Origin of the sequence: Duganella sp. OV510, assembly GCF_900100205.1 — a bacterium.
Lineage (GTDB): Bacteria > Pseudomonadota > Gammaproteobacteria > Burkholderiales > Burkholderiaceae_D > Rugamonas.
Genome location: NZ_FNEQ01000003.1, coordinates 451,577 through 508,280, shown reverse-complemented (window position 1 = coordinate 508,280; position 56,704 = coordinate 451,577). Strand labels below are relative to the sequence as shown.

The 56,704-nt window shown below is 62.5% G+C and carries 53 protein-coding genes (2 of these 53 cut by a window edge); 30 read left to right on the top strand and 23 right to left on the bottom strand.

From position 1 onward, the window contains the following. Window positions 1–101, bottom strand: the start of a protein-coding gene (locus BLS51_RS12205; protein WP_090182285.1) for an acyl-CoA thioesterase. The gene continues 349 nt to the left of window position 1, outside the view; only the first 101 of its 450 coding nucleotides appear in the window; the start codon lies at window positions 99–101; the stop codon falls past the left edge of the window. Window positions 102–162: 61 nt separating this feature from the next. On the opposite strand from BLS51_RS12205, the gene BLS51_RS12200 reads away from it, so the two are divergent. Further along, a complete protein-coding gene (locus tag BLS51_RS12200; protein WP_090182288.1) occupies window positions 163–2,001 on the top strand; it encodes an ABCB family ABC transporter ATP-binding protein/permease in 1,839 nt (612 codons plus the stop codon). Continuing rightward, window positions 1,998–3,419, top strand: a complete 1,422-nt coding sequence (locus BLS51_RS12195) for a M20/M25/M40 family metallo-hydrolase (protein ID WP_090182290.1) — start codon at window positions 1,998–2,000, stop codon at window positions 3,417–3,419. Before BLS51_RS12200 ends, BLS51_RS12195 begins: the two co-directional genes overlap by 4 nt. Here BLS51_RS12195 and BLS51_RS12190 read toward each other — a convergent pair. Further along, entirely contained in the window at window positions 3,416–4,987 is a 1,572-nt protein-coding gene (locus tag BLS51_RS12190; protein ID WP_090182292.1) for a family 43 glycosylhydrolase, read from the bottom strand. The two genes, BLS51_RS12195 and BLS51_RS12190, sit on opposite strands and share 4 nt — an antisense overlap. A 187-nt stretch (window positions 4,988–5,174) precedes the next feature. Here BLS51_RS12190 and BLS51_RS12185 point away from each other — a divergent pair, with 187 nt between their 5' ends. Both BLS51_RS12185 and BLS51_RS12180 read left to right on the top strand, forming a co-directional pair. Then, on the top strand, window positions 5,175–5,564 hold the full coding sequence (locus BLS51_RS12185) for a hypothetical protein (RefSeq protein WP_090182295.1): 390 nt from the start codon (window positions 5,175–5,177) through the stop codon (window positions 5,562–5,564). Next, window positions 5,561–5,761, top strand: a complete 201-nt coding sequence (locus BLS51_RS12180; protein ID WP_090182298.1) for a hypothetical protein — start codon at window positions 5,561–5,563, stop codon at window positions 5,759–5,761. Before BLS51_RS12185 ends, BLS51_RS12180 begins: the two co-directional genes overlap by 4 nt. 44 nt (window positions 5,762–5,805) lie before the next feature. Here BLS51_RS12180 and BLS51_RS12175 read toward each other — a convergent pair whose 3' ends face one another. Then, window positions 5,806–7,044 (bottom strand): dicarboxylate/amino acid:cation symporter, encoded by a 1,239-nt coding sequence (locus tag BLS51_RS12175; protein ID WP_090182300.1) that lies wholly within the window; start codon window positions 7,042–7,044, stop codon window positions 5,806–5,808. A 208-nt stretch (window positions 7,045–7,252) separates the two neighbouring features. Here BLS51_RS12175 and BLS51_RS12170 point away from each other — a divergent pair, with 208 nt between their 5' ends. Then, window positions 7,253–7,978 (top strand): amino acid ABC transporter ATP-binding protein, encoded by a 726-nt coding sequence (locus tag BLS51_RS12170; RefSeq protein ID WP_090182303.1) that lies wholly within the window; start codon window positions 7,253–7,255, stop codon window positions 7,976–7,978. Continuing rightward, window positions 7,978–9,432, top strand: a complete 1,455-nt coding sequence (locus BLS51_RS12165) for an amidohydrolase family protein (protein ID WP_090182305.1) — start codon at window positions 7,978–7,980, stop codon at window positions 9,430–9,432. The genes BLS51_RS12170 and BLS51_RS12165 overlap by 1 nt, the downstream gene beginning before the upstream one ends. Window positions 9,433–9,436: 4 nt before the next feature. On the opposite strand, the gene BLS51_RS12160 is transcribed toward BLS51_RS12165, so the two are convergent. Together BLS51_RS12160 and BLS51_RS12155 are read right to left on the bottom strand one after the other, a co-directional pair. After that, window positions 9,437–9,700, bottom strand: coding sequence for a Txe/YoeB family addiction module toxin (locus BLS51_RS12160; protein WP_090182308.1), 264 nt, complete (start codon window positions 9,698–9,700; stop codon window positions 9,437–9,439). After that, window positions 9,697–9,939: a type II toxin-antitoxin system Phd/YefM family antitoxin gene (locus BLS51_RS12155; protein WP_090182311.1), complete on the bottom strand. Its 243-nt coding sequence runs from the start codon at window positions 9,937–9,939 to the stop codon at window positions 9,697–9,699. The genes BLS51_RS12160 and BLS51_RS12155 overlap by 4 nt, the downstream gene beginning before the upstream one ends. A gap of 118 nt (window positions 9,940–10,057) precedes the next feature. Here BLS51_RS12155 and pyrC point away from each other — a divergent pair, with 118 nt between their 5' ends. Beyond that, entirely contained in the window at window positions 10,058–11,110 is a 1,053-nt protein-coding gene (gene pyrC / locus BLS51_RS12150) for a dihydroorotase (RefSeq protein ID WP_090182313.1), read from the top strand. A gap of 3 nt (window positions 11,111–11,113) precedes the next feature. Then, window positions 11,114–11,914 (top strand): DUF3025 domain-containing protein, encoded by an 801-nt coding sequence (locus tag BLS51_RS12145; RefSeq protein WP_090182316.1) that lies wholly within the window; start codon window positions 11,114–11,116, stop codon window positions 11,912–11,914. A 3-nt stretch (window positions 11,915–11,917) separates the two neighbouring features. On the opposite strand, the gene BLS51_RS12140 is transcribed toward BLS51_RS12145, so the two are convergent. Beyond that, the gene (locus tag BLS51_RS12140) at window positions 11,918–12,463 is read right to left on the bottom strand and encodes a PEP-CTERM sorting domain-containing protein (RefSeq protein ID WP_090182318.1); all 546 of its coding nucleotides are present in this window, start codon (window positions 12,461–12,463) and stop codon (window positions 11,918–11,920) included. Window positions 12,464–12,511: 48 nt separating this feature from the next. Further along, window positions 12,512–12,790 carry a hypothetical protein gene (locus tag BLS51_RS12135; protein ID WP_139168693.1) on the bottom strand — a complete coding sequence of 93 codons (279 nt, stop codon included), beginning with the start codon at window positions 12,788–12,790 and terminating at the stop codon, window positions 12,512–12,514. Window positions 12,791–12,945: 155 nt separating this feature from the next. On the opposite strand from BLS51_RS12135, the gene BLS51_RS12130 reads away from it, so the two are divergent. Together BLS51_RS12130 and BLS51_RS12125 are read left to right on the top strand one after the other, a co-directional pair. Further along, a complete protein-coding gene (locus tag BLS51_RS12130) occupies window positions 12,946–13,941 on the top strand; it encodes a Gfo/Idh/MocA family protein (protein ID WP_090182324.1) in 996 nt (331 codons plus the stop codon). A 60-nt stretch (window positions 13,942–14,001) separates the two neighbouring features. After that, complete coding sequence (locus BLS51_RS12125) at window positions 14,002–15,213, top strand: MFS transporter (protein WP_090182326.1); 1,212 nt, start codon at window positions 14,002–14,004, stop codon at window positions 15,211–15,213. Window positions 15,214–15,325: 112 nt separating this feature from the next. Here the strand turns inward: BLS51_RS12125 and recG are convergent, their stop codons facing one another. Then, entirely contained in the window at window positions 15,326–17,392 is a 2,067-nt protein-coding gene (gene recG, locus BLS51_RS12120; protein ID WP_090182328.1) for an ATP-dependent DNA helicase RecG, read from the bottom strand. A gap of 70 nt (window positions 17,393–17,462) precedes the next feature. Between recG and queA the strand changes: the two genes are divergently transcribed. The 6 genes from queA (at window position 17,463) to BLS51_RS12090 (ending at window position 23,748) form a co-directional block, all read left to right on the top strand. Further along, window positions 17,463–18,488 carry a tRNA preQ1(34) S-adenosylmethionine ribosyltransferase-isomerase QueA gene (gene queA / locus BLS51_RS12115; protein WP_090182330.1) on the top strand — a complete coding sequence of 342 codons (1,026 nt, stop codon included), beginning with the start codon at window positions 17,463–17,465 and terminating at the stop codon, window positions 18,486–18,488. A 2-nt stretch (window positions 18,489–18,490) separates the two neighbouring features. Continuing rightward, a complete protein-coding gene (tgt, locus tag BLS51_RS12110; RefSeq protein WP_090182332.1) occupies window positions 18,491–19,630 on the top strand; it encodes a tRNA guanosine(34) transglycosylase Tgt in 1,140 nt (379 codons plus the stop codon). A gap of 72 nt (window positions 19,631–19,702) precedes the next feature. After that, window positions 19,703–20,038: a preprotein translocase subunit YajC gene (gene yajC, locus BLS51_RS12105; RefSeq protein WP_090182334.1), complete on the top strand. Its 336-nt coding sequence runs from the start codon at window positions 19,703–19,705 to the stop codon at window positions 20,036–20,038. A 59-nt stretch (window positions 20,039–20,097) separates the two neighbouring features. Beyond that, window positions 20,098–21,966, top strand: coding sequence for a protein translocase subunit SecD (secD, locus tag BLS51_RS12100; protein WP_090182337.1), 1,869 nt, complete (start codon window positions 20,098–20,100; stop codon window positions 21,964–21,966). Between the two features lie 12 nt (window positions 21,967–21,978). Continuing rightward, entirely contained in the window at window positions 21,979–23,001 is a 1,023-nt protein-coding gene (secF, locus tag BLS51_RS12095) for a protein translocase subunit SecF (RefSeq protein ID WP_090182339.1), read from the top strand. Window positions 23,002–23,052: 51 nt separating this feature from the next. After that, window positions 23,053–23,748, top strand: coding sequence for a helix-turn-helix transcriptional regulator (locus tag BLS51_RS12090; protein ID WP_175472559.1), 696 nt, complete (start codon window positions 23,053–23,055; stop codon window positions 23,746–23,748). Between the two features lie 140 nt (window positions 23,749–23,888). On the opposite strand, the gene BLS51_RS12085 is transcribed toward BLS51_RS12090, so the two are convergent. The 3 genes from BLS51_RS12085 to BLS51_RS12075 all read right to left on the bottom strand — a co-directional run bounded on the left by BLS51_RS12085 (window position 23,889) and on the right by BLS51_RS12075 (window position 25,577). Further along, entirely contained in the window at window positions 23,889–24,725 is an 837-nt protein-coding gene (locus BLS51_RS12085) for an HDOD domain-containing protein (RefSeq protein WP_090182341.1), read from the bottom strand. An 89-nt stretch (window positions 24,726–24,814) separates the two neighbouring features. Then, entirely contained in the window at window positions 24,815–25,096 is a 282-nt protein-coding gene (locus BLS51_RS12080; RefSeq protein ID WP_090182343.1) for a hypothetical protein, read from the bottom strand. A 19-nt stretch (window positions 25,097–25,115) separates the two neighbouring features. Next, a complete protein-coding gene (locus BLS51_RS12075) occupies window positions 25,116–25,577 on the bottom strand; it encodes a MarR family winged helix-turn-helix transcriptional regulator (RefSeq protein WP_090182345.1) in 462 nt (153 codons plus the stop codon). A gap of 80 nt (window positions 25,578–25,657) precedes the next feature. On the opposite strand from BLS51_RS12075, the gene BLS51_RS12070 reads away from it, so the two are divergent. The 10 genes from BLS51_RS12070 to BLS51_RS12025 all read left to right on the top strand — a co-directional run bounded on the left by BLS51_RS12070 (window position 25,658) and on the right by BLS51_RS12025 (window position 41,333). Then, window positions 25,658–26,596 (top strand): GlxA family transcriptional regulator, encoded by a 939-nt coding sequence (locus tag BLS51_RS12070; protein WP_090182347.1) that lies wholly within the window; start codon window positions 25,658–25,660, stop codon window positions 26,594–26,596. A 128-nt stretch (window positions 26,597–26,724) separates the two neighbouring features. After that, window positions 26,725–27,969, top strand: a complete 1,245-nt coding sequence (locus BLS51_RS12065) for an acetylornithine/succinyldiaminopimelate transaminase (RefSeq protein ID WP_090183449.1) — start codon at window positions 26,725–26,727, stop codon at window positions 27,967–27,969. Window positions 27,970–28,058: 89 nt separating this feature from the next. After that, on the top strand, window positions 28,059–29,096 hold the full coding sequence (locus tag BLS51_RS12060) for an arginine N-succinyltransferase (RefSeq protein WP_090182349.1): 1,038 nt from the start codon (window positions 28,059–28,061) through the stop codon (window positions 29,094–29,096). Window positions 29,097–29,110: 14 nt separating this feature from the next. After that, complete coding sequence (gene astA / locus BLS51_RS12055) at window positions 29,111–30,166, top strand: arginine N-succinyltransferase (RefSeq protein WP_090182351.1); 1,056 nt, start codon at window positions 29,111–29,113, stop codon at window positions 30,164–30,166. After that, window positions 30,159–31,640 (top strand): succinylglutamate-semialdehyde dehydrogenase, encoded by a 1,482-nt coding sequence (gene astD / locus BLS51_RS12050; protein WP_090182353.1) that lies wholly within the window; start codon window positions 30,159–30,161, stop codon window positions 31,638–31,640. The genes astA and astD overlap by 8 nt, the downstream gene beginning before the upstream one ends. 12 nt (window positions 31,641–31,652) lie before the next feature. Then, a complete protein-coding gene (astB, locus tag BLS51_RS12045) occupies window positions 31,653–32,987 on the top strand; it encodes an N-succinylarginine dihydrolase (protein WP_090182356.1) in 1,335 nt (444 codons plus the stop codon). A gap of 67 nt (window positions 32,988–33,054) precedes the next feature. Beyond that, the gene (locus BLS51_RS12040) at window positions 33,055–37,758 is read left to right on the top strand and encodes an NAD-glutamate dehydrogenase domain-containing protein (protein ID WP_090182359.1); all 4,704 of its coding nucleotides are present in this window, start codon (window positions 33,055–33,057) and stop codon (window positions 37,756–37,758) included. Between the two features lie 4 nt (window positions 37,759–37,762). Next, on the top strand, window positions 37,763–38,839 hold the full coding sequence (locus BLS51_RS12035) for a succinylglutamate desuccinylase (RefSeq protein WP_090182362.1): 1,077 nt from the start codon (window positions 37,763–37,765) through the stop codon (window positions 38,837–38,839). A gap of 93 nt (window positions 38,840–38,932) precedes the next feature. Beyond that, a complete protein-coding gene (locus BLS51_RS29320) occupies window positions 38,933–39,472 on the top strand; it encodes an EF-hand domain-containing protein (protein WP_139168692.1) in 540 nt (179 codons plus the stop codon). A 403-nt stretch (window positions 39,473–39,875) separates the two neighbouring features. After that, window positions 39,876–41,333, top strand: a complete 1,458-nt coding sequence (locus tag BLS51_RS12025; protein ID WP_090182367.1) for an APC family permease — start codon at window positions 39,876–39,878, stop codon at window positions 41,331–41,333. Window positions 41,334–41,533: 200 nt separating this feature from the next. Here the strand turns inward: BLS51_RS12025 and BLS51_RS12020 are convergent, their stop codons facing one another. The 3 genes from BLS51_RS12020 to BLS51_RS12010 form a co-directional block, all read right to left on the bottom strand. Beyond that, window positions 41,534–41,755, bottom strand: coding sequence for a hypothetical protein (locus BLS51_RS12020; protein WP_090182369.1), 222 nt, complete (start codon window positions 41,753–41,755; stop codon window positions 41,534–41,536). A 102-nt stretch (window positions 41,756–41,857) separates the two neighbouring features. Beyond that, window positions 41,858–42,772, bottom strand: a complete 915-nt coding sequence (locus tag BLS51_RS12015) for an EamA family transporter (RefSeq protein ID WP_090182371.1) — start codon at window positions 42,770–42,772, stop codon at window positions 41,858–41,860. A gap of 18 nt (window positions 42,773–42,790) precedes the next feature. Continuing rightward, window positions 42,791–43,654, bottom strand: a complete 864-nt coding sequence (locus BLS51_RS12010; RefSeq protein ID WP_090182374.1) for an SDR family oxidoreductase — start codon at window positions 43,652–43,654, stop codon at window positions 42,791–42,793. Between the two features lie 103 nt (window positions 43,655–43,757). Between BLS51_RS12010 and BLS51_RS12005 the strand changes: the two genes are divergently transcribed. After that, the gene (locus tag BLS51_RS12005; RefSeq protein WP_090182376.1) at window positions 43,758–44,666 is read left to right on the top strand and encodes a LysR family transcriptional regulator; all 909 of its coding nucleotides are present in this window, start codon (window positions 43,758–43,760) and stop codon (window positions 44,664–44,666) included. 7 nt (window positions 44,667–44,673) lie between these two features. On the opposite strand, the gene BLS51_RS12000 is transcribed toward BLS51_RS12005, so the two are convergent. After that, window positions 44,674–46,869 (bottom strand): FUSC family membrane protein, encoded by a 2,196-nt coding sequence (locus BLS51_RS12000; protein ID WP_090183451.1) that lies wholly within the window; start codon window positions 46,867–46,869, stop codon window positions 44,674–44,676. Between the two features lie 79 nt (window positions 46,870–46,948). Beyond that, window positions 46,949–48,634: a M14 family zinc carboxypeptidase gene (locus tag BLS51_RS11995; RefSeq protein ID WP_090182379.1), complete on the bottom strand. Its 1,686-nt coding sequence runs from the start codon at window positions 48,632–48,634 to the stop codon at window positions 46,949–46,951. Between the two features lie 153 nt (window positions 48,635–48,787). On the opposite strand from BLS51_RS11995, the gene BLS51_RS11990 reads away from it, so the two are divergent. Further along, the gene (locus BLS51_RS11990; RefSeq protein ID WP_139168691.1) at window positions 48,788–49,462 is read left to right on the top strand and encodes a hypothetical protein; all 675 of its coding nucleotides are present in this window, start codon (window positions 48,788–48,790) and stop codon (window positions 49,460–49,462) included. Here the strand turns inward: BLS51_RS11990 and BLS51_RS11985 are convergent, their stop codons facing one another. Further along, window positions 49,463–50,029 (bottom strand): NADPH-dependent FMN reductase, encoded by a 567-nt coding sequence (locus tag BLS51_RS11985; protein WP_090182383.1) that lies wholly within the window; start codon window positions 50,027–50,029, stop codon window positions 49,463–49,465. Between the two features lie 76 nt (window positions 50,030–50,105). Next, window positions 50,106–50,570: a DUF2269 family protein gene (locus BLS51_RS11980; protein WP_090182385.1), complete on the bottom strand. Its 465-nt coding sequence runs from the start codon at window positions 50,568–50,570 to the stop codon at window positions 50,106–50,108. Window positions 50,571–50,674: 104 nt separating this feature from the next. Here BLS51_RS11980 and BLS51_RS11975 point away from each other — a divergent pair, with 104 nt between their 5' ends. Both BLS51_RS11975 and BLS51_RS11970 read left to right on the top strand, forming a co-directional pair. After that, entirely contained in the window at window positions 50,675–51,160 is a 486-nt protein-coding gene (locus tag BLS51_RS11975) for a hypothetical protein (protein WP_090182388.1), read from the top strand. Next, window positions 51,157–52,113: a patatin-like phospholipase family protein gene (locus BLS51_RS11970; RefSeq protein ID WP_090182390.1), complete on the top strand. Its 957-nt coding sequence runs from the start codon at window positions 51,157–51,159 to the stop codon at window positions 52,111–52,113. Before BLS51_RS11975 ends, BLS51_RS11970 begins: the two co-directional genes overlap by 4 nt. 50 nt (window positions 52,114–52,163) lie before the next feature. Here the strand turns inward: BLS51_RS11970 and BLS51_RS11965 are convergent, their stop codons facing one another. From BLS51_RS11965 to purB, 5 genes are all read right to left on the bottom strand, one after another. Continuing rightward, window positions 52,164–54,317, bottom strand: a complete 2,154-nt coding sequence (locus BLS51_RS11965; RefSeq protein ID WP_090182393.1) for a S46 family peptidase — start codon at window positions 54,315–54,317, stop codon at window positions 52,164–52,166. Between the two features lie 181 nt (window positions 54,318–54,498). Next, entirely contained in the window at window positions 54,499–55,065 is a 567-nt protein-coding gene (locus BLS51_RS11960) for a YceI family protein (RefSeq protein ID WP_090182396.1), read from the bottom strand. A gap of 26 nt (window positions 55,066–55,091) precedes the next feature. Beyond that, entirely contained in the window at window positions 55,092–55,643 is a 552-nt protein-coding gene (locus BLS51_RS11955) for a YceI family protein (protein ID WP_090182397.1), read from the bottom strand. A gap of 23 nt (window positions 55,644–55,666) precedes the next feature. Beyond that, entirely contained in the window at window positions 55,667–56,194 is a 528-nt protein-coding gene (locus BLS51_RS11950) for a cytochrome b (protein ID WP_090182400.1), read from the bottom strand. Window positions 56,195–56,329: 135 nt separating this feature from the next. After that, window positions 56,330–56,704: the 3' end of an adenylosuccinate lyase gene (gene purB, locus BLS51_RS11945; protein ID WP_090182403.1), read on the bottom strand. Its footprint extends 1,002 nt past the window's final position; only the last 375 of its 1,377 coding nucleotides appear in the window; the start codon falls outside the window, past its right edge — the gene reads right to left on this strand; it ends in the stop codon at window positions 56,330–56,332.

Below are 56,704 nucleotides of genomic sequence, written 5' to 3'. Positions count from 1 at the left end.
GACGGCGCGGGCATCATGCGCAGTTCCGGCATCTTCCCGGCTGGCAGGCCGCGATTGATGGTGTTGACGGCGATCGGGGCGGAAGTTTCGGGCGTGGTCATCTTAAAATCTCTTCAGGGGCTACAATGATCGGGATTGAACCATAAAACGCTATTATCCACCATGCGCCGTTACGCCGATTCCTCGCCAGCTCCCGCCAGCACCGCTCCTTCCCGCAGCGACTTTTCCACCCTCCGCACCCTGCTGCCGTACTTATGGGTCTACAAATGGCGCGTGGCGCTGGCATTGGGCTGCCTGGTCGGCGCCAAGCTGGCCAACGTCGGCGTGCCGGTGGTGATGAAGAAGCTGATCGATTCGCTGACCATCACGCCTTCCCATCCGCAAGCCTTGCTGGTGCTGCCGCTGGGCGCACTGGTGGCGTACGGCATCCTGCGCGTATCGACCACGGTGTTCACCGAACTGCGCGAGTTCCTGTTTGCGCGCGTGACACAGCGCGCGGTGCGCACCATCGCGCTACAGGTGTTCCGCCATCTGCATGCCTTGTCGCTGCGCTTCCATCTTAACCGCCAGACCGGCGGCATGACGCGCGATATCGAACGCGGCACACGCGCCGTCGGTTCGCTGATTTCGTACACGCTGTTTAACATCCTGCCGACGCTGGTGGAGATCACGCTGGTGCTGGGCTACCTGGTCACGCATTACGATATCTGGTTCTCGGTGATTACCTTGGCGGCGCTGGTGTCCTACATCAGCTTCACCGTCATCATCACCAACTGGCGCACGCACTTCCGCCGCACCATGAACGAGATGGATTCGAAGGCCAATACCAAGGCCATCGATTCGCTGATCAACTACGAGACGGTCAAATACTTCGGCAACGAGGAGTATGAGGCCCGGCGCTATGACGAGGGCTTGCAGAGCTACGAGAGCGCGGCGGTGAAATCGCAAACCTCGCTGTCGCTGCTGAATACCGGCCAGTCGATGATTATCGCGATTGCGGTCACGCTGATCCTGTGGCGCGCCACCGTCGGCGTCATCGACGGCAAGATGACGCTGGGCGATCTGGTGCTGGTCAACGCCTTCATGATCCAGCTGTATATTCCGCTGAACTTCCTCGGCGTAATCTACCGCGAAATCAAGCAAAGCCTGGCCGACATGGAGAAGCTGTTCTCGCTGCTGGACCAGAACCGCGAGATCGCCGACGCGGCGGATGCCCGGCCGCTGGTCACGCACGGCGCCGAGGTGCGCTTCAAGCACGTGGATTTCAGCTACGATCCGAAGCGCCAGATCCTGTTCGACGTCGACTTCACCATCGCGCCCGGCACGACGACTGCGGTGGTGGGACACAGCGGCTCGGGCAAGTCGACCTTGTCGCGCCTGCTGTTCCGCTTCTATGAGGTGAACACCGGCGGCATCACCATCGACGGCCAGGACCTGCGCATGCTGACGCAGGATTCGGTGCGTCACGCGATCGGCATCGTGCCGCAGGATACGGTGCTGTTCAACGACACCATTGAATACAACATCGCCTATGGCAAGCCGGGTGCGTCGCATGACGAGATTGTGGCGGTCGCGCGCGCCGCATCGATCCACGATTTCATCGACAGCCTGCCGGACGGCTACAAGACCATGGTGGGCGAACGCGGCCTGAAACTCTCCGGCGGCGAAAAGCAGCGCGTAGCGATCGCCCGCACGCTGCTGAAGAATCCCGCCATCCTGATCTTCGACGAGGCCACGTCGGCGCTGGACTCCAAGGCGGAGCAGGCGATCCAGGCGCAGCTGAAGGAAATCTCTCGCACACGCACCACAATGGTGATTGCGCACCGCTTGTCGACCGTGGCTGATGCGCAGCAGATCATCGTGCTGGATCATGGCCGCATCGTAGAGCGTGGTACGCATCAATCGCTATTGGCAGCGGACGGTCTGTATGCTCAAATGTGGGAACGCCAGCAGGCGAGGGCGGATGATGATGAAGTCTTAAACCAAGGAGCTGACCAATGAAGTCTCGTTTTGTGCTGGGTGCTGTGACTGCAATGCTGGCGTGTGTGCAAAGTGCTTACGCTGCCGATCCGACGGAGCCGCAATTCCGCGCCCTGTACAAGGAGCTGGTCGAAACCAATACCACGCTGTCGGCCGGCAGCTGCACGCTGGCGGCGGAGCGCATCGCGGCGCGCCTGAAGACGGCCGGCTTCCCTGAGTCGGACCTGCACCTGTTTGCCGATCCGGCGCATCCGAAAGAGGGCGGCCTGGTGGCCGTCCTGCCGGGACGCGATCCGAAGGCGAAAGCCATCCTGCTGCTGGCGCACATCGATGTGGTGGAAGCCAAGCGCGAAGACTGGGTGCGTGATCCGTTCACGCTGATCGAGGAAGATGGCAAGTTCTACGCGCGCGGTGCGCTGGACGACAAGGCGCAGGCGGCCATCTGGGCCGATTCGCTGGTGCGCTTCAAGCAGGAAGGCTACAAGCCGCGCCACACACTGAAGATGGCGCTGACCTGCGGCGAGGAGACCGCCGGCGCCTTCAACGGCGCCGAGTGGCTGACCAGGAATCGCCGTGAACTGATCGACGCGGGCTATGCGCTGAACGAAGGCGCTGGCGGTGAGTTGAACGCGGCGGGCAAACGCGTGTCCATGACGGTGCAGGCGGGCGAGAAGGTGGCGCAGAACTACCGCCTGGAAGTGACCAATCGCGGCGGCCACAGTTCGCGTCCGGTGAAGGACAACGCCATCTATCACCTGGCTGGCGCGTTGGAGAAAATCCAGGGCTATGAATTCCCGATCCAGCTGACCGACGGCAGCAAGGGTTATCTGAATGCGATGTCGAAGATCCAGCTGGCTGCAGGTCACAAGGAGATTGCCGACGCCATGCTGGTGGTGGCGAAGAATCCGGACGATGCCAAGGCGGTCAAGCTGGTATCGGAAGCCAGCCCGAGCTGGGCGGCGATGCTGCACACCACCTGCGTGGCGACCATGCTGGACGCGGGCCACGCCACCAACGCGCTGCCGCAGCGCGCCCGCGCCAACGTCAACTGCCGCATCTTCCCCGGCGTGACGCAGGAGACGGTGCGCCAGGCGCTGGTGAATGCGATTAACGATCCGGCGGTGAAGGTGGAGACGCTGGAGATCCGTGGCGAGAACTCGGCACCGCCTGCACTGACGCGCGCCATCATGGAGCCGGTTGAAAAACTGACCGCGAAGATGTGGCCTGGCGTGCCGGTGATGCCGATCCTGCAGTCCGGCGCCACCGACGGCCAGTTCCTCAATGCGGCCGGGATTCCGACCTACGGCATCAGCGGCATCTTCCTGACGCCGGACCTGGGCAATATCCACGGCCTGAATGAATACATCGGCGTGCAGTCGCTGATGGAAGGCCGTATCTTCCTGCACGAGCTGGTGAAGATCTACGCCGAGCAGATCTAAGCCAGTGCGCGATATCTGAAGTCGCGCATCTTCACCGTGCCTGCGCCCGCGCTGTAGATGCCGGGTTGCAGGCTGAGGAAGCCGCCGAACACATTGTGGTGCAGGCCGGAGACTTCCATCTGCCACGGGTGCTGCTTCCACTCCTTGCCGTCCAGCGAGTAGTGGAAGGTGACGATGTGGCGGTCGTTCTTTACGCGGATATGCACGGTGGAGACTTCCATCTTTTCCCGCATCCAGCTTTGCTCTTGCGAGTGGGCGAAGGTTTTCATGTGCGCTTGCGTGAAGCCGATGCCGACGTAGGCGCGTTCGTTGTAGTGCAATAGCAGGCCGCCTTCCGCATCGGCGCCGATGTCGAGCGTGATGGTGGCTTCGTAGGCGCGGTCGCCGGTGATGAAGGTCAGCGGCGACGAGTCGATTGGTGATGTGCCTTTGCCTTTCACCGCCAGCGCGCCGCGCGTGTGCTGCACGCGTTTCATCTCATCCGGGCCGGGATTGAAGAAGCTCCATTGCACACCGAACCGCAGCGTCTGGAAATCATCGGACTTGGCGAAGTTGTGCTGCACTGCCTTGCCTTTCTTCGGCATTGGCAGTGGCGCGGACAGGTCGCCGCCTTTGGCTTTGAACCAGCCGTCGCTGGTCCATTCGATCGGCTCAAGCAGGCATTGACGGCCCAGTGTGCGGTAGCCGTTTTCGTAGCCGTGGTAGACCATCCACCAGTCGCCGGCCGGACCTTCGACCAGCGTCGCATGGCCGCGCGACCACCATTTCTCTTCGGCGCTTTGGGTGCGCACCAGTGGATTCTGAGGATGGTTTTCCCATGGACCGTGGATGGAACGCGAGCGGGCGGCGATGACCATGTGGCTGGTCGGCGGGCCGGAAGTGCCGCCAACCGCCAGCACCAGATAGAACCATTCGCCGCGCTTGAGCAGCTTGGGGCCTTCGGGGGCGAACATTTCCACTACCCAGTCTTGCGGGTAGCGCCACGGTTCGTAGACTTTTTCCAGTGTGCCGACGGTGGCCAGGCCGTCGTCGGTCAGCTGGATGCGGCGCACGCCGTTGACGAACAGGTAGCGCTTGCCGTCTTCGCCGACCGCGTGGCCTGGGTCGATCGCACCTTCGATCTTCAGGTCGACCGGATCGCTCCACGGGCCTTTGATGTGGTCGGCCCAGATGACGTAGATGCTGGTGCCGGCGGGGATGTAGATGAAGTAGCGGCCGTTGTGCTTGATCAGGTCCATGGCCCAGATGCTGCCAAGCGGCTTGCTCAGCGCGGGGCCGATCGGCTGCCAGTTCACCAGGTCCTGCGAGTGCCAGATGATGACGCCGGGGTAGGATAGGAAGGACGAGAACGTCATGTAGTAATCGTCGCCGTCCTTGAGGATGGTGGGATCGGGATGGTCGCCGGCGAGGATGGGATTGAGGAAGGTGCCGTTGCCCAGGTCCGCCTTGCGCTGGCCTTCGATGCCGCGTGCCCATTTCGGCTCGGCGTGCGCCGCGTGCGCCAGTTGTGGCGCGACGGCGGCGCCAGCAAGCAAAGTCTTCAGCGCGGTGCGCCGCGTAGCAGTCATATCGTCTCCATCGGAATAGAATTATTCCCCGATGGTGCATCAACCCTTCATCCATCGCAATTACGAAAACCGCCAAGCCGGATAACGATTCCGCCCAACCGCCCCGCCTGCTTGATGTGCGCCACCGCAAAGCGCATCATATCCATTCAGACTACCCTTCGATGACATCTTCGACCTCGGAGGACTTATGTCTCAATTCTATAAATACTTCAAAGAAAACATGGAAGCGCTCGGCCTGCCTGCTCCAGAAAACTTGTACGGCAATTTGCAACTGGCGATAAATACAGCCATGACATTGGTTGGTTATGTGGAGAAATTTGGCACTAAAGTAACTGTGCGGGAAATGATAGGCGCGGGCATACGTGGCGAAAAGCTACTGACGGTTTGGACGATGGGTGCCTCTTATTATGTTGGCGCGGTAATAGGCAGCATTGCTGTGGCTGCCGGGCGCAGTCTGGCTGGAGGTACTTCTCTTGCTGACGTGCTAATTCGCGCTCAAATGAATCACTTACATCGGCCATGGCTACCTGGCGTCCTGCTGCGCCATCCGGAAATTTACAAACGGAGGAACAAATGAAAGATGGTTTGATGTTGTTGTTGACCGCAGTTGTCTGTGCTGCCGGGGCTGCGTTGTTTTTCAGGATTTTTGGCAGCGACGCGCTTAACATTATCGTCCTGTTGACGCTGGTCGGCACGATTGGCGACAACTTCCGCCTGCGGCGCCGTCTGCGGGAGATGGGAGCCAAGCCTGAAGGCAAGCGCACCTGGTTGTAAGGACAAAAAAAAGCCACCGCGAACGGTGGCTTTTTGGTTGCTGCTTAGGCAGATTCTTTCGGCGGGTCCATCTCGCCTTCCCACTTGGCGACGACGGCGGTGGCGATGCCGTTGCCGATGACGTTGGTTGCGGAGCGCGCCATGTCGAGGAAGTGGTCGATACCCAGCAGCAGCAGCATGCCGGCTTCCGGAATGTTGAACTGGCCCAGCGTCGCGGCAATCACCACCAGCGAGGCGCGCGGCACGCCAGCCATGCCTTTCGACGTCAGCATCAGCACCGCCATCATGGTCATCTGCTGGCCCAGCGACATTTCAATGCCGTAAGCCTGGGCGATGAACACGGTGGCGAAGGTGCAGTACATCATCGAACCATCGAGGTTGAACGAGTAGCCGATCGGCAGCACGAACGAGGCGATGCGGTTGCGCACGCCGAAACGCTCCAGGCCTTCCAGCGTTTTCGGATACGCCGCTTCGCTCGATGCGGTCGAGAAGGCCAGCAGCGCCGGGCTGCGCATCTCTCTCATCAGCGCAAAGACGCGCCCTTTCAGGAACAGGAAGCCGATGAAGATCAGCAGCGCCCACAGCAGCGCGATGCCGAAGTAAAACTCGGCCATGAACACGCCATAGGTCGACAGCACGCCCAGGCCGCTCTTGGCGATGGTGCCGGCCACTGCCGCAAACACGGCGAACGGCGCAAACATCATCACGTAGCCGGTGACTTTCAGCATCACGTGCGCCACGCCGTCCAGCGCTTCGATCAGTGCATTGGCTTTCTGGCCGACAGCAGCCGCAGCCGAGCCGAAGAACAGCGAGAAGATCACGATCTGCAGGATTTCGTTCTTGGCCATGCCGTCAACGATCGACGATGGCACCAAGTGGGTGACGAAGTCTTTCAGCGTCAGGCTGGAGGTGGCCAGATCGACCTTGCCGGCGGTGGCGGCCATGTGGCCCAGCAGCGCGTCGCCCGGACGGAAGATGTTGACCAGCACCAGGCCCAGGCTCAAGGACATCAGCGAGGCGATGAAGAACCAGCCCAGCGTCTTGACGCCGACGCGCCCAACGGCGGTGGCGTCGCCCATCTTGGCGATGCCGCACACCAGCGTGGAGAACACCAGCGGCGCGATAATCATCTTGATCAACCGCAGGAACAGCGTGGTGATCAGCGCCATGGTGTCGGCAAAGCCGGTCGGGTTAGCCAGATTGGTGTTGGCGATATAGCCGGTAATAATGCCTATGGCCAGACCAATCAGGATGTAGGTGGTCAATCGGCTTTGTTTGTTCATATGTTTGGGTTTCCTGTGGTAGTGTCTCTCTGAGCCTGCGCAGCGGGCAGGATGGCCGCCGCTGCGTTCTTATTAGCGTGGCGACAGCCGGTTTTGGGTGCGCCGGCTGCTGAAACTATTGGCAAGTTCCGCAGTATCCTTGTGGGCAGGGGCGCTGTCAAGCGCGCACCGGCCCGGCTACAGGCCAGACCGAATAATCTATTTTCCTATGATCGAAATCAAAAATATCAGCAAGTGGTATGGGCAATTCCAGGTGCTCAAGGAGTGCAGCACCCAGGTGGAAAAGGGCGATGTGATGGTGATTTGCGGCCCCTCCGGCTCTGGCAAGTCCACGCTGATCAAGACCGTCAACGGGCTTGAACCGTTCCAGCAGGGTGAAATTATCGTTGATGGCACCTCGGTCGGTGCCCAAGGCACGGATTTGCCGGCGCTGCGGGCGCGCATCGGCATGGTGTTCCAGAATTTCGAGCTGTTTCCGCATTTATCGGTGCGCGACAACCTGACGCTGGCCCAGATCAAGGTGCTGGGCCGCAGCGACGAGGAAGCTACCGCGCGCGGCCTGCAATACCTGGACCGCGTCGGCCTGCTGGCGCAGCAGGATAAATTCCCCGGCCAGTTGTCGGGCGGACAGCAGCAGCGTGTGGCCATCGCCCGCGCGCTGGCCATGGACCCGATCGCCATGCTGTTTGACGAGCCGACCTCGGCGTTGGACCCGGAAATGATCAACGAGGTGCTGGATGTCATGGTGGGCCTGGCGCAGGAGGGTATGACCATGATGGTGGTCACGCACGAAATGGGCTTCGCCCGCAAGGTGGCCAACCGCGTGGTGTTCATGGACCAGGGCGCCATCCTGGAAGACACCGCCAAGGACGAATTTTTCCAATCCCCGCGTACCGAGCGTGCGCGCGACTTCCTGGCCCGTATAATTCACTGATGAAAATTTCCATTAAGCAATTAGGTAGCGCAATGCTGGCGCTGGGAGTGCTGGGCGCCGCTCATGCTGATGCTGCAGACAAAATCGCCGCCGATCTGGTGCTGACCAAGGCCACGCTGATCGATGTGGCGGGTGGCAAAACCGTCACCGGCAAGTCCGTGGTGCTCAAGGGCGACACCATCCTGGCCGTGGTGGACGACAAGCAGTTGTCCAACTATGCCGCCAAGAAAACCATCAGCCTGCCGGGCAAGTATGTGATGCCGGGCCTGTGGGACACGCACGTCCACTTCGGCGGCGGTCCGGCGCTGATCGATGAGAACAAGCATTTATTGCCGCTGTATCTGGCCTACGGCATTACCACCGTGCGCGATTGCTCGGGTGACTTGCCGGACACTGTGCTGCAATGGCGCGAGCAGATCAACGCGCGCCAGCTGGAGGGGCCGACCATCTTTACCTCCGGCGCCAAGTTGGAAGGCTACAAGCCGCTGTGGAAGGGCACGATCGAAGTCGGCACGCCGGAAGAAATCAGCAAGGCGCTGGACAAGCTGCAAGGGCAGAAGGTGGACTTCGTCAAGATTACCGAGAACACGCTGACGCCGGAAATGTATCTGGAGGCGCTGCGCCAGGCCAAGGAGCGCGGCATGCGCACCTCGGGCCATATTCCGGTGCAGCTGACGCTGGCCACGATGTTTGACGCTGGCCTGGGCACGGTGGAACACCAGTCCTATCTGCTGCGCGCGGCTACGCCGAAAGAGAAGGAATTGACCGCGCAGGTGGCGGCCGGCACGCTGACCGGTCGCGAGGCGACCAAACAGAGCCTGGCGACGTATGACGAGGCCACCGCGCGTTCGTCGTTCCGCTACATGGCGTCCAGGGACGCGGCGGTGGTGCCGACCTTGTCGGTGTCGCGCGTGGTGGCGTACCTGGATCAGGACGACCACGCACACGACGAGGCTTTGCAGTACATCGGCAAGGGCTTGCGCGCCACCTACGACTGGCGCGTGCAGCGCGCGGCGCAGGATGACGCGGCTGCGATTGTGTACCGCAAGGCGGTGTTCGAGAAATCGGCGTCGCTGCTGCCGATCTTGCAGCAGGAAGGCGTCAGCATCATCGCCGGCACCGACGCGGGCTTCCTCAACTCCTACGATTATCCGGGCCAGGCGTTGCATGACGAGATCGGTCTGTACGTGAACTACGGCCTGACGCCGGTGCAGGCGCTGCAAACGGCGGTCATCAACGGCCCGCGCTTCCTCGGCAAGCAGGATCGCTACGGCGCGCTGGAAGCCGGCAAGGCGGCCGACGTGCTGGTGCTGGACGCCAATCCGCTGCAAGACATCGCCGCCACGCGCAAGATCCGCACCGTGATCAGCCATGGCCAGGTCTACGACCGCGCCCGCCTTGACAAAATCCTGGCCGACACCCAAGCCTGGGCCGCGCAGACCAAGGCGGAGTAATCTCTTAATCGTAGTGCGTCCACATGCGCAGGATGCGCACGATTTTCTGGTCCGGGAACACCTCATAGACCAGCCGGTGGTGAATATTGATCCGGCGTGAGTAGGTCCCGGCCAGGTCGCCGATCAGTTTCTCAAATGGCGGCGGACGCGCAAAGGGATCGCTGGCAAGAATGTCCAATAGCGCCTGGGCCTGTTTTTTCAGATGCGCTGCCGCCAGTTTCCTCGCGTCCTTCTGCGCCTGGTGCGAGTACACGATTTGCCAGCTCACCAGTTCAGTTCCTTGCTGGCTTCTTTCAAAGGTTCTGCGCGCGCTGCGATGATGGATTCGCGCATGCCGGGAACTGACAATAAGTACAACGTCTCCTGTATCGCCGCCCAGTCCTCGGCCGACACCAGAACGGCATTATTGCGCTTGCCGGTGATCGTGACCGGGGCATGGCTGGCTGCTGCTTCATCGATCAGGTTGTAAAGCCGGGCGCGGGCTTCGCTGGCGGAAATGGTGTCCATGATGGCTCCAATGAGGCGTTGGCTTAAACGTACGCTTATGCGTACGTGGTGTCAAGCGACTGCCGCAACGAGGTAAAATATCGGCTATTCGCATTTGATAGCCTGAAAGCCCGCCGCCATGTCCGACCTCGCACACACTCCCGACAGCATCACCATCATCCGTCCAGACGACTGGCACCTGCACCTGCGCGACGGCGCCACGCTGGCCAGCGTGCTGCCGCATAGCGCGCGCCAGTTCGGCCGTGCGATTGTGATGCCTAACCTGAAACCGCCGGTGACTACTACCGCTGCCGCTGTCGCCTATCGCGAACGCATCGTGGCGGCGCTGCCGCAAGGCATGGACTTCGAGCCGCTGATGACGCTGTACCTGACCAACAACACGCAGCCGGACGAAATCCTGCGCGCACAGGAAAGCGGCATCGTCCACGCGGTCAAGCTGTACCCGGCTGGCGCCACCACCAATTCGGACGCCGGCGTCACCGACCTGGCCAACTGCTACAAGGTGCTGGAGAAGATGCAGGAAACCGGCATGCCCTTCCTGGTTCACGGTGAAGTCACCGATCAGGATATCGACCTGTTCGATCGCGAAGCCGTGTTCATCGAACGGGTGATGCGCCCGCTGCGCCGTGATTTCCCGGCGCTGAACATCGTCTTCGAGCACATCACCACCAAGCACGCCGCGCAGTATGTGGCGGAAGCGGAAGGTCCGATTGCCGCCACCATCACCGCGCACCATCTGCTGTACAACCGCAACGATATCTTCAAGGGCGGCATCCGCCCGCACTACTACTGCCTGCCGGTGCTGAAGCGCGAAGAACATCGCCTGGCGCTGGTCACGGCGGCCACCAGCGGCGACGAGCGCTTCTTCCTCGGCACCGACTCGGCGCCGCACGCGCAGGGCGCCAAGGAAGCCGCCTGCGGCTGCGCCGGCTGCTACACCGCGCTGCACGCGATGGAGCTGTACACCGAAGCGTTTGAGCGCGCCGGCGCGCTCGACAAGCTGGAAGCCTTCGCCAGCCTGAATGGCCCGGCCTTCTACGGCCTGCCGGTCAACCAGGGCACGATCACGCTGAAGCGCGAGCAGTGGACGCTGCCGGAAGCGCTGCCGCTGGCCGACCAGCAGGTGATCCCGCTCAACGCCGGTGAAACCATCAACTGGAAAATGGTGTAAGCAGTGCTGGATACAATCGACTGGTCGCGTCCATGGTACGAATCGGTACGCGACGTGGCCGGCCGCTTGTCGGCGGAGGCGCACTTCCGCGATGAATTTTGCCGGCAGGCCGCAGCGCTCGGCCTGCGTAATCACCTGGACTTGCCGATCTCCTTTGTGCCGCAGGAAGACCTGCCGGAGGGCACGGCCTACGAGCAGCACATCGGCGCCACCGGCTGCGTGCCGACGCGCGACAACTTCCACGATTTCTTCAACGGCTTGGTATGGCTGACTTTCCCGCGTATCAAAGTGCAGCTGAACGCCCTGCAGGCGGCGCAGATTGCACAGGATGGCGTTGGCAAGTCGCGCGGGCCGGCACGCGACGCCGCCACTATCTTCGATGAAAACGCCGCGTTGCTGGTGGTGCGTGATGATGCCGATGGCCAGGCGCTGATTGAAGCGCTGCGCGAACACCGCTGGCAGGAGGCGTTCGTGCAGCGCCGCGCGCAGTGGGGCGAGGATGCGCAGGTATGGCTGTTCGGCCATGCGCTGATGGAAAAACTGGTGGCGCCGCGCAAGGCCATTACCGCGCATACTCGGGTGGTGCTGGCGGGCGATGATTTCTTCGCGCTAGAACATCCAGCGCGCCAGCATTGGCTGGACGAGACGGTGGCGCGCGAGCTGGTGCTGCACGGCTTGAGCACGGCAGACTTCACGCCGATGCAGGCACTGGGCGTGCCCGGCTGGTGGGATGGGCAGGATGAGGCGTTCTACGGCGACGCTGCGGTGTTCCGGTCGAAACGGATGCAGCGCGCCGACGCGTAACGGTTATTGCTGGCCGGCCTTGCCGCTGCGGCGGCGTACGAGGCTTATCATGCCGATGCCTGCCAACAGCATGGCGTAGCTTGAATTTTCCGGCACCGGCAACGGTGGAATCGCGCGGGCGTCCACCAGCGTCTTGGTCTGATACTCGTACGGTGTGGTGACGGTCTGGTAGTCGTAATAGGCGCTTTGCAGGCCGAGGCGCAGCTCAGTCAGCGAGGCATCAGTTGGCGTGGCGATGCCGGCGGTAAACGTCAGCGTTTCGCCGGCGGCCAGCACCACCGCATAGCTCCAGCCATTGTTGACCGTATAGCTGGTCGAGCCGGCGCTGACATAGGCGGTGCTGTAGGCCGTTGGCGCCAGGGTGTTCAGCGAACTGCCCAGGTACAAGCTGGCCAGCGCCGGCACGGAAGCGCCGCCGAACGGCGAGGTGCCCGGCAGATAGGTGCCGAAGGCGGACAGGTCGAAGTAAACGGTGGTGGCGATGGTGGACGTCACGCTGCCGCTCAGGGTCAGGTACTTGCTGCCAGCGAGCCCGCTATCAGGGGACAAGATACCCGCCTGCAGGTTGTCGCGCTTGTAGCTTGTGCGCAGATTATCTTACTTGATGGTGTTGATTTCGTAGTCTTTTTCCAGACCGGGCAAGGTGGTGGTCGGCTGCTCGGCAATTTCCGTTACCAGCTTGGTGGTGTTCGAATAGTTCGCGGTGTCGAGGTCGAGATACGTTGAAATGTAGCTGCTGGAGGAAGTCAGCGAGGCTGGGCCGACATTTGATGCGCCAACGCTCAGATTGGATATCGTAATGACTTCCGCCTGCGCCTGCGGGTACACTCCCAGCACGGCCAAGCCCAACGCAAGAATACGTAGTTTTTGCAGCATGGTATTTCCCCTAGTGGTTGTTTATTATGAAATTACTGAAACTAGGATAACATTTTTGCTGCACTGCGGCATCGCGCAAATGCATGATGCTGATGAAATAAGGTTCGCTGTTGTTTTTATAATGAAAGCCGTTAGACGGCAGAAAGTGAGACTGGATGGAACGCATCATTCGCTGGGGCATCCTGGGCACTGGCAAGATCGCCAAAGCCTTCGCCACCGCACTGAAAGACACGCCCGGGGCCGCTCTGGCGGCGGTTGCTTCGCGCACTGTAGATAGCGCTACCAAATTCGGCCAGGAATATGGCGCCGAGCGTTTCCACGGCAGCTATCAGGCGCTGGCTGATGATCCGGATGTGGATGTCATCTATATCGGCACGCCGCATCCGATGCACCATGAGAACGCGCTGATGTGCCTGAACGGCGGCAAGGCGGTGCTGGTGGAGAAGTCGTTCACCATGAACCGCCGCCAGGCCGAGGACATCATCCAGCTGGCGCGCGCCCAAAAACTGTTCGTCATGGAGGCGATGTGGACGCGCTTCATGCCTGCGATTGTGGAAGCCAAGCGCATCGTCGACAGCGGCGAGATCGGCAAGCCGGCCCACGTCAGCGCCGATTTCGGCTTCACCTCGGACGCCGGCCCGGAGCATCGCCTATTCGCGCCGGAGCTGGGTGGCGGCGCGCTGCTGGACCTGGGCATTTATCCGCTGTCGATGTCGTCATTCTTCCTCGGCGCGGTGGAGAGCGTAAAGGCGCAGGCGGAAATGACCGCCACCGGCGTCGACATGCAGACCGCGTTCACGCTGAAGCACGAAGGCGGCGGCGTGTCGTCGTGCGCCTGCAGCCTGCGTTCGCGTACGCCGACCGAGCTGACCATCTCCGGCACCAAGGGCTTCGTGCGCCTGCACGACCGCTTCCACAATGCCGACAGCTTTACCGTCACCGTGGTGGATGGCGCCTCGCGCAGCGAGCGCGTCGTCACGCTGCCGAAGAGTGGCAACGGCTACACGCACGAAGCGCAGGAAGTGGGCCGCTGCCTGCGCGCCGGCCTGATCGAAAGCCCGGTGATGCCGCATGCGGAAACGCTGTCCATCATGGGCACGCTGGACGAGATCCGCGCGCAGATCGGCCTGCGCTATCCGGCCGACGCCTGAGCAAGGCTGGCGCGAACTGGTTACAATCCCCAGATACGATTTTAATAACGGGGATAGACCATGTTCGTCGCTGACCGCGCACCGACTCTTAAAAACGTGCTGCTTGCCACCGGCGTCGTGCTGACGCTGGCCATGGGCGTGCGGCACGGCTTCGGCTTCTGGATGCAGCCGATTTCACAGGCCAACGGCTGGACGCGCGAGACCTACTCGCTGGCGCAGGCCATGCAAAACCTGATGTGGGGCGTCATCGGCCCGTTCGCCGGCATGGCGGCCGACCGTTTTGGCACCATGCGCGTAGTGCTGGTGGGGGCGCTGTCGTACATGCTCGGCCTGGTGTGGATGGCGACGGTGACGCATCCCACCTTGTTCGTGCTCGGCTCCGGGCTGTTGATTGGCCTGGGCCTGGCGTGTACCGCGTTCGGCGCGGTCAGCGGCATCATCGGCCGCGTGGCGCCGCCGGAGCGGCGTTCGTGGGCGTTCGGCATTTCCGGCGCCGCCAGCTCGTTCGGCCAGTTCATGATGATGCCGGTCGAGCAGCAGCTGATTTCCGCCGTCGGCTGGCAGAACGCCTTCTACATCCTCGGCGCCTTGCTGTTGCTGCTGATGGTGCCGATGGCGTTTTACCTGCGCGAGCCGGCGGTGCAGCATGCGCAAGGTCCGCAGCAGAGCATCCGCGAGGCGGCTGGCGAGGCACTGGGCAACCGTTCCTTCCTGTTCCTGGTGGCGGGCTATTTTGTCTGCGGCTTCCAGGTGGTGTTCATCGGCGTGCATTTGCCGGCTTACCTGAAAGACAAGGGCATCGGCAATCCTGATGTGGCGGTGCTGGCGCTGGCGCTGATTGGCTTGTTCAATATCTTCGGTTCTTACTATGCGGGCAAGCTGGGCGGACGACTTCCCAAGCGCTACCTGCTGTCGGCGATTTATTTCTCGCGCTCGGTGGTGATTGCACTGTTCCTGCTGGCGCCGTTGATGCCGCTGTCCGTGTATCTGTTTGCAGCGGCGATGGGTGTGCTGTGGCTGTCGACGGTGCCGCTGACGAACGGCATCATCGCCGGCGTGTTCGGCGTCAAGCACATGTCGATGCTGGCGGGAATGGTGTTCTTCTCGCACCAGCTGGGCAGCTTCCTCGGTGTGTGGCTGGGTGGCTACCTGTATTCGTCCACTGGCAGCTACGACATCGTCTGGGGCATCGCCATTGCGCTGGGCGTGATGTCCGGCCTGATCAACCTGCCGATCAACGAGCGCCCATTGATACGCACGCAGGCGGCGTGATGAAGACCTGGCTGCTGCGCGCCGCCATCATCGCCATACTGGCGCTGATCTTCGCCGCCTACTTGCAGCCGGACTTCGTGGTGGACCTCGCCAACCGCATCTACCTCTGCTTCTAGACTTTGAGGAATTCTTCACGGCCGCCTAGCCAGCGGGCGAGGTGGGCTTCGACAGTGGCGGCTTTTTCGGGGCTGTTGGCGTGGAGGAGGTCGTGGGCGACGTCGCGCGCCTGGTCGACCAGCCAGGCGTCCGTCTCCAGATCGGCGAAGCGCAGCATGGCCTGGCCGGACTGGCGCGCGCCGAGGAATTCGCCGGGGCCTCGGATCTCCAGGTCGCGGCGGGCGATTTCAAAGCCGTCGGTGGTTTCGCGCATCGTCATCAGGCGCTGTTTGGCGATCTGGCCCAGCGGGCTTTGGTACAGCAGCAGGCACACCGATGCGGCCGATCCACGGCCGACGCGGCCACGCAGCTGGTGCAGCTGCGACAGGCCGAAGCGCTCGGCATGCTCGATCACCATCAGCGAGGCATTCGGCACGTCGACGCCGACTTCGATCACCGTGGTGGCCACCAGCACCTGCATCTCGTTGGCGATGAAGGCATCCATCACTGCCTGCTTTTCCGCCGGCTTCAAGCGGCCATGCACCAGGCCGACGTTCAGGTCGGGCAGCGCTTCGGCCAGCAGCGCATGGGTGTCGGTGGCGGTTTGCAGTTGCAGCGCTTCCGATTCTTCGATCAGCGGGCAGACCCAGTAGACTTGCCGGCCTTCCTGCGCGGCCGCATGCACGCGCTCGATCACTTCGTCGCGCCGGTTCTGGTCGATGGTGCGCGTGACGATCGGGCTGCGGCCCGGCGGCAGTTCGTCGATCACCGATACTTCCAGGTCGGCGTAGTAGGTCATGGCCAGCGTGCGCGGGATCGGCGTGGCGGACATCATCAGCTGGTGCGGCACTGCGCCTACCGCGCCCTTGTTGCGCAGCACCAGCCGCTGGCCGACGCCGAAGCGGTGCTGCTCGTCGACGATCACCAGTCCGAGATTCTCGAACGTCACCACATCCTGCAGCAGCGCGTGCGTACCGACCACCAGTCGCGCCTCGCCGGATTCGATCATGTCATACGAGGCCTGCTTGTCCTTTTTCTTCTGGCTGCCGCTGAGCCATGCGACCTTGACGCCCAGCGGCTCCATCCACGCGGCGATCTTGCGGAAGTGCTGCTCGGCGAGGATTTCGGTTGGCGCCATCAGCGCCGCCTGGTAGCCGCTGTCGATGGCCTGCGCGGCGGCCAGCGCCGATACCACCGTCTTGCCGCTGCCGACGTCCCCTTGCAGCAGCCGCTGCATCGGGAACGGTTGGCGCAGGTCGGCGCGGATTTCGTCCAGCACTTTCTGCTGCGCGCCGGTCAGCTTGAACGGCAGGGCTGCCTGGAAGCCGGCCGACAGCGCGCCGAGGGTCTTCAGCGGCGGCGAGCCCTTGGCACGACGCGCGCGCTGGGCGCGTTTCAGCGACAGCTGCTGCGCCAGCAGCTCATCGAACTTCACGCGCGTCCAGGCCGGATGCGAGCGGTCGGCCAGCGCGTGGTTGTCCACCTGCTGCGGCGGATAGTGCAGCAGCTTCACCGCCGGCTCCAGCTCGGACAGCTGCAACTGCTGGCGGATATCGGCCGGCAGCGTGTCGGTCCAGTCGACCCGTTTCATGGCGTCGCCGATGGCCTTGCGCAGCACCGGCTGCGACAGTCCCTCGCCGGCCGGATACACCGGCGTCAGCGAAGTAGGCAGTGGCGCGCCTTCGTTGACCACCTTGTAGGCCGGGTGCACCATCTCGGCGCCGAAGAAGCCGTGTTTCAATTCGCCGCGCACGCGCACCCGCGTGCCTTCCGCCAGCTGCTTGACCTGGCTGCCGTAGAAATTCATGAAGCGCAGCTGCAATTCGCCGCTGCCGTCGCTGATGTGGACCAATAATTGTCGTCTTGGCTTGTAGCCGATCTCGTTTTTTACAACAACGCCCTCAACTTGGGACGTGTCGCCGCCATGCAGCCGGGCTTCTTCGATGGTGATGACCTGCGTTTCGTCCTCGTAGCGCATGGGCAGGTGCAGCACCAGGTCCATATCGGTGTGCAAGCCCAATTTGGCCAGTTTGGCCTCTGCGCTGACGGTTTTTTTAGCAGTTTTAGACGGTGAAACAGGCATATGGCGTAAAATAGAGGGTTGGCCGCCGATATTGTAAGGCCTACCGTATTTTTGTTAACAGAGTCCGCAAATGTATTCGCTTTCCGATTTCGATTTTAACTTGCCGCAAGAGCGTATTGCGCAATTCCCGCTGCCAGACCGCAGCGCTTCCCGTCTGCTGCACCTGGACGGCGGGCAGATCATCGACCGCCAGTTCGCCGACATCGTCGACCTGCTGCAGCCGGGCGACCTGCTGGTGATGAACAATACCCGCGTGCTGAAGGCGCGCTTCTTCGGCATGAAGGAAAGCGGCGGCAAGGTCGAGGCGCTGGTCGAGCGCGTGCTGGATAACCGCACCGTGCTGGCCCAGGTACGCGCTTCGCGCTCGCCGCTGGCCGGCACGAAAATGCGCCTGGCCGATGCCTTCGACGTGACGGTTGGCGAGCGCGCCGGCGAGTTCTTCACGCTGCACTTCGATGCCGACGTGTTCGACCTGATCGAAGCACACGGCCGCCTGCCGCTGCCGCCGTACATCGAGCACGATGCGGATTCGTTCGATGAAACACGCTACCAGACGGTGTTCAACAAGGTGCCGGGCGCTGTCGCCGCGCCGACCGCCGGCCTGCACTTCGATGAAGCGCTGCTGGAGAAACTGAAGGCCAAGGGCGTCAACTTCGCCTACGTCACGCTGCACGTCGGCGCTGGCACCTTCCAGCCGGTGCGCCATGAGAATCTGGCCGACCACCAGATGCATACCGAGTGGTACACCATGCCGCAGGAAACCGTGGACGCGGTGCGCGCCGCGCGCGCCGCCGGCCGCGATGTGGTCGCGGTGGGCACCACTTCGCTGCGCGCGCTGGAATCGGCGTCGCAGAGCGGCCAGCTGGAGGCTGGCAGCGCGGATACGGCGCTGTTCATCACGCCTGGCTACCAGTTCAAGACGGTGACGCGGCTGATTACCAATTTCCACCTGCCGAAGTCGACGCTGCTGATGCTGGTGTCGGCCTTTGCCGGTTTTGAAGAGATCCGCAAGGCCTACGCCCACGCGATCGCGAATGAATACCGCTTCTTCAGCTATGGCGATGCCATGTTGCTGACGACGCAAAACAAGGAATAAGCATGCTGGAATTTACATTACATAAAACCGATACCACCGGCGTGACCAAGGCCCGCCGTGGCGAGGTCAAGCTGAACCACGGCGTGGTGCAAACGCCGATCTTCATGCCGGTTGGCACTTACGGTTCGGTGAAGGCGATGTCGCCGCTGGAGCTGAAGGAAATCAACGCCCAGATTATCCTGGGCAACACCTTCCACCTGTGGCTGCGTCCGGGGAATGACGTCATGGCCAAGTTCGGCGGCCTGCATGACTTCATGGCCTGGGATAAGCCCATCCTGACCGACTCCGGCGGCTTCCAGGTGTTTTCGCTGGGCGCGATGCGCAAGATTACCGAGGAGGGCGTGCACTTCAACTCGCCGATCAACGGTGACAAGCTGTTCCTGTCGCCGGAAGTGTCGATGCAGATCCAGCGCGTGCTGAACTCGGACATCGTCATGCAGTTCGACGAATGCACGCCGTATGAAATCAACAACCGCCCGGCCACGCTGGACGAGGCGGCCAAGTCGATGCGCATGTCACTGCGCTGGGCACAGCGCTCGCAAGACGAATTCCATCGCGGCGAGAATCCGAACGCGCTGTTTGGCATCGTCCAGGGCGGCATGTTCGAGAACCTGCGCGATGAGTCGCTGGCCGGCCTGGAAGAGATCAACTTCCCTGGCTTGGCCATCGGCGGCCTGTCGGTCGGCGAGCCGAAAGAAGACATGATGCGTATCTTGCAACACGTCGGCCCGAAACTGCCGGCCAACAAGCCGCACTACCTGATGGGCGTCGGCACGCCAGAGGATCTGGTGCAGGGCGTTTCCCACGGCGTCGACATGTTCGACTGCGTGATGCCGACCCGGAATGCCCGCAACGGCTGGATCTTCACCCGCTTCGGCGACATCAAGATCAAGAACGCGCGTTACAAGGAGGACAAGGAGCCTTACGACAGCACCTGCTCGTGCTACGCCTGCAAGAACTTCTCGCGCGCCTATCTGCACCACCTGAACCGCACCCAGGAAATCCTCGGTGCGCGCCTGAATACCATCCACAATCTGCACTATTACCTGGACATCATGCAGCAGATGCGTGACGCTCTGGACGCGGATCGTTTCCCGGCCTGGGTACAGCAATTCCACGCGGATCGCGCGCGCGGAGTCTAAAAGTCTTTCATGCCTTGCGGCCAGTGCTAGAATACAGCGCTGTTTTTTAAACTATAGATATCGGAGTCACCAGTGTCCTTCTTCATTTCCAACGCTTACGCCCAATCCACCACCGACGTGCTGGGCTCGACCGGCTTCCTGGGCCAGTATGGTTTCCTGATTCTGATGTTCGTGGCCATGTACTTCCTGATGATTCGTCCTCAGCAGAAGCGCGCCAAGGAACAAAAGGCCATGATGGAAGCGCTGACCAAGGGCGCTGAAGTCGTTACCGCCGGCGGCGTGCTGGGCAAGATCAGCAAGATCTCCGACGCTTACGTGACCCTGGAAGTCTCCAGCGGCGCGGAACTGGTGGTGCAGAAGAACGCGATCACCACGGTGCTGCCGAACGGCACGCTGAAAAGCCTGTAATTCTCATGGGCCCGCGCTTGCGCGGGCCTTTTGACGTCTACATTGAACGTTAGAGCTATATGAATCGTTATCCAGTCTGGAAATACATCCTTATCGCCGTCGCCATCCTGCTGGGCGCGCTGTACACCGTGCCCAATTATTTCGGCGAATCGCCGGCAGTGCAGGTGACCAGTGGTAAGTCGACGGTCAAGATGACCTCGGACATGACCGCCAAGGTAGCCGACGTGCTGGCCAAAGCCGGCATCGCCAACAATGGCATCGCCTATGACGGCACCGGCAACTACGCCTCGGTGCGCGTGCGCTTCGATACGCCGGACACCCAGTTCCACGCCAAGTCGGTGCTGGAAAAAGGCCTGAACACCGACGCTGAAGATCCTACCTATCTGGTGGCACTGAACTTGCAGGCGGATACGCCGAAGTGGATGCAACGCCTGCACGCGCTGCCGATGTACCTCGGCCTCGACTTGCGCGGCGGTGTGCACTTCCTGATGCAGGTGGATGCGGAAGGCGTGCTGACCAAGCGCGTACAGGGCATGCAGACCGCCGCCCGCGTGTCGCTGCGCGACAAGAACGTGCGCCACGCCGGCATCGAGAAAGTCGGCAATACCGTGGAAATCAAGTTCCGCGACGACGCCACCCGCCAGAAAGCCAAGGATGTGCTGAACGCCACCATGGCCGACCTGCAGTTCACCGACTCCGGCGACGGCAGCGAGCTGAAAACGGTGATGAGCCTGAAACCGGCCGCGCTGAAGCAAACCATCGATGACGGCGTCAAACAGAATATCTCGACGCTGTCGAAGCGCGTCAACGAACTGGGCGTGGCGGAACCGATCATCCAGCAGCAGGGCCCGGACCGCATCGTGGTCCAGCTGCCAGGCGTGCAGGACGTGGCGCGTGCGCGCGCCGTGATCGGCCGTACCGCGACGCTGGAAGTGCGCATGGTCGACGAGTCGGTCACGCCAGGCACCGAACTGTCGGCTGCTGTGCCGTTCAACTCGGAGCTGTTCACCGTCGGCAAAGGCGTGCCGGTCATCCTGAGCAAGGACGTGGTGCTGACTGGCGATTACATCTCCAGCGCCATCGCCCGTTCGGACCAGAACAACCAGCCAGCCGTCAGCATCGACCTGAACGGCGACGGCGGCCGCCGCATGCGTGACGCCACCCGTGAGCGCGTCGGCAAGCGCATGGCCATCGTGCTGTTCGAGAAAAAGGGCAAGCCGGGCGAAGTGCTGTCGGTGGCCACCATCCAGCAGGAACTGGGCAGCAGCTTCCAGATCACCGGCATGGGCAGCATGGAAAACTCGACCGAGCTGGCGCTGCTGCTGCGCTCCGGCGCGCTGTCGGCGCCGATGGACGTGATCGAAGAACGCACCATCGGCCCTGCGCTGGGTGCGGAGAATATCAACAAGGGTATTCACTCGACCATGTACGGCTTTGCCGCGATCGCGATCTTCATGATCATCTACTACATGATGTTCGGCTTCTTCAGCGTGTTTGCGCTGGCCTGCAACCTGCTGTTCCTGCTGGCCATCCTGTCGCTGATGCAGGTCACGCTGACCTTGCCGGGCATGGCCGCTATCGCGCTGGCGCTGGGTATGGCGATTGACTCGAACGTGCTGATTAACGAGCGGGTGCGCGAAGAACTGCGCGCCGGCGCCTCGCCGCAGCAGGCGATTTCCGCCGGCTTCGACCGCGCCTGGGCCACCATTATCGACTCCAACGTCACCACGCTGATCGTCGGTGTGGCGCTGTGGGTGTTCGGTTCCGGCCCGATCCGTGGCTTCGCCGTGGTGCACACGCTGGGTATTCTGACCTCGATGTTCTCCGCCGTGTTTGTCTCGCGCGGTGTGGTCAACCTCTGGTATGGCCGCAAGAAGAAACTGCAATCGATCGCCATCGGTACCGTCTGGGTACCGGGTCAGAAATAACAGGGGCTGAACATGGAATTTTTCCGCATTAAAAAAGACATCCCGTTCATGCGCCACGCGCTGGTGTTCAACGTCGTTTCGGCGTTGACCTTCGTCGCAGCCGTGTTCTTCCTGCTGCACCGTGGCCTGCACCTGTCGGTGGAGTTCACCGGCGGCACCGTGATGGAGCTGAAATACAAGCAGGCGGCGAATCTGGAAAAGATTCGCCACACGCTGGAAAGCATCGGCTACGAGCAGCCTGAAGCCACCGGCTTTGGCACCGCGCATGACGTTATGCTGCGTCTGCCGGTGATCAAGGGCGTCACCTCGAAGGACGCATCGGCCAAGGTGTATGACGCGCTGTGCAAAGCCGAAAGCGGCAGCCTGCAGCAGATCGACACCGTGACCGCCAAGGGCGAGCACGTGGTCAAGCAGTCGTGCTCGGACACCGCCGGCGGCGAATTGGTCGGTCTGCAGAAAGTGGAGTTCGTCGGCCCGCAGGTCGGCGATGAGCTGACCCAGAACGGCCTGAACGCGCTGGTAATGGTGATTATCGGCGTGATGATCTACCTGGCGATCCGCTTCGAGTGGAAGTATGCGGTGGCGGCGATTATCGCCAACCTGCACGACGTGGTCATCATTCTCGGCTTCTTCGCCTTCTTCCAGTGGGAATTCTCGCTGACGGTGCTGGCCGGCATCCTGGCGGTGCTGGGTTATTCGGTCAATGAGTCGGTGGTTATCTTCGACCGGATTCGCGAGAACTTCCGCAAGCAGCGCTCGGCGACCGTGCATGAAGTGATCGACAATGCGATCACCTCGACCATCTCGCGTACCATCATCACCCACGGCTGCACGCAGATGATGGTGCTGTCGATGCTGTTCCTGGGCGGTCCGACGCTGCACTACTTCGCCATGGCGCTGACCATCGGTATCTGCTTCGGTATCTACTCGTCGGTGTTCGTGGCCGCCGCCGTCGCCATGTGGCTGGGCGTCAAGCGCGAAGACCTGATCAAGCCGATCAAGCCGAAAGATGAAACCGACGGCGCAGTCGTCTGAAGCACCAGAATCCCTCCCTCGCGGAGGGATTTTTCGTAGGGGAGACCAATCATGAGCCGTACCGGCCGCCTGTTCATGCTGATGGACGCCATGCGTGGCTACCGCCGTCCCGTTACTGCCGCGCGGCTGGCGGAGCAGCTGGGCGTTTCCGAGCGCACCATCTACCGCGACATCCAGACCCTGTCCGGCCTCGGCGCGCCGCTGGAGGGCGAGGCCGGCGTCGGCTACATGCTGAAGGCCGGCTTCTTCCTGCCGCCGCTGATGTTTGGTGCCGATGAGCTGGAGGCGCTGGTGCTGGGCGCGCGCTGGGTGCGCCGTCAGGGCGACGAGGCGCTGTCCGCCGCCGCCAGCAATGCCCTCGCCAAGATCGCCGCCGCCACGCCCAAAGACTTGCGCGACGATATGGCCGAAACCAGCTTATGGGTGCCGATCGGCCAGGACCAGCACGACGCCACCGACATCCACGTGCGGCCGGTGCGCGAAGCCATCCGCTACCAGCACCGGCTGCGCATGTGCTACCGCGACGAGCATGGAACGCCATCACAACGGGTGGTGTGGCCGTTCGCGCTGGCCTTTCTCGAAGGTTGCCGCTTGCTGGCCGCGTGGTGCGAGTTGCGCGCGGCGTACCGTCACTTCCGCATCGACCGCATCGCTGCGGTGGAGTCGCTGGGCGAGCGCTATCCGGCACGCCGCCACGACCTGTTGAAAACCTGGCGCGCCGAACACAATATCCGTGAAGATGCCTGATCACCAGGTGATTGCAAAAACAACACTGTTATGTGAAGTAGCGCACAGAGCGGAAGTGGGTGGGGGGAGTATTCTGGGCTCGTCTCCTCTGGAGGAGATCCCTAGTTTTGGACTTTGCCCGCTGCCCAGCGGGCTTTTTTTTATAGCATCAACACCGCGTACAGCGATTGCACCTCATGCGCCGATTCGCTCATGATGGCGTTCAGCGTGCCTTCGCCGACGACGAAATCGATGGTGCGGGCGCCTTGCAAGGTGGTAGCGCCGGGGCGCTGGTACAGCGGCGAATGCACCGGTGACAGGTCGTTGGCCAGCAGCAGCGTGTCGCCCATGGTTTCCGGCGGCAGTGCGCGCAGCCCAACCCACATCGATTCGATCGCCTTGACCACGCCGTCCGGCACGCCCAGATGGGCCATCACGCCACGGCCGATCTCGATCTCGCCATGCTCGACCCAATCCTCCGGCTCGCCTTCCATCACCTGCGGGTAGGCGCCGGCCTGCGACAACATGTAGAAACCGGCCACCTCGTGCATGATGCCGGCGAACAGCGCGGTATCCGGATCGACGTGGGTGACGCGGCGGGCGATCACCTGCGACAGCGCCGCCACGTGGGCAGTATGCTCCCACAACTGGTGGATCTTGGCGGACAGCAGGGGATCGCTGACCTGGCTGCCGATCTGGCGCACGATCAGCGCCGCCACCAGCGACTGCAAGGTGCGCACGCCGAGGCGCTGCACAGCCGCGCGCACGCTCGAAATTTCAGTCTGGGAACGGTTGTAGGCGACCGAGTTGGCGATGGCGACGCTACGCGCGGCCAGCAACGGGTCTGCCTGTATCAGCCTGGCTGCCTCTTCGATGTGGCAGTCAGGATCATTCAACGCCTGCTGCAGGCGCAGCGAGGCGTTGACGTTGGCCGGGAACGTAAGTTCTCCCCGGCTCGCTTGAGCAGCGATATGCTTGAAGGCGGCTAGTCTGTCCATTGCAAAAAATTATACCCGGAATATTTCTCATGGGAACTTTTCCTGGTATTACTTTTTGCAGCGTCTTTTTTCGCCAACAGGCAAATTGGTTATTGCTCGCTGAAGATGGCGTCGCAGCCCTCTACCGGCTCGTCGGTTTCCTGCAACTCGTCGGTCAGGCCGAGGTCGAACAATTCCTCGACTGCATTCATGAAGCTGTTGTGGGTGGAGGCGCCGATCAGGCGGTAAATCTGGCCATCGGCGTTGCGCACGCCGACAATCAGCGCTTCCTGGCGCACTTCATCCGCAGGCGCAACGTCCAGCAGCAGGTTGCCGATAATGTGTTTGTCGAATTTGGCAGGCTTAATGCCTTCCAGCAGAGAGGTTTTCAAATCTGTATCCTTGGTTTTTTTAATCGCAATCGCGGGTGGACGGGCTATCCGCCTGACCGGCCATGATGACATTTTTAAGGCCGGACAGGGTTTTTTCAAGCCTGGCGAAATCGTCTTCGGTGTAATCCTTGAACACTTTGCCGCTTTGGGCGATGACTTCCGGGAACACGGTGCAAAATGTCCGCTCGCCCTCCGGCGTCAGCCGCACAAAGAAAGAACGCTTGTCGCAGTCGCTGCGCTGACGCTCGACCAGGCCTTTTTGCTCCAGCCGCTCGATCACGCCGGTCAGCGTGCCCTTGGTGATCAAGGTCTTGTCGCCCAGTTCTTTATACGACATGCCGGGCGTGTTGCCCAGCGTGGCGATAATATCGAACTGCGCGTGCGTCAGGCCGCTCTGGCGCACGTATGCGCCGGAAAGCCGTTCGTAAGCTTGCATGCATTCGGCCAGCAGCCGGATGCTTTTCAAGTAGCGTTCACCCATAGTCCGAGATTATAGCCGCTTCGCATCAGGCTTTCCGCCGGGGTACACTATGCGCAATTACAAGAAAGCCACAATCGCTGATGTCCTTTGCCAATCTCTCCAGCCTCGCCCAGCAGCAGCCCTTGCGCCTGTTGCTCATCAACGCGGGCGAGGCGGACGCGCTGAGCTGGGCCGGACTGGTGCAGCCGCTGCGGCTGGCCGCCGCGCAGGTCGGACGCGAAGCCCTGCAATTGCAAACCATGACGCCGGCGCAGGTGGTGCTGGCGCAGCCGGGCTGGGATATCGCCCTGCTGGTGGCGGATGAACAACAGGCGCCGCTGCCGGCCGAGCAGTCGCGCGCCGTCATCGAGCGCTGCCGTTCGGCGCAGTACTGGGGCGGCGTCGGCGCTGGCGTGCTGTGGCTGGCCAAGGCCGGGCTGATGGCTGGCGTGCGCATCGCGCTGCCGTGGGCCTTGTATGCCGATACCGAGGACATCACCCAGCGCGCCATCCTGACGCCGCACCTGTTCGAGCTGGACGGGCGCCACCTGAGCTGCTGCGGCGGCGCCGCCTCGATCGACTTCGCGCTGACGCTGATCGAGCAGCTGTTCGGCGCCAGCGTGCAGGCCAGCATCAAGGAAAGCCTGTGCATCGAACGCGTGCGCGGGCCGGAAGAGCGTCAGCGGATGGCGCTGCAGGCCCGCTTCGGCGCCTTGCAGCCACGGCTGTCGGAAGCGGTGACGCTGATGGAAACCAATATCGAGGAACCGCTGTCGACCGACGACATCGCCAACCTGGTCGGCCTGTCGCGGCGCCAGCTGGAGCGGCTGTTCAAGCAATACCTGGGCAGCCTGCCGTCGCGCTACTACCTGGAGCTGCGCCTGCAGCGGGCACGCCAGCTATTGCTGGATACCAACCATTCGATCGTGCAAGTGGGGCTGATGTGCGGCTTTTCGTCCGGCTCGCACTTCTCGACCGCCTTCGGCGCGCTATTCGGCAACACGCCGCGCGAAGAGCGCCAGCGCAAATTACAGTCCTGATAAGTTTACTTTGCGGCCAAAAGTAAAAATTCTTGTCGCCATTTGAAAAGAACTTTAGCATCCCCGCTTTTACAATGGGTCCACGCGGCGCTGTGCCGCGCATGACCCACATCTTGATAGGGAATGCCATGAATGCCAAAGTAGATACGACCGCTCTCAACCGTCCTGTAACCCGTCAGACGTTCGACGAGGTTCTGGTGCCGACTTATGCACCAGCAGCGATGGTTCCGGTCCGAGGCTCGGGCCTGGACCTGTGGGACCAGGCTGGCAAGCATTACCTGGACTTCACCTCCGGCATCGCCGTCAACGCGCTGGGCCACTGCAACCCTATCCTGGTCGAAGCCATGACCCGTCAGGCCAACACCCTGTGGCACCTGGGCAATGGCTATACCAACGAGCCAGTGCTGCGCCTGGGCCTGGCCCTGACCGAAGCGACCTTCGCCGACCGCGCCTTCTTCTGCAACTCCGGCGCCGAAGCCAATGAAGCGGCGCTGAAGCTGGCGCGCAAGCACGCGCACACCAAGTTCGGCCCGCACAAGTCGCGCATCATCTCGTGCTACCAGTCGTTCCACGGCCGCACGCTGTTCACCGTGTCGGTCGGCGGCCAGTCGAAATACACCGAAGGCTTCGAGCCGCTGCCACCGTCGATCGACCACATCACCTACAACGATATTGAATCGGCACGCGCCGCCATCGGCGACGATGTCTGCGCGGTGATCGTTGAGCCGCTGCAAGGCGAAGGCGGCGTGGTGCCGGGCGACAAAGCCTTCCTGCAAGAACTGCGCGACCTGTGCACCAAGACCGGCGCCCTGCTGATCTTCGACGAAGTACAGTCCGGCATGGGCCGCACCGGCGAGCTGTTCCACTACATGAGCTACGGCATCGTGCCGGACATCCTGACCTCGGCCAAGGCGCTGGGCAACGGCTTCCCGGTGGCCGCCATGCTGACCACCCACGAGCTGGGCGCCACGCTGAGCGTCGGCTCGCACGGCACCACCTACGGCGGCAACCCGATGGCTGCAACCATCGCGCTGACCGTGCTGGAAACCATCAACCAGCCAGCCTTCCTGGCACGTGTGAAGGAAGCCGGCGCCAAGCTGCGCGCGACGCTGGAGAAACTGGCGGCCGATTATCCGCAAGTGTTTACGCAAGTGCGCGGCGCCGGCCTGCTATTGGGCGTGGTGGTCACCGACGCCTGGAAGGGCCGTTCGAAGGATATCCAGAAAGCCGCTGAGGGCAACGGCCTGATGGTGCTGATCGCTGGCATGGACGTGGTGCGCCTGGCGCCTGCGCTGATCGTCACCGACGAACAGATCGCCGAAGCCGACCGCATCCTGCGCCTGTCGCTGGACGGCCTGCTGAAAGCAGCGTAAGCACCACATCCCACGTCATTCCCGCGCCGGCGGCCAAAGGATTTTCGCTGTCGCGGGAATGACGTTTTTGCGTTCACTAAGGAGTTTCTATGTATGTAGTCCGTCCGGTCGAACTTGCGGATATCCCAGCCCTTGAAGCGCTGGCCGCAGTGCCCATGCCGGGAGTGCATACCCTGCCGAAGACGCGCGAGAAAATCCGCGCCATGGTCGAACTGTCGATCGCCTCGTTTGCCGCCCACGTCGACCTGCCAAGCGAAGAGGGCTACCTGCTGGTGCTGGAATCGCCGCACGAAAAGAAAATCGTCGGCACCTCCGCCATGTTCGCGGCCGCCGGTTCCAACGGCACCTATTTCTCCTTTCGCAACGACGTGATCCAGCAAGTCTCGCGTGACCTCAACATCAGCCACAGCGTGCACGCGCTGACGCTGTGCTCCGAGCTGACCGGCTACTCGCAACTGTCGTCGTTCTACGTCGGCGAGCGCGAACACGGCAGCGCCGAAGCCGCGCTGTTGTCGCGCGCACGGCTGATGCTGGCGGTGGTTGCGCCGCACCGTTTCTCCGAACGCTTCTTCGTACCGCTGGCCGGCGTCACCGACAGCGACGGCGGTTCGCCGTTCTGGGACGCGCTGGGCCGCAAATTCTTCCAGATGGATTTCCTCGACGCCGAACACACCATCGGCGGCGCCCGCAACCGCACGCTGATCGTCGAACTGATGCCGCACTATCCAGTGTACGTGCCGCTGCTGCCGGGCGACGCGCAGGCGGCCATGGGCCAGATCCATCCATCGGGCGAACTGGCGTTCAACCTGCTGACCGCCGAAGGCTTCGAAGCCGATGACTACATCGACATCTTCGACGGCGGCCCGATTTTGCAGGCGCATAAGAATTCGCTGCGCACCTTCACCGGCGCGCTGCAACGCCGCGTCGCCACCTCGGTGGAACAGCCGGACCGCGGCCGCGAGCCACAGCTGCGCTACGCCGTGTCGTCCGGATCGGAGCACGACTTCCGCGCCGTCATCACGCACTGCGCGGCGCTCGACTCGCAACTCAGCGTGGCGCTGTCTGTAGAGGTACAGGAAGCGCTGCACGTCACCGAAGGTGACGCCGTCATCTGCGTCAGAATATAAAAACGAGACCACCTATGCTAGTAGTACGCGCAATCCAAGCCACAGACCTCGACGCCCTGTACGTGATGGCCACCCAGGTGGGCAGCGGCATGACCACGCTCAAGCCGGACATGAAGATGATGAGCGACCGCCTGAACATCGCCGTCGCCTCGTTCGCCGAAACCATCCCGCCCGAAAAGCGCGACTATATGTTCGTCATGGAGGACACCGATACCGGCCGCCTGGCCGGCGTGTGCGCCATCAAGGGTTCGGTGGGCCTGACCGAACCGTTCTACAACTACCGCATCGGCACGCTGGTGCACTCCAGCCGCGAGCTGGACGTGTTTACCCGCATGGACACGCTGTACCTGTCGAACGACCTGACCGGCAGCACCGAACTGTGCTCGCTGTTCCTGCATCCGGACTACCGCACGGGGAATAACGGCAAGCTGCTGTCCAAGAGCCGCTTCCTGTTCATCGCGCAGTTCCCGCAGCTGTTCACCGAAAAGCTGATCGCCGAGATGCGCGGCTACCAGGAGGAGAGCGGCCGTTCGCCGTTCTACGAAGGACTGGGCCGCCACTTCTTCAAGATGGAATTCGACCATGTCGACGCATTGACTGCGGTGGGCAAGAAATCCTTCATCGCCGAACTGATGCCGCGCCAGCCGCTGTACGTCGCCTACCTGCCGGACGACGCGCAGGAAGTCATCGGCAAGGTGCACACCTCCACCGCACCGGCGCGCCGCCTGCTGGAACAGGAAGGCATGTACTTCGAAGGCTATGTGGACATCTTCGACGCCGGCCCGGTGCTGCAAGCGCGCGTGTCCGAGCTGCGGGCGATGCGCGACAGCACACTGGCCGATATCGGCGCGGCGACCGACTGGGATTCCGCCTGCGCGCCAGCCAGCGAGGAGACCGAGCCGATGCTGGTCTCGAACACCACTATGAAAGACTTCCGCATGATCCTGTCGCAGGCGGTTCCGGTCAACGGCGTCATTGCCTTGCCGGAGGACGAGCAGAAACTGCTGCATTGCCACAGCGGCGACGCCGTGCGGACCCTGACACTCAATCCGAGGAAGAACAATGGCTAATGCAACGACCACCATCAGCAACTTCATCAACGGCGAATGGCTGCATGGCAGCGGCCCGGAACTGATTACCATCAACCCGGCCACCGGCAAGCAGACCTGGTCCAGTCGCGCATCGACCGCGCAGGACGTGGCACAGGCGACCACCGCCGCCCGCGCCGCCTTCGACGCCTGGGCATTGACGCCGCTGGAACAACGCATCGCGGTCTGCACCCGCTTCCGCGACTTGCTGAAGCAGGATGCCGAGGAGCTGGCGCTGCTGATCGCCGAGGAAGTGGGCAAGCCGTTGTGGGAAGCGCGCACCGAAGTCACCACCATGGCCAACAAGATCGATATCTCGGTGCAAGCCTACGGCGCCCGCACCGGCGAGACGCACAGCAAGGTCGCCGATGGCGAAGCGGTGCTGCGTCATCGTCCGCATGGCGTATTCGGCGTATTCGGCCCGTACAACTTCCCCGGCCACCTGCCGAATGGCCACATCGTGCCGGCACTCATTGCGGGGAATACGCTGGTGTTCAAGCCGAGCGAATACGCGCCGCGCACCGCCATCAAAACCGTGCAGCTGTGGCAGCAGGCCGGCCTGCCGTATGGCGTGCTGAATCTGGTCAATGGCGGCCGTGACACCGGCGTCGCACTGGGCCAGAGCAAGCTGCTGGACGGCGTGCTGTTCACCGGCAGCTGCCAGACCGGCACCGCGCTGCATAAACAATTCGGCGGCCAGCCGGGCAAGATGCTGGCGCTGGAAATGGGCGGCAACAACCCGCTGGTGATCTGGGATGCGAAGGAAACCGACGCCGCCGTGTTCATGGCGATTTCGTCGGCCTTCATTTCGGCCGGCCAGCGCTGCACCTGCGCGCGCCGTTTGATTCTGCCTGCCGGCGCAGCCGGCGATGCGATCGTCGCGCGCCTGGTGGACGTCGCCAGCCGCCTGACCGTTGGCCCCTCGGATGCCGAGCCGGCGCCGTTCATGGGGCCTGTGGTGTCCGCCGCAGTCGCCAAGCGCCTGGTGCAGGCACAGGCCGACATGGTGGCGCGCGGCGGCAAGCTGCTGCTGCAGATGAAGCACCTGGACGCCAACACCGGCTTCGTCTCGGCCGGCATCGTGGATGTCACCGACGCCCAAGGCATTCCGGACGAAGAGTGGTTTGGCCCGCTGTTGCAGATCATCCGCGTAGCAGACTTCGAAAGCGCCATCGACGCCGCCAACAATACCGCCTTCGGCCTGGCCTCGGCGCTGATCTCCAACGACGAAAAGCTGTGGAAGATTTTCCAGGTACGCGCCCGCGCCGGCATCGTCAACTGGAACCGTCCGACCACCGGCGCGGCAAGCAGCGCGCCGTTTGGCGGCGTTGGCCAGTCCGGCAACCATCGTCCGAGCGCCTACTATGCGGCCGACTACTGCGCCTACCCGGTCGCATCGATCGAAAACAATGTCCTCGAAATGCCGGCGAAACTGTCGCCGGGCATGCACTTCTAAAGGTAGCACCTCATGTCCGCACGCGAATTCAACTTCGACGGCCTGGTCGGTCCATCGCACAACTACGCCGGCCTGTCGTTCGGTAATGTCGCCTCGTTCAGCAACGTCAAGAGCGCCTCCAATCCCAGGCTGGCCGCGCTGCAAGGCCTGGCCAAGATGCGCGCACTGGCAGCACGCGGCTTCGGCCAGGCGCTGCTGCCGCCGCAGGACCGCCCGAACTTCCGTCTGCTGCGCAGCATCGGCTTCACCGGCAGCGACGCCGAGGTGCTGTCGAAGGCGGCGAAGGAAGCGCCGGTGATCCTGGCTTGCGCGTACTCGGCCTCGCCGATGTGGACCGCCAACGCCGCCACCGTCAGCCCATCGGCCGACAGTGCAGACGGCCGCACGCACTTCACCGCCGCAAACCTGAACAACAAGCTGCACCGCGCTTTTGAGCACGAACAGTCGGCCCGTGCGCTGCGCGCCATTTTCAAGGATGACAAGCACTTCGCTGTCCATGACGCGCTGCCAGGCACGCCAGCTTTCGGCGATGAAGGCGCGGCCAATCACACGCGCCTGTGCAAGGATCACGGCAGCGCCGGTGTCGAATTGTTTGTCTACGGCCGCAGCGAGTTTGACGCGTCCGCAACGGCGCCGCGCAAGTACCCTGCACGGCAGACGCTGGAAGCTTCGCAGGCGGTCGCGCGCCTGCACGGCCTGTCGGCCGAGCGCACCGTGTATGTGCAGCAGAATCCCGATGTCATCGATCAGGGCGTGTTTCATAACGACGTGATCGCGGTAGGTAACGCCAATGCCCTGTTCTACCACGAGCAGGCATTCGCCAGCGAAGCAGGCGCGCTCGATCAGCTGCGCCGTGCGATGGGCGCGGTGGACGCGGACCTGAACGCGATCCGCGTTGACACGGCGCACGTGCCGGTGGCCGACGCGGTGGCCAGCTATCTGTTCAACAGCCAGTTGCTGAGCAAGGGCGATGGCAAGATGGCGCTGGTGATTCCGCACGAGTGCCAGGAAGTCGCTTCGGTGGCGCGCTACCTGGAAAATCTGGTGGCGGACGGCAGCGTTGTCGATGAACTGATACATTTCGACCTGCGCCAGTCGATGCGCAACGGCGGTGGTCCCGCATGCCTGCGTTTGCGTGTGGCGCTGACCGATGTCGAAGCCGCCGCCATGCATCAAGGCGTGGTGATGACCGAAGCGCTGTATCACACGCTGGTGGCGTGGGTGGAAAAACACTACCGCGACCGCCTGGAGCCTGCCGATCTGGCTGACCCGCAACTTGCGATAGAAGTGCATAATGCCCTGGAAGAGTTGAGCCGCATCCTGGGACTGCCAGGACTCTATAACTAAACTGCGCAGCCACAAGCCGGCGCGGCCCCTCAGCACAAAATACCTATAACGTATTGGAGAAGCAACGATGAAACAAACGCCACAAGACCTGCGCAAACAAACGCTGGACCTGGTCAACGCCAACAAGCCTGCCACTGAAGTCGCTGCCCTGGTCAGCGCCTGGCTGGCCTCCATCGATGACGACGACCTTGCGGGCACCGCGCCCGACAGCCTGGCGCCGGTCCTGGCGGACGGTTTCACTCAAGCTTCCAAACGTAGCGGCAGCGGCGCGCAGATCGCCAGGCTGCGCTACGACGATGGTCGCGGCGGCAAAGCCACTGCGCTGCTGATCCTCAATGACGACATGCCTTACCTGGTCGACTCGATCGTCATGGCCATGCGCAAGCTGCGCGTCATTGCCAACAGCGTGCTGAATGCCGTGCTGCCGGTAACGCGCAATGCAGACGGTTCTGTCGCCGCCGTCGGCGAGCATGGCGCCAAGCTGGAATCGTATGTGCTGGTGCTGCTGTCCGAAGACTTGCCGGAAGCAGAAATCGGCGCGCTGACCGAGCGCATCGTCATGGTATCGCGTGACGCCGCCGTCGTGCGCCGCGACCGCGCCGCCATGCTGGAACACTTCAGCCGCATCGGCGCCGAAGCTGCGGCCCAGGGCGAAGAAGGCAAGGAAGTCGCCGCCTTCCTTGAATGGGCCAAGACTGAAGGCTTCGAGCCGTTCGGCTACGCCTACTACGCCATCAAGCCGGGCGTGCGCGAACTGGAACGCGACATCCCTAGCCGCATCGGCGTGCTGCAAGATACTTCACATCCTGTGTACGGCACCTGCCTGGCCAATATCCCGGGTGACTTCGACACGCTGACCAAGCGCGCCCACACGCTGTCCATCGTCAAGGCTGACGTCGAAGGCACGCTGCACCGCGACCAGCAGCTGGATTTCATCGGCATCCGCCATATCGACGCACAGGGCGCCACGCTCGGCGAATACTGCTTCGTCGGCCTGTTCACCCGCGCCGGCAATGCCACCCCGTTGAATCGCCTGCCGTTTGCGCGCGGCCGTGTGGCGCGCGTGTTGAGCATCGCCGGTGTGCGCCAGGAAGGCTTCCGCGCCGAGAAATTCGTCGAGATCCTTGAATCGCTGCCGCGCACCGAGGCGCTGGAAGCGGAACCGGAATGGCTGGCAGAAGTCTGCGGAGCGGTCGTCTCGCTGTACAAGCAGCCGCGCGCCAAGGTGTTCGCCCGCCGCGACGTCTACGCACGCCACCTGAATGTGCTGGTCTATCTGCCGCGCGAGCGTTATAGCGCAAGTGTCGCCTCGGCGCTGGCCAAGGCGCTGCAAGCCAGCGCCGGCGCGCAGCACGTCAGCTCGCAAACGCTGGTGGCCGACGGCCCGCTGGCGCGCGTCTACCTGATCGCGCATGGCGCACGCTACCCGCTGGATCTGGAAACCGACATCCAGCAACCGCTGCTGGCCGTCATGGACGGCTGGCACGACAAGTTCTCGGTGCTGGCCGACGCGGTGAGCGACGTGCCGCTGCGCGCCAGCCTGCGCAAGATGTGCGCCACGCTGCCGACCGACTACGTCGCCACCACTACGCCATCCGCCGCCTTCCACGACCTGGGAACGATCCTGCGCAGCCCGGACACCTCGCGCATCAACGTGCGGGTGGAGGCGGACAATGGCCATACCACCATCCGCCTGTATTCGGTGGAGCGCGTGCCATCGCTGTCGACCATCCTGCCGGCACTGCATAATGCCGGTGTGGCGATTGACCGCGAGCAGGCGCACTCGCTGCGCGTGAACGGCGAACGTCATTACGTCACCAGCCTGTCGGTGGACGCCGCCAGCGCCGCCAAGCTGGCCAAGGAAGAAATCGTGCCGGTGGCGGAAGAACTGTTCGCCGCGCTGTTCAACAACGAGGCTGAAGACGGCCGCCTGAACGGCCTGGTGGTCGAGGGTGGCCTGAGTGTGCGCGAAGTGCAGCTGGTGCGCGCCTACATGAGCTACTGGCGCCAGGCCAGCCCGCGCTTCTCGGTGCGCTACATGGCCGAGACGCTGCGCAAGCAGCCAGCGCTGGTGAAAGAGCTGGTGGACGCCTTCCTGCAGCGCTTCGACCCGGCCAACGATGACGCCACCCGCGCTGCCGCCGTGGACAAGCTGGCTGACATCAAGAGCCGCCTGCCGGCCATCAACCACGCCGACAGCGAAGAAGTGCTGGGTGCGATGGCCACGCTGATCGGCGCCACGCTGCGCACCAGCTACTTCCAGAACGGCCAGCAGGGCGACAAGATTATCTTCAAGTTCGACACCAGCAATCTGCTGCTGGTACCGGAGCCGCGTCCGTTCCGCGAGATCTTCGTGTTCTCGCGCCGTTTCGAAGGCGTGCACCTGCGCGGCGGCCCGGTGGCACGCGGCGGTCTGCGCTGGTCGGATCGCATGGAAGACTACCGCACCGAAGTCCTCGGCCTGGTGAAAGCGCAGATGGTGAAGAACGCCGTCATCGTGCCGGCCGGCGCCAAGGGCGGTTTCGTCTGCAAGCTGATGCCGAAAGACGCTACCCGTGAGGTGATTGCCGCCGAAGGCGAAGCAGTCTACCGCCTGTTCATTTCCAGCCTGCTGGAAGTCACCGACAACCGCGTGCTGGGCAATATCGTGTCGCCTGCGGACACCATCTGCTATGACGGTAACGATCCTTACCTGGTGGTGGCTGCCGACAAGGGCACCGCAACCTTCTCCGACATCGCCAACGGCATCGCCGTACAGCGCGGCTTCTGGCTGGGCGACGCGTTCGCGTCGGGCGGCTCCAACGGCTATGACCACAAGAAGATGGGCATCACCGCCAAGGGCGCGTTCGAAGCGGTCAAGCGCCACTTCTACGAAATGGATCACGATATCCACGCGCAGCCGGTCACCATGGTAGGCGTCGGCGATATGTCGGGCGACGTGTTCGGCAACGGCGCGCTGTTGTCGCGCAAGCTGAAAATCGTGGCGGCGTTCGATCACCGCCATATCTTCCTCGATCCGAATCCGGACATGGAAGCATCGTTCAAGGAACGCGAGCGCATGTTCGCGCTGCCGCGCTCCTCGTGGGAAGACTACAACAAGGAACTGATCTCGAAGGGCGGCGGCGTGTTCCCGCGTAACGCGCGGTCGATTGAACTGTCGCCGGAAATCCGCGCGGCGCTGGACATCGAAGAAACCGCGCTGGCGCCTGAAGAACTGATGCACCGCATCCTGCTGGCGCCGGTGGACCTGTTCTACAACGGCGGCATCGGCACCTATATCAAAGCCTCGACCGAAACGCATGCGCAAGTGAAGGACCGTGCCAACGACAACATCCGCGTCAACGGCAATGAACTGCGCTGCAAGGTTGTCACCGAAGGCGGCAATCTGGGCGCGACGCAGGCCGGCCGTATCGAATTCGCGTTGTCCGGCGGCCGCATCTTCACCGATGCGATCGACAACTCGGCCGGCGTCGACTGCTCGGACCACGAGGTGAACGCGAAGATGTGGCTGGATGTGGAAATGAACGCCGGCCAGTTGAGTGAAGCGGACCGCAACCGCATCCTCAACGAGATGACCGACGATATCGAACGCCTGGTCCTGCGCGACAACACGCTGCAAACGCAGCTGCTGGTGCGCGAGTTGCAGGCGCAGGTTGATGCGGATGTGCAGGATGGCTATGCCGCGCTGATCGCATCGCTGGAAGAAGAGGGTGCGCTGTCGCGTGAACTGGAGCAGTTGCCATCGGTGGCTGAGCTGGCGCGCCGCAAGGCCGATGGCCGCGGCCTGACTACGCCGGAACTGGCGGTGGTGATCGCCAACGTCAAGAATCGTTACAAGCGCATGCTGTCGGCGTTGCCTTTGATCGAGAACAGCTGGGCCGAGTCGGTGCTGAAGCCGTACTTCCCGGACCTGCTGGTGGCAACGCGTCCGGCGCTGGCGCACCCGCTGGCCAACGCCATCCTGGCCACCGTGCTGGCGAATGAATCGGTGAACCGCTGTGGTCCGCTGATGCTGCGCCAGCTGGCCGGTGAACATGGCGTTGATGAAGCGGATGTGATCCTGGCCTGGGGCCAGGCATGGTCCGCGCTGAACCTGGCGCCGGTCTACAACACGCTGGACGAAGACGCGCTGAAGGTGCCGCGTGCCGTGTCGATCAAGGTTGATGCGCATAGCCGCGTGCTGCAGAAGGCTGTGATTGAAGGCGCGCTGTCGGTGCCTGGCGACCAGCTGCGCAATGGCGTCGGCGAGTTGACGCGCCTGTTCGCCAATCCGGAAACGCTGGCGCAGCTGACGCCAGTCAGCGGCCAGTCGGAAGCCGAGCTGACCGCCGGCCTGCGCGCGGAATTTGCGCGTGCGTGGATGGCGGTGGATGCGATCGAGGCGGTGGCGGCATTTGTGTTTGCCGCGCTGTCGGTTTCGCGTCCGGCGGGCATGGACTTGCCGGCCTTCCTGCAGGTGGGTCTGGCGCTGCGCGCACAGGTTGGCATCGATACGCTGGAGCGTGGCCTGAAACTGCCGGCCACCAGCCGTTCGCAGGAGCAGTTGCGCGCCTACGCTCAGAATGCGCTGCGCCGCACGCAGCAACGCTTGCTGTCGCAAGTGCTCAAGCATGCGACTGGCGACCATTCGGCGCTGGAGGCGGTGGAAGTCGTCGCCAACACGCTGGGCTTGTCGGGCTATGCGCTGGCGACGGATCTGGAGCAGGCGATGCTGGACGTGTGGGCCTTGTCCGAAGCGGTCAATGCCAGCACTGCGGCGTTGACGGCCTAAGGCGATGAGTGAGTTGCCAGCAGCATTGCCACCGGCGGTCCGCGCCCTCGCGGAAGCGGACTTCAGCGCCATCGCACCGCGCTTCACGGCGGCCGGCTTTGAGGTCGCCGAGCCGGCGGACGGCATCATCACGATCCGTGCCGCCGGCAACGTAGCCGCTGTGCCGCAGCCGGCCCATGCGGCCGGCCCGGCCAGTGAGCGTGTGTCCGCAGCCATCGGCGGCCCGCGTGGCGCCGCGCGCCCGGCGGTGCTGATCTCCGTCGGCGTGCATGGCGACGAGACGGGACCGATCGAAGTCGTGGCTTACCTGCTGGACGCCTTGTCGCATCAGCCGTCCGCGCTGGCGGTGGACCTGATGCTCTGCGTCGGCAATATCGGCGCCATCCGCGCCGGCAAGCGCTTCATCGACGCGGACCTGAACCGCATGTTCCGCGAACAGCGCGGCACGCTGGAAGGCACCGCCGAAGCCGCGCGCGCCGATGTGATGATCTCCGCCACCACGGACTTTTTCAAGGATGCCGGCCCGGAGCGCTGGCACCTCGATCTGCACACGGCCATTCGGCCATCGGTGTATCCCACCTTCGCCATTGTGCCGGAGCTGATCGCCGACCAGGCGCGCGGCCAGTTGATCGACTGGCTGGGCCTTGCCGGCATCGGCGCCATCATCATGAATCCGGCATCGGTGGGCACCTATAGCTACTATTCGGCCGAGCACCACGCGGCGGCCGGCACCACGATAGAACTGGGTCGCATCGGCACGCTGGGGCAGAACGACCTGGCGCAGTTCAAGGACGCCTCGCAGGCGCTGGATGACCTGCTGCGCGGTGCGCCCAAACGCGCGGTCACGCAGCGTCCGCACATCTTCAACACCGCGCGCCAGATCATCAAGCTGAGTGACCAGTTCAAGATGGCCTTCGGCAAAGAGACGCATAACTTCACCGCCATGAAACAAGGCGAAGAGATTGCGCGCGATGGTGATACCGTCTATACGGTGCAGCATGCGGAAGAGCTGGTGGTGTTCCCGAATCCCGATGTGCGGGTGGGACTGCGGGCAGGGCTGATGGTGGTGCGGGTCGGCTGATCTTTACCCGTCTTTACACTCTGCAGGGCTTATAGATTCCTGGTTTGGTTCGTTAATAGGTACAACATTGTCCTTAACTACGGAGTAAGAGCCATGAGTACCATCAGCAGCCTGTCCAGCAGTACCGCCGCCAGCGCCACCACCTTCGATCCATCGAAAGGCGCGGCGCGCTTCGCCGCCAAAGTTTTCAGCGATATGGATACCAACACCGACGGTTCGGTCACCAAAGACGAATTCGTTAAAGGTCTGGAATCCAAAGGCGTGTCGTCCGAAGACGCGACCAAGCAATACGATGCGGTCGACAAGGAGGGAACCGGTTCGATCACGCAAGACGACCTGACCTCGGCCATCAAGAGCGGCGACTTTAAACCCCCACGTCCGCAAGGCGGCGGTGAAGGCGGCCCACAAGGCGCGAGCGGTGCGGGTGGGGCGGGCGGCGCGGGTGGTGCCGGTGGCGCGAGTGCGGCAGGCGCCAGCAGCGCCACCAAAACCTACGAAGCCGCCGACAAAAACGAAGACGGCACCGTCACGCAACAGGAACAGCTGGTGTACGACATGGCCCAAGCGGCCAAGTCCGCCGCTGCCAGCACCAGCGCCGACAAGCTCGGCAACAACGTCGACGCCCTGGCCTGACCCACCTTGCGGCCGCGTCGAGTTCGTTCAGTTTAAAGAGGCACGTCAGGCTGGCATGACGCTGCTGATTTGATGAGCTTAGGCGCGGACGATCAGCGCGGTCAAGGTGATGGCCAGGCCGACCAGTATCATGGCGGCGCCGGTGAGGGCTGCCGGGTGAACGCGGCGGGATACGGTTGGAATCTTTTTAATCGGCATGGCTAGGTTCTCCTCTTGGCTTTGAGTAACTCTTGCCTCAAGAGTAACCTGACGCCTGTTTGCAATCTATACACGCCGCTGTATCAAAAGTAAGCACTTGTAACGAGGTTGTATTTTAGGCACAAAATACCTTTAGCGACAGCGGACCGGAAGGCCCTATAATCGCTGTGTTTTTGCCCGAACAAACCTCCCACAAGGAATGCCTGTGAACCAAACGTTGGTCCAGAAACTGACCCGTACCAAGCCGGTCGACAATAAGAATACCGAACAAGCTTCAAGCAGCAACTCCCTGCACCGCTCCGTCGGCCTGTTTCCCCTGACGATGATTGGTGTCGGCGCCACCATCGGCACCGGCATTTTCTTCACCATGGTGGAGGCCGTACCCAAGGCTGGCCCATCGGTGATCCTGTCCTTCCTGATCGCCGCCATCACCGCCGGCCTGACCGCGCTGTGCTACGCCGAACTGTCGTTCCGCATTCCCGCCTCCGGTTCCTCGTATTCGTTTGCCTACGCCACCGTCGGCGAATTCCTGGCCTTCATCATGGCCGCCTGCCTGCTGCTGGAATACGGCCTGGCCGCCAGCGCCGTGGCCATCGGCTGGTCGGATTATCTAAACAACTTCCTCAACAACGCGTTTGGCTGGCACATCCCCGAGATGTTGCGCTCACCGAGCATCGTCGCCACCGCCACGCACGGTATCGAATTCCGCAGCGGCCACATCAACCTGCCGCCGATCATCCTGGTGGCGCTGTGCTGTCTGCTGCTGATCCGCGGCGCCAAGGAGTCGGCCACCACCAATGCCATCATGGTGCTGATCAAGCTGGCCATCCTGATTTTCTTCGTGGTGATCGCCTTCAGCGGTTTTGACATCAACAACTTCCACCCATTCTTCAGCCCGGACGGCGTGCACTTCACCGGCGCCGCCGGCGTGACAGCGGCGGCGGCCACCGTGTTCTTCTCCTTCATCGGCCTGGACACCGTGGCCACCGCCGGTGAAGAAGTGAAAAATCCCAAACGCAATGTGCCGATCGGCATTCTGGCGGCGCTGGTTATCGTCACCATCTTCTACATGCTGGTGGCGGTCGCTGCGATGGGCGCGCAGCCGGCGGCCAAGTTCGCCGGCCAGGAAGCCGGCCTGGCCGTGATCCTGCAAAACGTCACCGGCCAGACCTGGCCGGCGCTGGTGCTGGCAGCTGGCGCCGTGGTGTCGGTGTTCAGCGTGACGCTGGTAACCATCTATGGCCAGACCCGCATCCTGTACGCCATCGCCAAGGACGGCCTGATTTCGCCGACCTTCCGCAAGGTCAGCCCACGCACCGGCGCGCCGACCCAGAATACGCTGATCGTCTGCATCGTGGTGGGCCTGGTGGCCGGCTTTGTCGATGCCACCTTCCTGTGGGACATGGTCAGCATGGGCACGCTGACGGCGTTCAGCGTGGTGTCGCTGGCAGTGCCGGTGATGCGCCGCAAGGAAGGTCCAACGGCCGAGAAAGGCTTCCGCGTGCCTGGCGGCCCGTACCTGGTGCCGGGCCTGAGCATTGCCGCCTGCCTGTACCTGATGTTCGGCTTGTCGATGACGACCTACACGGTGTTTGCGATCTGGATGACGGCAGCAGTGCTGACCTACCTGCTGTACGGCATGCGCAACTCGCGCCTGAACTAAACCGGTTCAGCCATTAAAAAGCCCCGGCCGCTTGCGCGTGCCGGGGCTTTTTGCCATTTTGCCTGGTTGCTGTGCAGCTTACTCTTTGGTTTCTGGCTTGCGACCCAGGTAGAGGCGCAATACCAGGCCAGACAGGGCAATAGCGGCAGGCAGGTTTTCGATGATGGTCAGCATAGTTGTTCTCCAGTGAATTCGGTTAATTAAGCACGCGATGCGAAGTGACGCAGTTCGGCGGACAAGCCAGGCGAGTGCAATTCGCAGTCATTCGCCATGCTGTTGAGCCACCAGATGGTTTCTTCTTTGTTGCGCTGCGACATACCTGGCTGTACGGCGAACACGGCTGCGAACAGCTGGCGTACTGCAGTGGCAACATTGGCGAAGTAGCCAGTGTCGTTGATGGTGGTATAGCTCGTTGTGCTCATCAGAAGCTCCATTTATCACGTTTGTTGCGTTGCAGTATGCTCCGCTTTCAGTAATAAATAAACTTTTGATTTGTGATACGAGCTATAAGTTATGCGTATAACTTAGGTGCGATCCAGCCAGCGGCCGGCAAACATCGTGCAGACCAAAGCGGCGACCACCAGCGCGATACCGGTCCATTGCCAGCCGTTGATGCTGTCACCCAGGATCAGCATGCCGGAGCTGATGCCGGCCACCGGCACGCCCAGGCTGAACGGCGCCACGCGGTTGACCGGATGGCGCTTCAGCAGCCGGGTCCACATGGCGTAGCCGAGGATGGTGGCCATCCAGCCCAGGTAGGCCACCGCGATCCAGGTGGTGTACGGCGCATCGGTCCATTGCCAGCGCGTGGCCGGATCGTCAAACGCCAGCGACAGCAGCATGAAGGGAATGATGGGCACCAGGCTGCACCAGACCATGAAGCTGACCACGTCGAATCCCGGCGCGGCCTTCTGCGCGCCGCGCACCACGATGTTGGAGGCGGCCCACATGGCGGCGGCGGTCAGGCACAGCGCAAAGCCGGCCGGCGTAATATCGCTGACGTGCCCCGTTTCGAAGAAGTTCATGGCGAAGCAGCCCAGGCCCAATGCGGCCAGACCCAGGCCGGCCAGCAGCGCGCGGCTGGTGTGCTCCTTCAGCAGCATGAAGCCGAAGATGGCGGTGAAAAAGACCTGCGTTTGCAGGATGACCGAGGCCAGCGAGGCGGACATGCCCACCTTCAGCGACAAAAACAGCAGGCCGAACTGGCCTACACCTTGGCTCAGGCCGTAAGCGATCACCCACTTCGCGGGCAGCCTGGGCGGCCTGATGAAGATAATCAGCGGCAGCACAGCGAAGATGTAGCGCGCGGCCCCCAGCTGGAATGGCGTCAGGCTGCGCAAGCCCACCTTCATCGCGACGAAATTGGTGCCCCAGATAATCACCACGAGGAGGGCGGAAAGGAGGTCGCGGCTGCTGAAGGTGGAAGGCGATGTGGTCATCGCCTTATGGTATCAGCATTAGCTGGCGATGGCGGCGGCGAAATCGCGGTAGCGTCGCAGCGGACGCCCCAGCAGCCTGGTCAGGCGTTCGACGTCACCGGCTTGCGGCAGCATGCCGTCGGTCAGAAAGCGTTCGCTCATCAGGCGCATGTCGTAGGCCATCCAGTGCGGCATGAAGTTGCGCAGGTTTTGTTCGAACGCGCTGGTGTCATCGCCGCCGTAGGCGATCTGCCGTCCCAGCACCGCCGACCATGCCGCCGCGAGGTCGGCGCCGGTCAGTGTTTGCGGTCCCACCAGCGTGATGTGCTCCAGTGGCAGCGGTTCTGGTGACTGGTCACGGCGCAGCAGTTCAAGCGCGGCGATCTCGCCGATGTCGCGCACGTCGATCATCGCCAGCCCTTTGGCGCCGACCGGCATCGGGTAGACGCCATAGCCGGTCACCACGTCCTTGATGGTGACGTCGTTGTCCATGAAGTAGGCAGGGCGCAGGATGGTAGCGCTGAAGCCCATCTGCTCGATCATGCGTTCGACCACCAGCTTGCCGGCGAAGTGCGGCACGTTCACATACACGTCGCTGTGGATCACCGACAGGTAGACCACGTGGCGCACGCCAACCTCTTTGGCGACGTTCAGCGCGATCAAGGCCTGCGTGACTTCATCCGCCGCCACCGCGTTCAGCAGGAACAGCGTGGATACGCCCGCCATGGCGGTACGCAGCGAATCGGGATCGAGCAGGTCGCCCTGCACGACGCTGACGCCGTCCGGCAAGCTGGCGCTGGCGGGATTGCGGACCAGCGCACGCACATTGGCGCCGCGTTTGAGCAGTTGTTCGATCACTTGGGTGCCAACTTTACCGGTGGCGCCGGTTACAAGAATAGTCATGGAAGTTCTCCGGGTTGTGATTGATGACAGTTCCTATGGTAGGCATCTCGTGCACGGTCCGAAAGATGCTATATTTGGACAGACTGTCTCACAGGTGGAACATATGGATTTGCTGGCCCTTGCCGATTTCAATCTGGTCGCCCGTCACGGCGGCTTCGGGCGCGCCGCGCGCATCTCGGGCCGTCCGAAGGCGACCTTGTCGCGCCGCGTGGCGGAACTTGAAAGCAGTCTCGCTCTGCGGCTGTTCGAGCGCGGAGGACGCACGCTCAAGCTCACGCAGGAGGGACAGGCGCTGCACCAGCGTACCGGCGCGCTGCTGACCGAGATCGACGCAGCAGCGGCGGAGATCGCGCAAGGCGGCGTTGCACCGCATGGCCGCTTGCGCATCAGTGCTCCGCTGCTGTTCTCGCAGACAGCGATGGGCAAGCTGGCCGCAGGCTACGCGCGCAAGTATCCAGCGGTGCGGCTGGAGGTGAGCACCGAAGACCGCAGTGTCGACATGGTGGAAGAAGGGTTTGACCTGGCGATTCGCGTCAACCCGGATGCGGACGCCAACCTGGTTGGGCGCATCTTCCTGCGCGACCGGATGATGGTGGTGGCCAGCCCTGAGCTGGCACGCCCGGAGGATGGCGCGGCCGTGCCGGCGGTGGTGCGCGGCACCGGCACAGGCACCGGCACCGTCACGCCGGCCAAGACCTGGCGCTTGCGTGCCGGCGCGGGGACCGAGGATATCGCGATCGAGCCGGTGCTGTCGCTATCGTCGATGATCATGGTGCGGGACGCTGTGCGCGCCGGTGCGGGCGCGGCCTGCCTGCCGGTGTCGCTGGTCAGCGGCGATCTGGTGGACGGTACGCTGGTGCACTGGGGAGAGCTGGATGCGCCGGATATCGAGCTATGGGTGCTGTATCCGTCGCGGCGCCTGCTCAGCGCACGCGTATCGGCATTTCTGGCGTATCTGAAGGAGGCGTTCCCGCAAGGCGCGCCGGAAGAACTGGCGGCCTATCTCGGCTGAGCACAGTTCAGGCGAGGTCGCGAAGGATGGCTTCGCGGTGGACGATGATCTTGACCGCGTCCGCTTGCAGCAAACGAATGCGGCGCTGGACCAGCGGCCAGCCCGACCACGGCACCACCGCCGCCTGCGCCGCCGCAGCGCTTTGCGCTGACAGCGTTGATGCCGACATCAGTGCATCCTCGTCGGCCTGGCTGGCTGCTTCGCGTGCCACCGCGCGACGCGGATCGAGTGCGCGCGTGAGAATGTCCACCACCTGATCGTGGCTTTCGCCCAGCATGGCGTTGACGGCGCTGGTCGGCAGCTCCTTCGTATGCCGGCGCAGGATCGCCCGCAAGGCCGCCACGTGCGCCACCAGCAGGTAGTTCTGTACGATGAACAGGTTGATGTCCTCTACCGCGCGCTGCTTGCGCGCCGGTTCGTCCAGCATGCGCACCAGCGCCGAGCTAAGCGCCGCCAGCGAATCCATCAGCCGCTTGCGTTCGATGCGGTAGGCGAAATCGTCCTTGCCTTTGCCTTGCAGCAGATCGAAGCTGGCCTGCATGTAGCGCAGGTTCACATTCAGCACCTCGCCGACCAGACGCGGCAAGGATTGATATTCCCAGTTGGCCAGCACAAAGCTGAACGCCGTCGCCACCGCCGCACCGATAAAGGTGTCCACCAGCCGCTCCATGATGAGGTCATGGTTGCCCGGCGCGATCAGGTGCATTTGCAGCAGGATCATGATCGATACCGCAATCGCCGCGTAACGGTAGCGCAGGTAGATGAAGGTGGGCGTGGCCACCGTCGACAGCACCAGGATGCCGAGTATCGCCGCCGGGTAGTTCAGGAACTTGATGATCAGCGCGGTGATGATGCAGCCGATGATGGTGCCGATGATGCGGTCGCTGCGGCGCTGCTTGGTCATGCTGAACGACGGCTTGAGGATGATCACAATCGTCAGCACGATCCAGTAGCTGTGCGCCGCATACGGCAGCAGCGCCGCCACCGCCAGGCCGACCGAAATCGCCATCGCCACCCGCAGCGAGAAGCGGAAGATCGGCGAATCCACGCGCAGGTGCGACAGAATCATGCGCAACTCATACTTCTGCTGCGACAGGAACGGCCCCATGTCGGCATCCGCCCAGAACGGAGTGGTGTCGTAAGCCTTCTGACTGGCCTGATGCAGCTCGCCGATCATCTTGATGATGGCGCGGATCTTGTTGCGCTGCGCGCGCAGTACGGCCAGCGCTTCCTGCTGCGGCTTGCCGTCGTCGATGCGCTGCTGGATCGCCGCCAGTTCCGCTTCGATCGCCTCCAGTTCCGGCTCGTAGCTGATCTCTGGATAGGAGGACTTCTTGCGCGTGACGTCATACGCCACCGATTCGATATCGCGCGCCGCCTTGTAGGCCAGATCGTGCAGCGTCTGCATCACCGGCGAATCGGCCAGGTGGGTGCGCAGCAGCGCGTAGTCGGTGTGCGTGGAGAGGATCAGCTCATACAGGTCCAGCATGCAGACGTGAACCTGCACCACAATCGCATCCTTGGCGTTGTTATGCGCACGCAGGATCAGATCACGCGAGGCTTGCTGGCGGTCGGCCAGCAGGCTTTGATGGCGGATCAGCTTATTGAATTGCTCGGTGAGGTTGAAGCGCGTGTCGTAGAAATCCGCCTTGATATCGATGTAGGCCGCCAGCTCGAACAATGCCTCCGCCAGCACCTGCTGCTTGATGCGGTGGCGCAGCACCCACGACACCGCCATTGCATAGGCGAGATAGGCCACGGCGCCCAGTGTGAACAAGCCGGTATGGATGAAGGACTCGCGCATCGTCATCGTGTGTTCCATCGACATGGTCATGATGAACAGCGTGGCCAGTTGCAGCGGCATCGACTTGCGGCCGTAGACCACCATCATGCAGGCGGCAAAGCTGATCACTACCAGCATCACCATCAGCAGCCAGTGATACGGTGCGCACAGACTGATGAGCAAGGTGACGGCGCTGCATAGCAGCACCGAGGCGCTCATCTCGTTGAACTTGTGGCGCAGGGGGCTGGGCATGTCCATCAGCGCGGTGCACAGCGCGCCGATGCAGACCGTCATGGCGACCGCCATGTCGGCAAATTGAAGGGTAATCAGCGTAACGCCTACCAGTCCGGCGGCGAAGCGCAAGCCAAGATAAAAGTAATGGCTATAGAAGAAGGTGCGCAGATTGAGTGCGTAATGCATGGCTATGGCCTTGTGGGCAGCTTGCATGCGCATCCCAGGATCGCCAGGATGCGCATGATGTGTAACGCAGGATTAAAATTTAGAAGACCGACAGCACCGGGTAGCGGCGCCATTCAGGTTCTTCGTGGCGCTTGCCGTTGGCGAAGATGAAGCCCAGTACCGCTTCCTGGTCCGATACCAATGATGAATTGTTGGCCTTCCATGCTTCGAATTTGGCTTTCAGTTCCGGTTCGGTTTCCAGCATCTCCAGCGCCAGGTCTTCGAACACGTAGTCGGAGAAGTTTTCTTTTTTCTCCAGCACGCTGTTGAAGAAGCCCCAGCGGAAGAACGAGTCATGGCCTTGCGGTTCCAGCGTTTCGACAGCGTAGCGGGCGTTGGCCTGCTTCAGCGGCACGAACCAGTCGCCCGGCTGCACGGTGAACAGCGCAGTGTGCGCTTCCAGCTGCACATCGTCGTGGTACATATGGCCTTCGTAGGCGTGCGGACGCGAGATCACGGAGACGATGTGGTAGTACTGCGCTTCCACTTCCTGCGCGTCTTCGAAGCGCGCCATTTCCACGCCGTTCCATTGCAGGCGCTCGATGGCTTCGCGCCACGCTTGCGGAATGATGTAGCCTTTCGGCGCGCGCACGGTGGCTGACGGCACGAAGCTGTTGTAGTAGGCGATGTCCTTTTCCCACGGCTTGCTGCGGTCGTAGGACAGGCGCTGGTAGTCGCCCAGCAGGCTAGGCGTGCGCTGGGCTTCGTAGCCTTTGAAGCGGAAGGTCGATGGATTGTTTTCGTCCATCTTCCAGCTGACGGTCCATTCGGTGGCGTTGGCGGCTTGCTCTTTGGCTTCGGCGCGCAGTTGTTTGATTTGTTCGCCGTATTGCACGGTGAAGGCCATCGTCACATCCAGCAGGGCGCGCATCGAATCGTAGCGGTCCTTGAACGGTTTGAGCATGTGCGTTTCCGGCATGAAGCCGATCACGTGGTGCAGGGCGGCGAAGCCGGTCGAAAAGCGCGGCACTTCGAGGAACTCGGCGATGCCGTCATCCGGCGTGTCCTTGACTGGATTGACGTAAGGGCAGGTCGGCCAGCCTTTGGCTTCCATTTCTTTGTAGATGTGCGGCAGCATGGTCTGGCGCAGGAAGGGGCCGAGGCCGTAGCCCAGCTTGTCCGCCTGCGTGTGGATCAGCGTCATCGTGTATGGATAGTCGGCGCCGTTGGAGGTGTGGGTGTCCACCATCACGTCCGGGTCCCAGCTGGTCAGCAGCTGGTTGAACAGCTGGGCGTTGTACGTGTCGCACTTGACGAAGTCGCGGTTCAGGTCGAGGTGGCGGCTGTTGCCGCGGAAGCCGAACTGCTCCGGGCCATCCTGGTTGACGCGCGAGGTGTTGGCGCGGTTCAGCGCGCCGTCGACGTTGTACAGCGGGACGAACAGCAGCACGGTGTCGCCCAGCGCCGCCAGCCTGGCCGGATCGAAGCACAGGTCGCGCACGATGGCCATGCAGGCATCCACACCTTCCGGTTCGCCAGGATGGATGCCGTTGTTGTTGAAGAAGACGGTGCGGCCTTCGGCCTTGATCTGGCTGCGGTCGTGCACGCCGTCGGCACTGACCACGCCGGCGTGCACCGGGATGCCGCCGTCGGACAGACCGATCTGCTCAAACCGCAGCACGTGCGGGAAGCGTTGCGCCAGCTCGGTGTAGAAGGCGATGCATTCGCTCCAGGTGGTGGTTTGATTTTGATTGCCTTTTTCATAAGGCGTCAGCATGTCGTGCATGGTCGTCTGGATCTCAGCGGGATGGGAGGGAAGGGCGGGATTGTATCATTGTGCCCGTTTTTTGAGCGCTCCCGGCCGGGGCTTTGCGTTGCTTCAAGGTAAATTCAGGCTGTCGATGTTTTACTGGCTTCCTGATGATGACGGGAGGCGGCGATGCGATGGTACGTGGCGGTGTTGCTGGCGCTGGCATGCAGCTGGAGCATGGCGCAGGGGCTCGTGCAGTTGGCGGGCAAGGGATTGGTGCAGATTCGCTTCCAGGGGCTGAGCGTGCTGGTGGTGGCTGCGGATGCCGAGGCGTACTGTCAGGAGGCCGCGCCCGGCTGGCCTGCGGCGGATCTGCTGCTGGTGCTGCCGGCCGGTGCTGGCCGCTATGAAGGGTTGGCGCCGCTGCACGCGCTGCGTGATGGCGCGGCGGTGGTCGTGCCCGAAGCGTTCGGTGCTGGCAGCGAAAATGGCGGGGCTGGCGCGGCGCGCGTGTCGCCGTCGTCGGGTCCGCGCCTGCATCCGCTGCGGCCGTGGAGTACGCTGGACCTGCGCAAGCAGGCAGCATGGCTGCGGGTGACGGCCATGCCGGGCGCGCCGGGCACAGTGGCGGTGGCTGGCTATCTGCTGGAGGTCGGCAACCGTCGCGCCTCTTACCGGCTGTATGCCGGCGGTGCGGAGGATGAGGCGGCCGTGCTGGCGCAGCGTCTGCCAGGTGCTGATCTGGCGCTGCTGCCGGGGCGGGACGGTGCACGTCTGCTGGCACTGAATCGCGGCACGCCATCCAAAAGCCAGTCGGCCGCGCTGACGGCGGCCGGCTATGCCTTCAAGGCGCTGAAGCGCTGATTATTTCTTGGCGGTGGTTTCGACCCAGTCGGCGTAGGTGTCGATGAATTTCTTCAGGAATTGCCTGGTGCTGTCGTTGTTGATCTTGCCGTTGTCGTCCAGCAGTTTGGCGGCGCCGCCGATATAGGCTTCCGGCTGCTGCAGGATCGGCATGTCGAGGAACACCAGCGACTGGCGCAGATGGTGGTTGGCGCCGAACGCGCCGGTGGCGCCTGGCGTCACGCTGACGATGCCGGCCGGCTTGCCGCTCCACACGCTGCTGCCGTAAGGACGCGAGCCGACGTCCAGTGCATTCTTCAGCGCCGCTGGCGTCGAGCGGTTGTATTCCGGCGTGAAGAACAGCACGCCGTCGTATTCCTTGATGCGGTCGCGGAACTGCGTCCACGCCTGCGGTGGCGTCACGCCGTTGCCTTCCAGATCCTCGTTATACAGGGCCAGCTCGCCGATCTCGACGATGTCCAGGCTGAGCGATTCCGGCGCCAGTGCAATGACCTCGTGGGCAAATTTGCGGTTCAGCGACTCCTTGCGCAGACTGCCGATCACAACAGCGATTTTCTTCGCGGACATGGATATCTCCTTCGGGTGGGTTGGATGGAAACGATACTGTAACCGATTCGCCAACCAAGCCCCGCTATGTTAAAGGTCATACCGGCTTGGCTACCATAAGGTAGAAGATGCCGAGAAACGCGAAGAAGGCCGGCACACCAAGCACCACCCACGCGGTGAAGCAGCGCCAGAACTCTTTCGACAAGGGCAGGCCGCGTGCCGCCGCCGAAGCGGACAGCTTGCGCAGGCGGATCTGCAGCCACACCACCGGCAGCCAGCACGCCAGCGCTACCAGGTACAACACCAGTGACCACATGATCCAGCGGCTGTGCAAGGGATAGCCCGCCAGGTGCACCAGATAGAAGCCGGTCGCCGGCTGCACGATCATTGTGGCGCCGGTGAAGATCCAGTCGGTCAGCACGACAATGCGGGTGACCACCGCAATCGCCGTCACATTGCGGCTGATGACGGCGAACAGCAGATACCAGGCTGAGCCAATACCGGTGCCAAACAGCAAGGTCGACGATAGTATGTGCAGCCATTTGAACATGATGTATTCCATCGGCTTCCTTCCTCAATTGTTTCCGCTGCTTAAGCCGCGCCGTCCCGATGGTTTTTTCGGTATCGTGATTTCGTCTTGACCTTACACGAATCGGGGTAATCGCTATGGACAATTGGAAGTTAATGATCGGCAAGGGCATGCTGCCCGGTGCTTTGGCCAGCGTGGCATCGGCTGCGGTGCTGGCGGCGCGCGCGAAAAAAGACAGCGGCAGCGTGTTCGGTGGCGTGAATGCCGTCAGCCATTGGCTGTGGGGCGACAAGGCGTTTCGCCGCGATGGGGCGTCGTGGAAATACACGCTGGTGGGCTATGTGATTCATCACGCCAGCGGTGTGTTCTGGGCCAGCCTGCTGGAGCAGGCTGCGGGCAAGGTGCTGGCGCGCCGCTCACCCAAGTCCACGTTGGCGGCCTCCGTGACGGCCGCAGCGGTAGCGTGCTTCGTTGATTACCAGCTGACGCCCAAGCGGCTGCAGCCCGGTTTTGAGGAGCGGGTGTCGCGCGGCTCGCTGGCGCTGGTGTACGCCGCCTTTGGCCTGGGCCTGGCGGCCGGCGCGCTGCTCAACCATCGCAAGCGGGAAAGGGCGGTCACATGACGGGCGCCTTGCCGAAGAAGGTCTGCCTCGGCCTGCAGGGCGCGGGCACGTATGGCGCCTACACCTGGGGTGTGCTGGACCGCTTGCTGGACGACGAGCGCTTCCTGATCGACAGCCTCAGCGGCAGCAGCTCAGGCGCCGTCAACGCGGTGGTGCTGGCCGATGGCTATGCGCGCGGCGGTGGCCGCCGTGGCGCGCAGCAAGCCTTGCGGCGCTTCTGGACCGCGCTGGGCCAGGCCTTCATGTTCACGCCACTGCAGCGTACCCCGCTTGACCATTGGGCAGGCGGTTGGACGATGGAATTTTCGCCGGCCTATCAGATGCTGGAAATGGCCGGCGCCTTGATCGGGCCGGTGCCGGAAACGCCGCTGTCGCAGAATCCCTTGCGCAAGTTGCTGGCGGCGCTGATCGATTTCGAGCGCGTGCGCGCCTGCGAGGAGTTGCAGCTGTTTGTGGCGGCCACCAATGTACGCACCGGCGCCGGCCGCATCTTCATGCGCGAGGAACTGGATGTGCAAAAGGTGCTGGCGTCCGCCTGCCTGCCGACGGTGTTCGCGGCGGTCGAGGTGGATGGCGAGGCCTATTGGGATGGCAGCTATATCGCCAATCCGCCGCTGGCACCGTTCCTGCAACGGGATGGCGCCGACATGATTATCGTGCGTAACAATCCGGTGGCGCGGGCGCAGGCGCCGCGCACCATGGCCGACATCGGCAACCGCTCGAATGAGATTGCCTTCAACACCAGCTACCTGCGCGAGCTGAACGCCTTGCCGCAGGCGCTGCCGCGCCGGCATCTGATCAGTGGTGTCGAGCTGCTGTCGGGCTACAGCGTTTCCAGCAAGCTGAACGGCGAGCCGGCTTTCCTGCAGCACCTTTACCAGCATGGCCACACTGCGGCGGACAACTGGCTGGCACAGCATGGAGATGCGGTAGGCATCGCTTCCACGCTATAAAAAAACCACGCCGCGTTGCCGGGGCGTGGTTCGTGATGGGAAGGCGTGGATTATTCGGCGCCCATTTCCTTCAGCAGGTTGTCCGCGTGGTCGATGTGCTTCATATTCCACAGGATGTAGCGCAGGTCGACCTGGATGTCGCGGGTCATCTTCTTGTTGAAGTCCCAGTCGGAGATGATCGAGTCCAGCGTGCCATCGAACGCCAGGCCGATCCATTCACCCTTGCTGTTCAGCGCGGCCGAACCGGAGTTGCCGCCGGTGATGTCCAGCGTCGCCAGGTAGTTGACCGGCACAGTCTTCAGCAGCGGATCGGCGTACTTGCCGTACTCCTTGGCCTTGATCGCTTTCAGCTGCGCGGCAGGGGCGTTGAACTCGCCCTGGCCGGTGGCTTTTGCGGCCACGCCTTCAACGGTGGTGAACGCCTTCCAGGTGGTGCCGTCGGCGCCTGGATCGCGGCCGGCGATCTTGCCGAAGGTGACGCGCAGCGTGCTGTTGGCGTCAGGATAGACGGCCTGGCCCTTGCTGTGCATGTAGGCGATCTTGGCCTTCATGTAGTTGGCATAGGCTTGTTGCAGCTTGCCGCCCAGTTCTTCCTCTTCTGCTTCGGCTTTCAGGTCCGGGCCGTACAGCGCCACGGCGGCCTTGATGAAGCTGTCGTCGCTGGCCTTGAAGTCTTCCGGCTTGCGTTCCAGCCAGGCTTTGCGCTCGTTGGCATCGCCCAGCTTGCTGCCGGCGTACAGCTTGTCCAGCGCGGCTTGCAGGTCGGCCTTGCTCATGCCGTCCTTGATGCCGGCGACGGCGTCAAACGCGGCGTTGCGTTGCGCTGCCGGCTGGGCGGCGTACTTGCTCAGGCTGTTCAGCACCAGCGCCTTGTCGACTTTCTCGTCGTAGTTGCGCACCAGCGCATCGACCGACGCCTTGATGCGCGGCACGTCACGCACCTGGTAGCCCGACTTGCGCTCGGCGTCCGGCTTGGTGTTTTCGTTGGCCAGGCGGTACAGCACGCGCGCGCTGTTCAGCAGGCGTGGTTTGGACGAGCCCAGGTAGTAGTCCTGCTTCAGTTCCGCATCGCGCTGGGCGATCAGCTTCTCCACCGCCTCGATGTCGCTGGCGTACTCGGCCTTGCGCTTGGCGTCGGCGTTGATCCACTGCTTCAGCGCTTCGTGCTCGGCGGTCTTACGTTGCAGCATATCGCTGCCGGCGTAGGAGTCCAGCATGCCCTGGCGGTTCTTGTAGTAGTTGTTGATGCTGGCTACCTGCGACGCGTACTTCAGCGCGGTGTCCTTGTTGTCCTTGGTGGTGTCAGCGATGATCGCCAGGCTTTCCGCCGACTGCTTCACAAACGCCGGATAGTTCCAGTCGAAGGTGAACGCCACTTCCGACGGCAGGCGGTGGCGGTTGGTGCGGCCAGGGTAGCCGAGGACCATGATGAAGTCGCCTTCCTTGACGCCTTCCTTGGCCAGCTTCAGGAAGTGCTGCGGCACGTAAGGCACGTTGTCCTTGCTGAAGTCGGCGGCCTTGCCGTCCTTGCTGACGTAGGCGCGGTAGAAGCCGTAGTCGCCGGTGTGGCGCGGCCACATCCAGTTGTCGGTGTCGCCGCCGAATTTGCCGACGCCTTCGGCCGGTGCGTGCACCAGGCGCACGTCGCGGATTTCCAGTTGCTTGATCAGGTAGAACTCCAGGCCGCCGTAGTAGGACGACACGGTGCAACGGTGGCCGGCGTCTTTTTCGCACTCGGCCTGGATGGATTTCTGGTGCTTCTCGATCGCATCGCTGCGCGCCTTGCCGTTCAGCTTGGCCACTTCCGGCGTGACCACCTGCTTGCTGACATCGGTGACCGCCTTGGTCACCCAGATGCGCGTGCCCGGCGCGGCCGGCACTTCTTCGCCCAGGTTATGGGCCAGGAAACCATTGGCCAGCAGATTGCGTTCCGGCGTCGAGTTATGGGCGACGCTGCCGTAGACGCAGTGATGGTTGGTGGCAACCAGGCCCTGCGGCGACACGAACGATGCCGAGCAACCGCCGAGGCTGACGATAGCGCCCATCGGGAATTCGGTCAATTTGGTCAGGGTGGCCGGGTCCAGCTTCAGGCCGGCGGCTTTCAGTTGCTTGGCTACTTGTGGCAGCTGCTGTGGCATCCACATGCCCTCATCGGCATGGGCTGCGGTGCTCAGGATGGCGAGCGCGAGAAGAGTTTTTTTCATGGTTTTCCTGATAAAGATGTGGCGCACAGCAGTATCCGCAGACCTTCCGTGCGCGTCAACCAGAATTTTGTGGAGGCAGTGTGGATGTTCTGAAAACCGGGGTCAGTTCTGCCAAACGTACACGGGCTCAACTGCATTGCAGTTGAGCCCGTGTACGTTTGGCAGAACTGACCCCGGAGGTTTAGTCGGCTTTGATGGCTTCGATCTGGATAGCGAGTTTGACTTCTGGCGAGAAGTTCGGCAGGCCGTAGTTCAGGCCGAAGTCGCTGCGCTTGAATTCAGCGGTGGCGTCGGCGCCGCAGACTTCTTTCTTGTAGCGCGGGTGCATGATGCACTTGAACTTGTCGACTTTCAGCGATACCGGCTTGGTCACGCCCAGCAGCGTCAGCTCGCCTTCCACGCCGACCAGCTTGTCGCCGTCAAACTTGAACGATTTGCTGGTGTAGGTGATGGTCGGGAACTTGGCGACGTTGAACATCGAGTCGTCCTTGGCGTGCTTGTTCATCGCGTCCAGGCCGAAATCGATCGAGTCGGCGTCGATCTTCACTTCCAGCGAGCCGGTCTTGGCCGCGCGATCCAGGTTCACCGTGCCGCTGGTTTTGTTGAACTTGCCACGCCATACCGACAGGCCCATGTGGTCAGCCTCGAAGCTCGGGAAAGTGTGCGTCGGGTCGAGGTTGTAGGTCGCGGCCATGGCGGACGTGGCCGAGGCGGCCAGCAGCGTGGCGATCAGGATCTGTGCTTTCATCTTATCGGGTCTCCCTTGGTGGTTGGTTATTGCGCTACTACGTGGAACTTGATGGTGACGTCGTCAGCCACCATGCTGGTGTCTTTCCATTCGCCTTCGCCGATGTTGTAGGCCAGGCGCTTGATCGGCACGGCGCCGTCAAACACTTGCGTCTTGCCTTCGGTCTTGACGGTCAGCGGGAAGGTGACGTCGGTGGTCTTGCCCTTGATGGTCAGCTTGCCGGTCACGTTCAGCTTGCCGGCGCCGGCTGGCTTGATCGACGACGAGACGAAGGTGGCTTTCGGGAATTGCGCGGCATTGAACCATTCTTTCTTGGCGACTTCCTTGTTGTAGTCGGCGTCGCCCAGGTCCATGCTGCCGGTCTCGACTTCGACGGTGGCCTTGGCGGCGTCCGGCTTGGTGGCGTCGTAGTCGATGTTGGCGGTGAATTTCTTGAACTTGGCGTCGATCGGCACGTTCATTTGCTTGAAGGTGGCGGTGACGGTGCTCTTGGCCGGATCGGTTTTCAGCACGGCGGCGCTGGCGGCAAAGGCGACACCCAGCAGGGCAACGATGGCAATTTTGTTCAGGGTTTTCATTGTTCAGGCTCCGGTGGATGAGATTACAGCGGCAACATGCGTTTCAGCGTCACGTCGCGGTCGATAAAGTGGTGCTTCAGGGCGGCCAGGGCGTGTGCTACGACAGATGCAGCCATCGTCATGGTCAAAACATAATGCAAGGTTTTTAAAGTTGCCTTAAGTTCAGGATCTGGCGCGAACGGCGCCGGCATCTGCCAGATTCCCAGGTAGACCACCGGCACGCCGGCGGCATACGAGTACAGGTAGCCGGAGATCGGCACCGCGAAGATCAGCAGGTACAGCAGGTGGTGCATGCCTTCGGCGATCTTGTGCTGCCATTCGGGGATCGAGACCAGTTTCGGTGGCGGCTTGTGCGTGACGCGCCACAGCACGCGCAGCACGGCCAGCAACAGCACTGTCACACCCATCCATTTGTGCCAGGAGAAGTATTTCAGCTTGGTCGGCGAAAAGCCGGGAATCGCGACCATCGACAGGCCGAGAAAGAAGGTGGTGATGATGAGCAAGGCGACTAGCCAGTGTAGCAACATGGCGGTTTTGGTATAGCGTGGCATAAAGCGGCTCCGGGGAAGTAGTACGTATTAGGACTAAATATACCAAAGAAATCCAGGATGTGCTTGCCGGGACGAAAAAAAGCCCCGGGGCGCTGGCGCTGCCGGGGCTAGTGTAAAGCAGATTGCTTATTTACATCAGATGGCTTTAGCCAGAGCTGCGGCGATGCCGGTGTAGTTGGCCGGGGTCATGGCCAGCATCAGGTCCTTGGCTTCCTGCGGCACGGCCAGGCCGTTGATGAATTCCTGCAGCGCGACTTTGGAGATGCCTTTGCCACGGGTCAGCTCTTTCAGCTGCTCGTACGGATTCTCGATGCCGTAGCGGCGCATCACGGTCTGCACCGGCTCGGCCAGCACTTCCCAGTTGGCGTCCAGGTCGGCTTCCAGGCGGGCTGGATTGACTTCCAGCTTGTTCAGGCCGCGCAGGCAGCTGTCGTAAGCCAGCAGCGTGTAGCCGAGGCCGACACCGATATTGCGCAGCACGGTCGAGTCGGTCAGGTCGCGTTGCAGGCG

Excerpts from the sequence above, each read along its gene's own strand:
- secF (WP_090182339.1), top strand. The coding sequence starts at position 21,979 with ATGGAATTTTTCCGCATTAAAAAAGACATCCCGTTCATGCGCCACGCG.
- BLS51_RS11955 (WP_090182397.1), bottom strand. The coding sequence starts at position 55,643 with ATGAAAACCCTGAACAAAATTGCCATCGTTGCCCTGCTGGGTGTCGCC.
- BLS51_RS12180 (WP_090182298.1), top strand. The coding sequence starts at position 5,561 with ATGAAAGATGGTTTGATGTTGTTGTTGACCGCAGTTGTCTGTGCTGCC.
- BLS51_RS12155 (WP_090182311.1), bottom strand. The coding sequence starts at position 9,939 with ATGGACACCATTTCCGCCAGCGAAGCCCGCGCCCGGCTTTACAACCTG.
- astA (WP_090182351.1), top strand. The coding sequence starts at position 29,111 with ATGCTAGTAGTACGCGCAATCCAAGCCACAGACCTCGACGCCCTGTAC.
- BLS51_RS12185 (WP_090182295.1), top strand. The coding sequence starts at position 5,175 with ATGTCTCAATTCTATAAATACTTCAAAGAAAACATGGAAGCGCTCGGC.
- BLS51_RS11960 (WP_090182396.1), bottom strand. The coding sequence starts at position 55,065 with ATGAAAGCACAGATCCTGATCGCCACGCTGCTGGCCGCCTCGGCCACG.
- BLS51_RS12000 (WP_090183451.1), bottom strand. The coding sequence starts at position 46,869 with ATGCATTACGCACTCAATCTGCGCACCTTCTTCTATAGCCATTACTTT.
- BLS51_RS11985 (WP_090182383.1), bottom strand. The coding sequence starts at position 50,029 with ATGTCCGCGAAGAAAATCGCTGTTGTGATCGGCAGTCTGCGCAAGGAG.
- BLS51_RS11970 (WP_090182390.1), top strand. The coding sequence starts at position 51,157 with ATGACGGGCGCCTTGCCGAAGAAGGTCTGCCTCGGCCTGCAGGGCGCG.
- BLS51_RS12135 (WP_139168693.1), bottom strand. The coding sequence starts at position 12,790 with ATGCTGCAAAAACTACGTATTCTTGCGTTGGGCTTGGCCGTGCTGGGA.
- BLS51_RS12175 (WP_090182300.1), bottom strand. The coding sequence starts at position 7,044 with ATGAACAAACAAAGCCGATTGACCACCTACATCCTGATTGGTCTGGCC.
- BLS51_RS11995 (WP_090182379.1), bottom strand. The coding sequence starts at position 48,634 with ATGCACGACATGCTGACGCCTTATGAAAAAGGCAATCAAAATCAAACC.
- recG (WP_090182328.1), bottom strand. The coding sequence starts at position 17,392 with ATGCCTGTTTCACCGTCTAAAACTGCTAAAAAAACCGTCAGCGCAGAG.
- BLS51_RS12060 (WP_090182349.1), top strand. The coding sequence starts at position 28,059 with ATGTATGTAGTCCGTCCGGTCGAACTTGCGGATATCCCAGCCCTTGAA.
- BLS51_RS11980 (WP_090182385.1), bottom strand. The coding sequence starts at position 50,570 with ATGGAATACATCATGTTCAAATGGCTGCACATACTATCGTCGACCTTG.
- BLS51_RS12015 (WP_090182371.1), bottom strand. The coding sequence starts at position 42,772 with ATGACCACATCGCCTTCCACCTTCAGCAGCCGCGACCTCCTTTCCGCC.
- BLS51_RS12190 (WP_090182292.1), bottom strand. The coding sequence starts at position 4,987 with ATGACTGCTACGCGGCGCACCGCGCTGAAGACTTTGCTTGCTGGCGCC.
- BLS51_RS12040 (WP_090182359.1), top strand. The coding sequence starts at position 33,055 with ATGAAACAAACGCCACAAGACCTGCGCAAACAAACGCTGGACCTGGTC.
- BLS51_RS12020 (WP_090182369.1), bottom strand. The coding sequence starts at position 41,755 with ATGAGCACAACGAGCTATACCACCATCAACGACACTGGCTACTTCGCC.
- BLS51_RS11990 (WP_139168691.1), top strand. The coding sequence starts at position 48,788 with ATGCGATGGTACGTGGCGGTGTTGCTGGCGCTGGCATGCAGCTGGAGC.
- secD (WP_090182337.1), top strand. The coding sequence starts at position 20,098 with ATGAATCGTTATCCAGTCTGGAAATACATCCTTATCGCCGTCGCCATC.
- BLS51_RS12075 (WP_090182345.1), bottom strand. The coding sequence starts at position 25,577 with ATGGGTGAACGCTACTTGAAAAGCATCCGGCTGCTGGCCGAATGCATG.
- BLS51_RS12130 (WP_090182324.1), top strand. The coding sequence starts at position 12,946 with ATGGAACGCATCATTCGCTGGGGCATCCTGGGCACTGGCAAGATCGCC.
- astB (WP_090182356.1), top strand. The coding sequence starts at position 31,653 with ATGTCCGCACGCGAATTCAACTTCGACGGCCTGGTCGGTCCATCGCAC.
- BLS51_RS12195 (WP_090182290.1), top strand. The coding sequence starts at position 1,998 with ATGAAGTCTCGTTTTGTGCTGGGTGCTGTGACTGCAATGCTGGCGTGT.
- BLS51_RS11950 (WP_090182400.1), bottom strand. The coding sequence starts at position 56,194 with ATGCCACGCTATACCAAAACCGCCATGTTGCTACACTGGCTAGTCGCC.
- pyrC (WP_090182313.1), top strand. The coding sequence starts at position 10,058 with ATGTCCGACCTCGCACACACTCCCGACAGCATCACCATCATCCGTCCA.
- BLS51_RS12125 (WP_090182326.1), top strand. The coding sequence starts at position 14,002 with ATGTTCGTCGCTGACCGCGCACCGACTCTTAAAAACGTGCTGCTTGCC.
- queA (WP_090182330.1), top strand. The coding sequence starts at position 17,463 with ATGTATTCGCTTTCCGATTTCGATTTTAACTTGCCGCAAGAGCGTATT.
- BLS51_RS12090 (WP_175472559.1), top strand. The coding sequence starts at position 23,053 with ATGAGCCGTACCGGCCGCCTGTTCATGCTGATGGACGCCATGCGTGGC.
- tgt (WP_090182332.1), top strand. The coding sequence starts at position 18,491 with ATGCTGGAATTTACATTACATAAAACCGATACCACCGGCGTGACCAAG.
- BLS51_RS12005 (WP_090182376.1), top strand. The coding sequence starts at position 43,758 with ATGGATTTGCTGGCCCTTGCCGATTTCAATCTGGTCGCCCGTCACGGC.
- BLS51_RS29320 (WP_139168692.1), top strand. The coding sequence starts at position 38,933 with ATGAGTACCATCAGCAGCCTGTCCAGCAGTACCGCCGCCAGCGCCACC.
- BLS51_RS12085 (WP_090182341.1), bottom strand. The coding sequence starts at position 24,725 with ATGGACAGACTAGCCGCCTTCAAGCATATCGCTGCTCAAGCGAGCCGG.
- BLS51_RS12010 (WP_090182374.1), bottom strand. The coding sequence starts at position 43,654 with ATGACTATTCTTGTAACCGGCGCCACCGGTAAAGTTGGCACCCAAGTG.
- BLS51_RS12170 (WP_090182303.1), top strand. The coding sequence starts at position 7,253 with ATGATCGAAATCAAAAATATCAGCAAGTGGTATGGGCAATTCCAGGTG.
- BLS51_RS12065 (WP_090183449.1), top strand. The coding sequence starts at position 26,725 with ATGAATGCCAAAGTAGATACGACCGCTCTCAACCGTCCTGTAACCCGT.
- astD (WP_090182353.1), top strand. The coding sequence starts at position 30,159 with ATGGCTAATGCAACGACCACCATCAGCAACTTCATCAACGGCGAATGG.
- BLS51_RS12200 (WP_090182288.1), top strand. The coding sequence starts at position 163 with ATGCGCCGTTACGCCGATTCCTCGCCAGCTCCCGCCAGCACCGCTCCT.
- BLS51_RS12165 (WP_090182305.1), top strand. The coding sequence starts at position 7,978 with ATGAAAATTTCCATTAAGCAATTAGGTAGCGCAATGCTGGCGCTGGGA.
- BLS51_RS11965 (WP_090182393.1), bottom strand. The coding sequence starts at position 54,317 with ATGAAAAAAACTCTTCTCGCGCTCGCCATCCTGAGCACCGCAGCCCAT.
- BLS51_RS12070 (WP_090182347.1), top strand. The coding sequence starts at position 25,658 with ATGTCCTTTGCCAATCTCTCCAGCCTCGCCCAGCAGCAGCCCTTGCGC.
- BLS51_RS12035 (WP_090182362.1), top strand. The coding sequence starts at position 37,763 with ATGAGTGAGTTGCCAGCAGCATTGCCACCGGCGGTCCGCGCCCTCGCG.
- BLS51_RS11975 (WP_090182388.1), top strand. The coding sequence starts at position 50,675 with ATGGACAATTGGAAGTTAATGATCGGCAAGGGCATGCTGCCCGGTGCT.